Origin of the sequence: Jeotgalibacillus sp. S-D1, assembly GCF_004358665.1 — a bacterium.
Classification (GTDB): Bacteria; Bacillota; Bacilli; order Bacillales; family Jeotgalibacillaceae; genus Jeotgalibacillus.
Genome location: NZ_SMZR01000005.1, coordinates 1 through 57,671, shown reverse-complemented (window position 1 = coordinate 57,671; position 57,671 = coordinate 1). Strand labels below are relative to the sequence as shown.

The window sequence follows — 57,671 nt, the reverse complement described above, 5'->3', positions numbered from 1 at the left end:
CAGGTTATCAGATTCATAAAATCCTATCTTTGTTCCCTCAGCCATTGTCATAACCCATTTATGATGCTCATCATCCCAAATGATTTTTGGATCTCTGAAATCTTTTGTGCCTGGATTGGACATGATTGGGTCGTCGCTGTAGGAATTGAATGTTTTCCCGTTGTCTGTGCTGTACCAAAGAAATTGTTCTTGTTTTTGATCATTCTTTGAAGGCTGCGTAACAACGGCTATCAGCGCATCTTTACCGAAGCCTGCTGTGTTTTCTTTATCGATAACGACTGATCCCGACCACGGATCTCCGTTTTCATTTGTGTATTTTGGTATGGCAATACCTTCATCTTTCCAGTGCACCAGGTCCTCTGAGGTCGAATGGCGCCATTCTGTTCCGTTGCCATCCGGATAATCGCCATTATAAAGATAAAAGTAGTGATACTCCCCATCTAAGTAGATCGGTTTTTGAGGATCATTTTTCCAATTGTCAGGTGCAGTGAAATGATAGTCAGCCCGGTAAGACGGGTCTTCTGATTTATCCGGTAAAAGAAAATAAACCAGTGTTCCGATAAACAATAATACAAGCAGCGATAAACCAATCCAACGATAAACGTTCTTATTCATTTAAATTCACCACGCTTTCTCTTTTCTTATTATAAGTTTGTTAAACCTGGCTGTAGATATTTGTACACAGTTGATTGGAACTGAAGGTGTGAGACTCCTGCGGGATGCAGCGGGAGAGGTGAGACCTCTGAACAGCTTTGCTGTGAAGATGGCTCACCCCCGCCCCGCGGAAAGCGAACGCCTTCAGTGGAAATCAACGGCCCGTTTGACAAAGATAAAAAAGAAAATGCCAACTAAATTGACATTTTCTTTTTTATGTTAATTGCTAAGCAGCAATCGTTTATTCTTCTTCTAAAATTTGACCTTGCTCAAGAATTCCATCTTCCACAACAGATGTTTTTCCGCCTTTAATGTTCATTAGGAAGCTAGGTGCAAAAGTGGATTTATGGTCTTCAAAGAATCCTCTGTTTGTCATATAGCTTGTCACAACGACATTATCGCTGTCTTCCTGTGGAATTGCATAGTGAGCGTAATTCCAGGTAACATCATTAGGATCAAGATCCTGGTGCAGCACAATACCTGTTTTATTTAACGGCTTATATTCACCTGTTAAAGAATCAGCTACATAACCAAGAAGGTAGATGTCTTCATCATCAATGCCGTCAATTGTCATTTTAGATCCTCTGGCAGAGGTAAACAGATACCATTTTCCATCTTTTTTGAAGATGTTAGGACGTTCAATTTCATCTGTAACTGTGTTCGCAACAATCAATGGTTTCATTTCATTTTTTAATGTGTAGTCATCGTTTATTTCAACAATGCCAATTGCGCCATTTGCCAATTCGGCTAAATTCTTTTTAGGGCTTTGAAGAAGCTTCGCTTTTTCATCCTGGAAGAATTTATTGCTTTTGCCGTAATATGCTTGGTTATAAAGAGATTCTTCACCCTGATAGCCATAGTCTGTACCTGTGTTTGCTTCAAAGACAAGGTATTTACGGCCGTTTTCTTCAATGTAATGAGGATCTCTGAATGTATGGTTATCATCAAAATTTATTTCGTTTGAACTCATTGTGCTCATCTGACCTGAATCTTCCACACCAAATGCTTTTTCAGCAGTTTGATAGATGCTGCTGTCTCCGCCTTCATAGATGGATTTATAATCTTCAACACCATCAATTTCAAGTGTTTTAGTATCTGGTTCAGACAGATTTACTTGAGCCGTGGTCAGGGTTTGCTTACCGTAGCGTCCTTCATCTACATTAAATGGTTCTCGGTTTGTGTAGAACAAACGAACTTCTCCATCAGAAGTGAAGGTAGCAGAACCTGACCATTCCTCTGCTTGATGTTTTAAGTATGGGTCTTCTGGAACGTTCTTATGATCGTCATCTTCAAATACTCTGCCGGCATTTTTCCAGGCATCGATTGATGTTTCACCGACTTTTTTGTAGAACATGTAGATGAATGTATCATTGGCATTTTCAGGATCTCCAGCTAGTCCAAAAACGATATGGTAGCCATTGTATTCTGCCACCGTGCCATCGGCGTTTTGCAGCGGCCAGGTATCCCAAACATCCATAACCACTTCATTTCCATTTTCATCCTTTTTCACAGCTGAAGGAATATTTTTGATCGTTGATTCATCAAAATCAGGTACAGTGAATTTATCGTCACCATGCTGTTTAATCATTTGTTTCATATCGTAGCGGGTGATTTGGGAAGTATCATACGTTTCCTTGTGATCTCGATCATCTTTTGGTGCAGCTGATGTTTGAGTTCCGCTGCCTCCCAGTAAGATGAAGGTGCTGAGTGTAATAACTGATGCCTGTTTTGCAACTCTGTTAAAGTTCATTAATCTTCCTCCTGTATCTAATGTAATAATAAAAAAGTCCAGTGGCGTTATGTGATGAGGGATGGTAAGTAGGTAAAACCAGTAACAATCCCTAATAACTGGGGTATGACTAAATTATAGGGCAGACTTCACATAAGGGATATGGCATATATTGATTGGAATGTAGTCGTATATTGATATCGAATTTTTAGCATAAAAAAAGCCCCCGGTCAGGAGGCGGAATCCAATTAATATGGAAAAGAGGGTGGTAGGAAAAAACAGAAAAGGCAGTTATTCCGCTGAAGCTTTCTCCCAGGATTTCTGAAGCTCGTGCAGCAGCTGATCACGGGTCAGTTGTTTTCCTGCGTATAGCTGCATGGCTGCGCCAAATTCTTCTCTCACACCAACAGGGAAATGAGCCCAGCTTGCATTCAATGTATTTCCTTCTTTATATTGTTTTATCGTTTCAGCAGCAAGTGGCCCTAAATGGTCGTTATCAATGTTTTTAAAAGCAGGAATAAACTTAAAGCGTTCTGTCATAAACATGTTTCCCTGCTCAGAGGAAACCATCCAGTTTAAGAATTTCTTTGCTTCTTCTTTTTGTTCCGGTGCGGCCTGGCTGTTAATTACCCAGTAGTTAGAAACACTGACCACTAAGGCGTTATTTTCCCGCTGGTCATTGATGGGGATGGGTATAAATCCGATGTTCATATCCGGTCCCTGTTCATCAATCATCGGCTGTATCCAGTTTCCCTGCTGGACCATCGCAGCCTTTCCTGATGTAAATAAATCCACTTCCATATTGTAATCTGTGGTAAGAGGGTTGTTATTGCCGAATGTTAATGTAACATCCAGTAAATCAATGAGATCATTAAATCGTTCATTTTGATTTATCTTTTCTGTGCCTTCATTTAATCCTTTTATAAATGCAGCGGGATCTTCCTGCTTGGCAAAGGCGATATTCATTAAATGATCACCAAGTTTCCATTCTTCATAATAGCCTGTGGCAAAAGGGGTGATTCCGGAGTTTTTCAGCTTCTCAGCAGCAACGATTAATTCACTTAATGTGGCAGGCGGTTCATCAATACCGGCTTTTGAAAAAAGATCCTTATTATAAATAAATCCGTATCCTTCCAGATTGACAGGCATTCCATAGATTTTTTGATCAATCGTTACTGGAGCTAACGCATCATCATATGCTTCTTTAACCCAGGGCTGGTCAGAGAGATCCTCCAGATAATTACGCCATAGACGGGCATTTTCATATCCGGTATTTGTGAAAATTACCGGTCCTTCGCCTGCTGCCATTTGTGCTTTTAGATCGGAAAGATCATCAATAGCGCCGCCAACAGTGTAAATTTCAATCTTTACGTGTGGATTCTCCTTTTCGTAAGCAGACGCCATTTCTTCAAACTGAGTGGAAATTTCCACTTTCGGATTCCTGATTTTTAAGGTGATTGTTTGCTCATCTTTCTTCGGGTCTTTTGAAATACGTTCATCCTCTGATTGACATGCCAATAGAGACAGGCTCAATATTCCAATGAGCCCTATCAACACACTCTTTTTTTTCATGGCGCCAGCCCCTTATAAAATCATTGTAAGGTGGATAAGTTATTGTTTTTTTACCGCTTTTTCAGAGTTGCGATATTCAAAGGGAGTTATGCCGACTACCTTCTTAAATAGCTTTGAGAAGTATTTCTCATCCTGATAGCCAAGCATTAAAGAAATGGAATAAATGCTTTCTTCGGTGTCCTTCAGCCAGCTTTTTGCCTGTTCTGTTCTTTGCTGTGTGATGAATTTGGAGATGGTTGTGCCGGTTTCTTCTTTAAACTTTCTTGAAATGTGCTCACGGCTTAAGAAAAAGATGCTGGCTAATCTTTCCAGAGTTAGATCTTCCATATAATAGGTTTCCACATAGGTCACAATGTCTTCCATGCGGCGCGCTGCATCCAGCTCATTAAGACGGTGGATGGATCTGAAGTTTTGATCTTCCATTGCTTTATGTAACAAGGGATATGCATCCGGAATCTCTTTTACGGAGGTAATCGATTCGCCGCTCACAAGGCGGACAGGGATATCGAATTGCTTGCTGATTGATTCTTCAACCGATAACCATTGACCGCTTATGGTGATAACAAGACAAAGATTTTGTTCGTTTTGAAGCGCAAATGCATTTCCTGTACGGCTGTCCATAAGTTCGTCTGCCAGCAGTTGAATATAGGGGTCGGGATGATGCATTTGATAAAAGGAAAGAAGGGTAAGATCATATTTATCAGCAGCTGGTAAACACGCCTCAATTGGGTCGGGGTCAAAAATTTCCCCCATGCAGGCTGCGGTTACCAGCTGGTTGCTTCTGAATTTTTTCACATCATCATATACACCTGTCTCCTGGTAGACGCGCGTTTCTTCTTCTTCTGACCAGGACTTAACTGCTTCCGCCAATGTGTGATTAAACGCGTCAGCTTCAATAGGCTTCAATAAATAATCGAAGCTTCTGAACTGGATGGCTTTGCGCATAAAAGAATAATCGTCGTAGCCTGTAATTAATACGACTTTCCCTGTATAAGAAATGGAATCCAGCCACTCAATTATATCAATTCCGCTCATGCCTGGCATTTTCACATCGGTAAAAATCAGCTCGGGACTTTCTTTTTCGATTAATTTTTTTGCTTCATCACCATTGCTGGCTTCTAATAATTGGTTGATTCCGTGTTGTTCCCACTGTCCTAAATGACGTATGACATCACGCACATTGAATTCATCATCAACAATTAATGCCTTCACCGATTTTTTCCCTCCTTACATGCTATTATCAGTCCTTATTTTGTTCGCCTGCACTGGATGAATGGGGAATTACGATGGTAACAGCAAATCCTTGTCCTTGTATTGAATCTACTGTTAACCCGGCTTTTGGTCCGTAATTAAGTACTAAACGGTCTTGAATGTTTTTTAAGCCGATATGGTCATTTGAAAAATCATCATCCGTTCCTGGCGAAAAGATATTGTCCCTTAATGCCCGGAGTTCCTGAGGCGATAAAGAAGGACCCTCATTTTCAACTGTCAGATGCAGAGTTTTTTCCAGAATTTCACCATGGATTCTTAATTGTGCCTGATAAAATCCTTCCTCGTAACTATGCTTAAAAAAGTTTTCAACAAGAGGCTGGACAATCATGCTTGGAATTTGCCAATTTAGAATATCCTCGCTCAGTTCAATCGAATAGTTAATATTGTTTCGAAAACGCTCCATCTGAAGTGACAGATATGCTTTGATGTAATTCACTTCCTCCCGGACTGTTACCCATTGGTTTGCCTTAATGGAATAACGCATCATTTTCGACAGGGAGGTTAACAGGTCGTATATCCTGGGAGAATTAGAACGTAGTGCGACTGCACCGATTGATTGTAAAGCATTAAATAGAAAATGCGGATTGACCTGGGATTTTAGCGCTCTAAACTGGTTTTTTCTATTTTCAATATCCATTTTATACTCTCGTTCAATATGAAGGTTGATGCGGTCCATCATGTCCTTCATATGCTTTTCCAAATGACCGATTTCATCTTGCCGATTGTCATTAAACGGTACCTGCATATTACCACCCTCAATCGAAGTAACTTTCTGACTGAGTTCTTTAATCGGCCGGGTAATTTTGTGTGAAATGATGCCGACCATAATCAGTCCCATCAACCCAACAATGAGTCCGACGATAATATTGATATAGGCGGTTTTTCTTACTTCATTAAATAATATATGAGTTGGGGTTATTTTAACTAATGTCCAGTCATGTAATGGAGCTGACAATTTTTTCGTTAAAATAATATCTTCACCGGTACTGGTTTGCAGATCATTCAATTTCTGTTTAAGGCCAGGCTGCAGGGAAGTGCCGATAAGTGATGCATCTTTTGCATACATGATGGTATCGTTCGAATCAATCAGCAGCACCGATTCTTCCTTGTCCTGTACAAGATTATTTGAGATGCGTGCAAACGCGTCTAAATCAATATCCATCGTAATCATGCCCAAAAACTCATTGGTCAGCACGTCCAGAATTTTATGATGAAATGTCATTACCATGGTATTGTCTGATTCTGGAACAATGGCAGCATCATTGTAATTCTCTATTTTTCCTGGCGGCTCAATTAGAAAGGTTTTACTGGATGTATACAATTGATTTAAAGCATTGTCCTCAAGTAAATCAGGCTGAGTCTTACGGGCACTGACCGTTGCGTTATAGACGGTAAACGATTCCTGATCCTTATCAATAAAAAAACGCACCTGACGGATTTCATTTCGCATGAGATAAAAGGTTTCAAAGCTTTTTTCGGTTGCCATCGGATCAATATAAATGGAATCTTCAAATCCATTCTTGAAGATGCGAAACAGGTCGGGATTCCGATATAGAATATAAGGAAGATTAATGATGTCATCAGCATATTGCTGCAGCTCTTCAGAACTTTTTTCGAGCTGTGCTTCGCTGTTTTCAAGCTCATGCTGTTCCACGCTGTTTTTGGTATAACCATAAATCAAAAACACTGATAAAAAATAAGGGAAGATAATAAAAATAAGCAAGATGATGACTAAGCGGCTTTGAATACTTTTCACTTAATGCTCCTCTTTTTTAGCGTTTTTTTTGTTTAGCTGAATAGAGCCCACTGACTAAATTAGCGATTCGTTGCTAACTTTTTAACTTTATCAAACTATATCAAATTAATACGCGGCGTCAACATCAGGGTAAAGGTCAGACGTCATTAAAACCTCCATTCCACCGCTTTTTTGGTATAAAATCATACGCTTTCTCCATACTACAGCTAATAATGAAAGTTCGGAGGCATGTATATGAAGATTGCGATTATGGGAGCTGGTTTAGCTGGCCTTTCATGCGCCATCACACTTGAAAAGCACGGCTATCAGGCAGATATTTTTGAAAGACGGGGAATGGTGGGGGACCGGTTTGTTGTAGCGGAAGCGATGTTTTCGATGTTTCATACTCCTTTTAACGACGCTGTAAAATACCTGTCAGAGGATCACGATATTCACCTGAAGCCTAACAGCAATATTCAAAAAGTTCACCTTTACTCTAAAAATGAAACCTCCTTTTTGGATGGGCACTTAGGCTTCACAAATATGAGGGGAAAACATCCCCAATCATACGAGAAGCAGCTGGCTGAACAGCTGAAAGGTGATATCCAGTATAATAATTATGTAACCTATGATGATATCTCAAAAGAATATACCCATGTTGTTCTGGCAACTGGAGATGCCATGGATACCGAGAAATTACAGCCGTATGATGTGGCATTTAAAGCAAGCTTTAAAGGAGCGATCGTAAAGGGGACATTTTCCAAAAAAGAAGCACATGTCTTTTTTAATAATGACTTTGCTCCAAAAGGAATGGCGTATTTGATTGCGCATTCGAATGAAGAAGCATCGCTGGTGTTAGTTTACCCTCAATACCCTGAAAATGAAGCATTGGATAAGGAAATATTATGGGGAAAATGTGTGGCGGAATGCTGTGAACGACTGGGGCAAAAAATAACCATCGTAAATGAGTGGACGCTTGAAAATTACCGCATTGGCAAAACAGAAGTACCCAGAATCGGAAATACGTTTTTTGTAGGGAACTGCTGGGGCGCGATTACACCTGTTTTTGGCTTTGGACAATTTGAATCCATGTTAACGGGAATCTATGCCGCCCATGATATTATTGGGATCGGTGATTACGAAAAGCTGGTTAAGCCTTTGTATCAAGGGTATCACGATTCGTTATCGCTGCGCAGAGCCATAGAAAAACTGGACAATAAACAGCTGGATCGACTGACTAGAGCCGTGAATAATTCCTTGGTGGAAACCATTATCACCAACAAGAAGTTAAGCATTATGAAAGTTCTTGGGCGGCTTGTACATCCGCTGTCCCGACATACTTAAGAAAAAAACTCAATTTATTTGAAATAAAACTGAAAAGTGTTCTCACGATAAACTTACGTGAGAACATTTTTTTGTTCCGCAATCATTGTCATCTTCCAATAAGCCTTTCAAAACGCAGGTTCATTGCAGCGGAAGGTGGCGACTCCTGCGGAAATGAACCGGTCTCCTTAAAACCTCTGTTATTTACAGCATTTATTTTTTATAGATTATGTCACTTTCTCTGTTTTAATAATTTTCCTGAGTGTAATAATACCTATTTGCCAGTCTTATAAACAAGACCTTTGACTACTCAGGGATCGACAATTTTTTTGAATCTTTAACCTTATAATTATAGAGTCTGAAACTATAATTATAAGGAGGAAGAGAATGAAAAAAACAATGAGAAATGCGGTTTTGTCCTCGGCTCTCGTAACTTCTGTGTTGTTCAGTGGAGCAATGGATCCATCTGTGATTGGAGGAGGTTTTGCAAAGGCAGAAAGGGTGCCGGAGATCCAGATCAGTAATGGCATGACGCAGCCGGTTTTTTCTTTGAGTGAAGCGATTGTTGAAAGAGTGTTTGTTGAAACGGAAGTGGACAGTGACCGAGATGGAAAACTGGACAGGGTACGCGCAGACATTATCCGTCCGAAAGAAACAGAGAACGGCTTAAAGGTCCCGGTGATTTATGAAATGAGCCCTTACCGGTCAGGAATTTTAAACGTGCCAGTCTACGATGTAGACCACGAATTATACGCTGTACCAAGCAAAGAAAAGAGTAAACAGGCTACATACCCAATGGCAGAACCAAATCTGTCAGGCTACTATGATGATTATTTTGTCCCAAGAGGATATGCCGTTATATTAGCTGAAAGCATTGGCACGGGTCTTTCAACTGGATGTCCTACGACAGGCGACCAGGATGAGGTGCTTGGAACAAAGGCAGTGATTGATTGGGTAAACGGGCGCACGAAGGCTTTTGATGCAGAAGGAAAAGAAATATCCGCTGACTGGTCTACGGGTGATGTCGGAATGACTGGCGTCTCGTATAACGGCACGCTTCCCAATGCTGTTGCCGGCACTGGCGTAGAAGGATTAAAGACAATTGTGCCGGTTGCTGCAATCAGCAGCTGGTATGAGTATTATCGCTCAAACGGCCTGGTTGTTGCGCCTGGCGGTTATCAGGGAGAGGATGCTGATAATATGGCAGAAGCAGTTTTAACACGTGCTAATCCTGAAGCATGCGAGGAAGTCATACAAGATCTGACTGAAGGCATGGACCGAACGACTGGTGATTATAATGACTTCTGGAAGGAAAGAGACTACACAAAAGATGCGAAAAACATTGATGCCAGTGTCTTTGTAGTCCATGGCTTAAATGACTGGAATGTAAAAACCAAGCATTTCTCTGACTGGTGGGAAGTATTAAAGAAAAATGATGTACCAAGAAAGCTTTGGCTTCATCAGGGAGGCCATTCAAGTCCCTATAGTTTCAGAAAAGATGAATGGCTTTCGACCTTAAATAAATGGTTTGATTACTGGCTGTATGACATTGACAACGATGTGATGGATCAGCCGTCAGTCGATATTCAGCGCGAGGATAAAACATGGACCACTGAAGAAAGCTGGCCGGCTGCAGGAGCCAAGAAGACAAACCTTTATTTAAATCCATCATCTGAAGAAGCTGACGGTACACTCACTCTAAAACCGGTATTAAATAAATATAAGATCGCCCAGTCCTTTACTGATGAGCCGATGATCAAAGCAGAAGATCTTGCCCTTAATCCTGAAACGGCTTCACCGCACCGGCTGGTTTATGTGACAGCTCCATTTGACAAAAAGGTGCGATTGAGCGGAACACCAGAGGTATCAATCAGAGCAAGCATTAATAAACCGGTGTCAAATCTGACAGCGCTGCTTGTCCGATATGGCGCTGATAAAACAGAAATTATCACAAGAGGATGGGCCGATCCGCAAAACCTTCATGATGAAACAAGATCCACTGCCCTAAAGCCGGGTAAATACTATACGTTCTCCTGGGATTTGCAGCCGGATGATTATGTTTTTAATAAAGGGGATAAGCTCGGAATTGTTTTAATGGCCAGCGATTACAACTACACGATTCGCCCTAAAGCAGGAACAAAAATTGAAATTGATCCTAGACACAGCAGGATTGAACTGCCGATAGTCGGCGGTGCTAAAGTGCTGAATTGGAAATAGCATCGAATACGTGTCCGGGTTGTTACAAAAGCCCGGGCACGGTTTTTATTTATGAATCCATTCGGTATACTGATTTAAAAGCAGTACCTTAAAAGGAGAACTGAATGGAAGCCATGTTCAATTTATTATTTACCATCCCAACCTGGGCGGCCGTAGTCCTCAGCGTTGCAAGCAATATCCTGATAAGTATAGCAGGTGTAATCCCAAGTGTTGCCATAACGGCGGTTAATCTTAAGCTGTTTGGTTTTGCGGGCGGTTTGACTGTCTCCTTTATAGGAGAAGTTTTGGGCACTGCAGCTGCCTTTTGGTTATATAGAAAAGGATTTAAAAGGTATGTAGATAATAAATCATCAAATCACCCTAAGCTTGAAAAGCTTCTTTCCATCGATGGCAGACAAGCTTTTGTTACTATTTTTGTTCTTCGATTAATGCCTTTTATGCCTTCAGGTGCGGTTACATTTTATGCATCAATGAGCAGGGTTCCTTTTTGGATTTTTTTCACATCGAGCACTCTGGGGAAAATTCCCGCTCTGGCGATGGAAGTATATTCGGTGAATCAAATCCTTAGTTGGACAGCTGTTGGAAAATGGATCATTCTGTTAGGTGGTGCGGCTGGTTTGATTTATCTTTACAGAAGATGGCGTGCTACGGTATACAGAAATAACAGATAGTCCATTTAATTCTCCTTCACACGATCCTCTCTAAAATCCACATAAATTGTGCCGTCTTTTTGAATGCCGGCATAAAAAACATCCTGAAGCGAACGAACTCCAGCTTCCTGCAATTTCTGTTCAAGCCATTGTCTCGATAAGTCCAATTCCTGTAAGTTTTTTTCTGAAATCTTTCCATCAGAAACAACAGTAGAAAAGATTGGTACGATCTCTTTTTCGGTTGAGTTTGTTTGTGTATTAATTTCCTTCTTCAATACAGATAGATTTCCATTGGTTTCAAAAATGGCATAATCAACTTCTTTTATTGAGAAAATGCCCTTATTTCGTAATAACGCAAGCAAAGAATCGATATCGATCCGTGTTTTCTTCAGCTGTTTCTCCATGATCTTTCCATGTTTGATCAGGATTCTGGGCTCGCCATCAAGTGCTGTGCGTATTTTGGGGAATTTAATATCCAGCAGTTCAAGTAATATGGTGATCAGGCCCCAGCTTATCAATCCGATGATTCCGTTTCGCAAAGTCACATCAGAGTTGATGGCTAAATTGGCGCCAATGGAGCCAATGGCAATACCTGAAACGAAATTAAAAAAAGTGAGCTGGGAAATCTCCTGCCTCCCAATAAGTCTGGTCAGAATTAATAACACCAGAAATGAGAGGCCGATTCGTATGAGCAAGTCTCCAATTGACATAGCTAAAGCTCCTTTGATGATGCGTATAGTGGTTATTATTCCTTAATTTTACTCCTTTATGTGGAGACTATAGATCTTTTTTCTACTTACAGATAGCAAGCACAAACTAGTTTCAGCCCGACATTCGGTTGCGGTTGCTAATTTGATTTTTATTGCAGAAAAATGTCAATTGTAATCCTATGGCAGTCGACAATATAAGTGTATTTATACTATTAATTGTATATTATTACAGTTAAAAAGGATCATTTTAAGGAAATTACTGTATCTTTTATTACGGATATCGGAATGTTCTGTTATATTTACATAGTTAGGAAACTATTATTCTATGTGGAGAGGCAGGATGATGAGATGAAAAAAGTAGCATTGCGCTGGTTAGCCATTATGATGATGTTAACCTTGGCATTCCCTGCTTCGCTGGGCTTTACGGAAGAAGGAAACGCACAAGCCGGCGAAGTAACAGAATTGGAGGTCAGCAGAACAGCTTTTTCCCTGACAGAAACCCGAACGGTTGAAGTTCGTGCAGACCTGGGAGCAGGCGTCGATCCAGAAGAGGTAAACATTCAATTTGGCGGGAAGGATCTTGCTGAATGGAAAAAATGGAGCGGCGGTACGAATTACAACGGGGAGCCCTTTATTAAGGTGATTGATGGTCCTGCTGCTGAGGAAGGATCAAATGAAGTAACGGCAACAATTGAATTCGGTTTGCTATACGATCGCACGGATCTTTCAAACCGTACAATTCGTGTTCAGTATCAGCAGTTCATAGGAGATTATGAATTAGCTCTCGTTGATGCTGAAAGCGGAGCTAAAGCTTCAGCTGAAGTTTCACTAAATGTATATGATGAATTTACATTTTACGATGAGATAAAGCCGGCGATTGATGAAGTGTTTGCTGAAGCTGAAGCAGACGGAGAAAACGGTCGCTACCTTGAGTATCAATCTCTTGGAAAGTCTGCTGAGGGAAGAGACCTTCACTTTGTTATCCTGGCAAAGGATAAAGAAGCAGTTGATACATATTTGAATGAAACGCTTCCTCAGGCATTGGAGGATCCCAAGAGTCTATTGAAAAAGCTAAAAAAGGGTAAAATGGGAGATTACCAGATTCCGGTGTGGTTTAATAATATTCATCCTGATGAGACAGAGGGTGTAGATGCGCAGATTGAACTTTTCAAAAAGTTTGCCCTTGAAGATGAAGTAACGTTTACGAATGCAGAAGAAGAGAATAAAGAAGCTCCTGTTACAATGAATGTGGATGAGGTGCTAGACGATACGATTCTTCTATATATGTTTACAAATAACCCTGATGGCCGTGTAGCCAATACGCGGGCAAATTCAGAAGGGTTTGACCTGAACCGTGACAATGCCAATCAAACGCAGGTCGAATCACGCCAGGTGACAGAAGCTATTGCGAAATGGACGCCGCTGTCATTTGTTGATATGCATGGCTATGTGGATGGATTTTTGGTTGAACCGGGAACACCTCCACATAATCCGAACTTTGAATACGACCTACTAATTGATAATATGCTGGATCAGGCTCATGCAATGGGCAAAGCAGGGGTTGGGAATTCGGATTTAACGTCTTATTTTATTCCGCTTCTTGAGTGGGAGGACGGCTGGGATGATATGACACCGGCGTATACCCCGATGTATGCCATGCTTCATGGAGCGCTCGGTCATACCGTTGAGGTGCCGACACTAAGCCAGGACTCACTTAACGCGATGGTGGGAGTAGGATTGGGAGCGACACACTTTGTTACGGAAAATAAAGATGAACTATACAAAGAACAGCTTGAAATTTTCAAACGAGGTGTGACTGGTGAAGACAATCGGGCAGTCGACCAGTATTACGTAAATGCAGCAGGTGAGGAGATCGGACGAAACCGCAACGGCAACGACAGCTTCTTCCCTGATTACTACGTTCTTCCTGCAGATAAAAAGAATCAGAAAAACCCGCTTGAAGCCCATAAGATGGCGGAATATCTGCTGCGAAATGGCATTAAAGTGGAGAAATCCACAAAAAAAGTAAAGGTTAACGGAACAAGCTATCCAAAGGGTACGTATATTGTGCCAATGGACCAGGCGAAAAGGGGACTTGCGAATGCAGTTCTTTATAAAGGAGACAATGTTTCAGACTGGAACGCGATGTATGATCCTGTTGTCGTGAATTTTCCTGATCTGCGAGGATTTGATCTTATTGAAGTCCGTAAGAAAGGCCTGTTCGAGGGCAATACGAAAGAGATAGATGAGGTAACAATCCCAACCGGAAAAGTGAAGGGAAATCCGCCCAAACAGCTGCTTAAAAACGGCACGAACGATACAATTAAGGTCGTTAATGCACTTCTGGCAGATGGGAAAACGGTTGAAGTGATTACAGAAAGAAAAGGGAAAGCAGAAAAAGGGGACTATATTGTTTCCTCAAAGGATCTGCGTTCTTATAACAACGAATACTATTTTGATTCTGTGTCAGCAGGAAACGGAAAGAATCTAAAAACCAGCATTCTGACGCAGCCGCAAGTCGCAGCCACTGGCTCGGCTCAGCTGAAATTTTCATTAAAAGAGCTTGGGTTTGAACTTGTCGATCAAAAAGAAGCAGATGTCATTGTCAGTGATGGAGGCGCGCTTAACCAACAGGAGCTCGAAGGGAAATCCTATATCGGTATTGGCGCCAATGCTTTAAATGCTGTACAAAACAGCGGATTGCTTTCTGGATTTAATTTTAATTACACAAGATCCAATCACGAAGGCCTTGTTAAAGCAAATGTATCAAAAAATCTGATAACAGCGGGTTATGAAAAAGAGGAACTGCTTTACGTCGCAACAGGCTCCTGGATTACGGGAGTTCCTGAAGAGGCAGACGTGCTGCTATCCTATGATTCTGCAGATGATTTCTATGTTGCAGGATGGTGGCCTGGAAACGAAGCAGCTAAAGGGCAGACGATGGCCATAACTCAGGAGACTGAAGCCACTGAGTTTACACTTTTTGCGAATGAATTAGCGTACCGTGGTCATACTCAGCACAGTCACCGGCTGCTCGCCAACAGTATCTTCCATTCAGTAGCAGAAGAAACAAAAACAACGAAGAAGAAACCAAAAAGCAATAAAGGGAAAAAAGGTAAAAGCATCACAGTAGATAATATTAAAATTGACCGATCGAAGGATAAAGTAAAAGCGGCTGTTGGAAAAGACGCGCTGGTTAAAGCAGCAAAATCTGCTCAGCAGGTGGACCGTTTTACCATATCATCCGACCGCAATCAAAGCAGTGATCTGATTGAAGTAACGATTCCTTCAAGTGATATCAGGGAACTGAAACAATCTCAGCCCGATGCAAAAATTGAGGTTCAATCGGATGATTCATCCTATCTCATTCCGCTTTCATCCGTTAAGCTTGAAAATGCAGCGGATCTGAAAGATAAGGACTTTACCGTCTCAATCGAAATCTCAGAGGAAGAGGAAACGTATGCTGAGAGAGAATTAGAGAAACGGAAGGTCAAAGGAAGTCATGTGAAAGTAACTGGCAAGTCAGGCAATAAGACAGCAGAGCTTGCGAGATTTAAGAGTTTTACAGAAGAATCAGGGGCTGAATAGTTCAGGACCATAAAATGAAAACATTTTAACCCGAATTCATCATGTGAATTCGGGTTTTTAAAATACATCAGTTGCGGTAAAAAGGATGAGAGATGGATAGAAAGACTGCCATCTCTCATCCTTTTCTTATAGCACTGATCATTTATAAGTCTTATGCTATACCCGCCTTCATCAACATACCATCAAGCGGACGTTCCATATATTCTTCGAGCCATTTTGCCGTTTCGATAAGCTGGGCCAAATCTGTGCCTGTCTGGATCCCCATTCCATAAAACATGTTTACCATATCCTCCGTGCACACATTCCCCACTGCTTTAGGGGCGAATGGACAACCCCCAAGACCGGCGATAGAGGAATCAAATCTGCGTACTCCGCTTTCGTATCCGGCCAATGTATTGGCGAGTCCAAGTCCGCGGGTGTTATGGAAATGAAGTCCGAGGGATAAATCATCACCGAAAGCAGCAATAAACGATGCGATGACTGACTTAACCTGTGCGGGATTTGCCATACCTGTTGTGTCAGCCAGCGTGATTTCACTGCACCCGGCCTTAAGCAGTGATTCCGCTGCACGCAATACATCATCAACCGGCACATCTCCGGCGTAGGGGCAGCCAAAGGCTGTACCGAGAACCCCGGAGGCACCTTTCCCCGCTTGTATTCCATCTTGAACTGCCCGAGTTAATTCATCAAGGCTTTGGTTTACTGTCCGCTTTGCATTTTTTAAGTTAAATGCATCACTGGTTGCAGTGGTGACATGAAGAAAGTCAACGCTTGTGCGGAGGGCACGCTCAAGTCCTGAGTAGCTTAAAATAAGCCCGCCATAGCGTACGTCCTCCCGGTTAGGCAAGCGGTTAAGCACTTCTTCTGCATCAGCCATCTGAGGAACCACTTTTGGATTAACAAACGAAGTGACCTCTATATTTTTTATACCGTTGCTGATTAATTTTTGAATGAGCTCAACTTTTGTTTCGGTTGAAACCAGTTTCTTTTCATTTTGCAGACCATCTCTTGGTCCAACCTCGCATATCTCAATCATTTGGTCTCCTCCTTATATGAAACATCGTTTTTTAAATCCTCCAGATGAGTCAGCACCTGATCTCTTCCCTGGTAAATATGTTCATGCATGGCGATTCTGGCACGCTCTGTATCCTGCGATTCAATCGCCTGCAGGATAATTTTATGGTAATCAAGAGACCGCTTTAATTTCTCCTTGGAGTACCAGTAAAAAGAGCGGAAGACGATTGGAACGACGACAACCCTGGAAATATGAAAATGAATATGCTGATTTTTCGAAGCATTGATGATCGCATCATGAAACAGCTGATTCATTTCAACAATCTTTACGATTTGGTCAAAGTCACCCTCAACATACTGATTAATTGCTTCTTCGTATAATAAATTTGCCTCTGTAAGTTTTATCAGATCCTCTTCTGTACGGCTGGCGGCTGCCTGGGCAGCGGAGTAGCCTTCCAGCAATGTGCGCAGATCGTAAATCTGACGTATATCCTCTTTTGTAAAATCGCGTACGCTGACCCCTTTTTTTAACGGAATAATTAATCCTTCCGTCTTTAATTGTTTTATCGCTTCTCGTATAGGGGTCCTGCTGATTTTTAATTCCTGTGCAAGGTATTCTTCCGTCAGCCTCATCCCCGGCTGATATTTTCCCTGGATGATGCTGTCTTTAATAAAATTGTATGCATTCATGTCAACACCTCAATTTGATTGTATACAATAAAAATATAATTTTCAATAAATTCAAAAAAATGAAGTTAAATTGATTAAATCAGCTGTAAAAAAGGACTAAAAGACTAATTTGGAATCGCTTTCAAAAATACTCTTGATTTATTGTATACAGTGCTGTTAGTATTGTACACAACATTCAGAAAGTTCAATAAATATGTAATTTATGGAGCTGCAGGAGGGATTAATATGGGAGAACACGAGGAAAAAATGCCTTTGGAGAATATTCGGGTGCTGGAGCTTGGCACGCTGCTGGCAGGGCCGTTCTCAGGCCGTCTGCTGGCCGATTTTGGAGCTGAAGTAATCAAAGTAGAGCCGCCGGGGAAGGCGGATCCCATGAGAAAGTGGGGGAAAGAAAAAAACGGGACCGGTCTGTGGTGGCCGATTCAATCCCGCAATAAAAAATCAATCACCATCAATTTACGGGAAAAAGAAGGACAGGATCTTTTAAAGGAGCTTGTTAAAAAATCGGATGTTTTAATTGAAAATTTCAGGCCAGGAACAATGGAAAAGTGGAATTTGTCGTACGAGATTCTTTCTGAAATCAATCCAAAACTTATCATGGTCAGGACTTCAGGGTTCGGTCAAACAGGTCCTTATAAAGAGCGGGCAGGTTTTGGAAGTGTAGGAGAAGCAATGGGAGGCTTGCGCTATGTAACAGGCTATGAAGACCGCGCGCCAACGAGAGTGGGAATATCAATCGGGGACACACTGGCAGCACTGTTTGCCACCATTGGCTGCCTGGTGGCAATTAACGAAAGGACCCGTTCAGGTAAAGGACAGGTCGTTGACACCGCTTTATATGAATCGGTTTTCTCGGTTATGGAAAGCCTGATCCCGGATTATCTGCTGGCTGATTTTGTGAGAGAGCGCATGGGAAATATACTGCCTGGTGTGGCTCCATCAAATATTTACTATACCAAAGATGATACATATATTGTGATAGGCGCAAATGCAGATGGCGTGTTTAAACGGTTATGCGAAGCAATGGACCAAAAAGAACTTTCCGATGATCCTGCATTTAACACGCATGAAGCAAGAGGATTAAATATGAAAAAACTGGACTTTATCATTGAAGAGTGGACTAAAACCCTGCCTGCAGAGGAAGCGCTTAAGCGTTTAGAAGAGAAAGGGGTTCCCTCCGGCTTAATTTTTTCGGCGAAGGATATTGTGGAAGATCCACATTACAGGGAGCGGGAAATGATCGTAACAGTAGACCACCCAGTATTAGGTGACTTCCCGATGCCTGGTGTTGTACCCAAGCTCAGCCGTACACCTGGAAAAATCAATTTTCCGGGTGCTGAGAGCATGGGCAAGCATAATGGTGAGATTTATAAAGATTTGCTGGATTTATCAAGTGATGAAATCACAGCCTTGACGGATAAAGGAATAATTTAATCTCAGACAATTGTAAACTAGCTGACTTTAGCAGTAAGCGATTACAAAAAAAGAGGTGGACAGGAATGAAAAATCAGACAAAAGAGCCTATTCAAAAAAAATGGATCTGGATAGGGATGTTTCTTATCATGCTTGCCATTGTGCCCTGGTACTACCCAAGAGGAGGAGAAGTAGCCATTATTTTGGGTTTTCCATACTGGGCGTTAATCTCTCTATTTTTTTCACTTGTTTTATGCGGATATTTGAGCTGGCTGTGCATTAGTCAATGGCATATCGTTGAGGATCTTGAAGAAAACGAGAATCGGAATAAAACGGGGAGGTAAATAGATGAATCTGACATTCGCAGGGATGGATGGAATTATTATTCTGTCTTCTTATGCTCTCATCATGCTGCTGATCGGTTATCTTGCGGGAAGAGGAAAGGATATTCATAACAGTTTATCAGGGTATTATCTGGCAGGTAAAAATTTAGGCATCATCGCTTTGTTTTTTACCCTTTATGCAACCCAATATAGCGGAAACACCATAATCGGTTATGCACCTACTGCTTACAGGACCGGCTTTTCCTGGCTGCAGTCCATTTCCTTTATGACGATTATTATCGGAATTTATCTGCTTTTTGCACCCAGATTGTACGTCATTTCGAAAAGGGAAAACTTTGTTACACCGACAGATTGGATACAGCATCGTTTCAAATCAAAGGCGGTAACCATCTTAAGTATCCTTCTTATGCTGTGGGGGCTTGGAAATTATCTTCTGGAGCAATTAGTGGCAATTGGACAAGCTGTAGCAGGACTAACGGGCGGCACCATTCCCTATCAATATGGCGTAATCGCTTTTGTGCTGGTCATGGTCATTTATGAATGGATGGGCGGCATGAAGGCTGTTGCCTTTACGGATGTGATGCAGGGAATTGTATTAATGGTTGGGATCGTTGTTTTCCTGATCGGTGCTTTATATTTGGTTGGAGGAGACTTTGGCAGTGTTACTTCTTTTATTGCGGCTACGGAGCCTGCTAAAGTTGGGATACCGCCAATGGATGTTTCAATCAACTGGTTCAGTATGCTCCTGCTGGTCGGTTTCGGGGCTTCAATTTATCCTCATGCGGTGCAGCGGATTTATTCAGCGGAAAGTGAACGTACATTAAAACGGTCATTTTCAAGAATGGCTTTGATGCCGCCAATAACAACCGGGTTGGTCTTTGTTATTGGCATTATCGGTATCATGATGTTCCCTGGACTCGACACTGGGGGTTCTGAGCAGCTGGTTGGATTAATGGCAAATGAAATTGCGGCGATCAACCCATTCTATTATTGGATTATGATTTTGTTTTTTGGGGGCATTGTGGCTGCGATTGTTTCAACTGCTGATTCTGTGTTACTAAGTTTTTCTTCCATGATTTCAAATGATGTGTATGGAAAATTCATTAACCCGAATGCATCGGAACATAAAAAAGTAATGATCGGAAAATATGGTGGGATTGTGGCTGTTGCTATATTACTGTGGCTCGCCTGGAATCCTCCTGCTACTTTATACCAGATTTTTGTGTTGAAATTTGAATTGCTGGTACAGGTGGCGCCGGCTATTATTCTGGGGCTATATTGGAACAAGCTTTCTGCAAAACCAGTTTTCTTTGGCATGCTTGCAGGGGCTTTACTGGCGGGCATATTGACTTTAACAGGCAATAGCACAGTGTTTGGCATACATGGAGGTGTATTGGGGCTTTCACTAAACTTTTTAATTGCAGTTGCAGGTTCATTATTCGTTACTTCCTCTTCAGAAGAAGTGTCAGAAGCAGAAGAAATGACGTCATTAAAAATAGAAGCATGATCCTGAATAAAAAGAGATGATCTATTATGAAAGATATACTGGGAAAAGAGATAGTGCTAAAATCCATTAATCCGTGGAAGATGCTCGTTTGGCTTTTAATCACCCAATTAATGGTGGCATTCATTGGGCGCAGCCCCGGACCGCTTGGTATTTTAATCGGAGAGGATTTTTCTCTGACGAAAGCTCAAATTGGATTGCTGCCTTCAGCTCTTTTCGCAGGACAGGCGCTTGCCTCTGTCCCTGCAGGCTTTATGGTAGATCGGCTTGGTTCGAGGCTGTTGTTAATGAGCTCAGCCTTTTGTTTAGGCGGCAGCTTTATCATCATAACATTTCAGTCCCAGTACTGGCTGCTGCTGCTGTTCATTGTGATTGGCGGATTAGGTTATGGGGCCATGCACCCGGTGACTAATCGGGGGATCATTTATTGGTTTCACCAAAAACAGCGTGGAACAGCAATGGGAATCAAGCAAATGGGCATTACGCTGGGATCTGCTCTTGCCGGATTACTTTTGCTGCCGCTCGCAGCTGTCCATGGATGGAGGCTGGTGTTATGTATTGCGGGTGTTTCCTTGCTTCTTGCAGGAATTGCTGCTTTTATTCACTACCGTGATCCTGCAGAAGTACAGGTAAATGCCAGCAGACAGTCGATAAAATCCTTCTATTTATCGCTATTGAAAATGGCTAGGCATAAACCATTATTATTTGTCAGTTTAAGTGCATTATTTCTTAATGGTTCTCAGATGTGCCTAAATACATATATCGTTTTATATGCTTATGAAAAAATTGGAATCAGTTTGTTTTATGCTGGCATGCTGTTTGTTATTTCAGAAATCAGCGGCTCTTTTGGCCGCATTGGCTGGGGAGTAATCAGCGACCGTTTTTTTAATGGGAAGCGGGTCATCATTCTTGTAATCATTGCCATACTAACGGCTGCAGCCAGTATGGGAATTGCCTTTATTCCAACTGGCACCTCCTTTATTGCCATTGTTCCGGTTGTCATCATTTTTGGCTTTGCCGTGTCCGGTTTCAATGGCATATGGATGAACCTCGCTTCGGAGCTCGTTCCAAAAGAACAAACAGGATTATCAAGTGGCTTCAGCATTATGGTTGGATCACTTGGTGTTATGATTGTTCCTCCGTTTTTTGGCGTAATGGTCGATCAAAGCGGAAGTTATACAGCGGGATGGCTGACAATCACATGTTTGATGGCAGTGGTATTAACAATGCTTTTGTTTCTGAATAAGTTTATGAAAAATGAAAGACTTAACTAACCAATCTGTTTCAGTTTTATCAAGTAAAAAGGAGAATGAAAATGAAATTTAATCCGGCAGAATTAGAGACGAAAGCAGTGTATAAATTATTAAGCGGTTCTGTTGTTCCAAGGCCCATCGCCTGGGTATCCACCATAAACGAAAATGGTGAGCATAATCTTTCTCCCTTCAGTTTTTTTACTGTTGCATCCAGACAGCCGCCCATGCTCTGCATTTCCATTGGTCCTGGCGTAGGGGAGAGAGAAGGAACAATTAAAGACACACTTACAAATATTCGTACGCAAAAAGAGTTTGTGATTAATATTGTGCCGTCAGATTTGGGCAATGAAATGCAAAAAAGTTCAGAAAATGTGCCCAGTCATGTAGACGAGTTCCAGTACGCAAATCTTACGCCGAAAGATAGTGATTTTATCAAACCGAAAAGAGTACAGGAAGCTCCTATTCAAATGGAGTGCAGGCTAAATCAAATTATTGAACTGGGGAGTGATTATTTGATTATCGGTGAAATGGTTCTTTACCATATTAAAGAGGATTATTATCTGGACAACTATAAAGTTAATCTGGAAAAGCTGCGGCCTCTGGGCAGACTGGCTGGCAACTATAGTGAATGCACTAATTTTTTTACGCTGCCTAAATAAGTGGTCCGGTACTTGAAAATGTCGGTCCATTCCCGCTTTATCACTCAAGAGTCCCCGTATCCGCTTCAATCAACCTAAGCGACCAAAGATTTACGAGGTAATCTAAAAAGAAAAAATATTGCACAAACTCTAGAATGTTTTCATGGATAAACTCATGAAGGCATTCTTTTTATCATTTATAATAATTCATCCCAGCCTATTAATAGATAAAAAGCGAAGTTAGGACATAACTCCATAAGTCATGTGAATTGATCCTATTCTAATTGTAAAAATGAAGTGAACGGAGCGGAAGGTGGCGACTCCTGCAGGATTTGACGGCAAGCTGAGACCTCGCAAGGCGAAGCCTGAAGAGGGCTCAGCGCCGTCCCTGCGGAAAGCGTCCGCCTGAAGCGCAGTGAACCGGTTAAAAGAGGATAAGACACATTCATCCCAACCTCACTATTTTTTAGTATGTTTTAATTGTTTCCCTATGCAGAGAGCTCATATTTTACTACAATAAAGGAATGTTTTTGAAAATCTTGCTAAAGATCATATAAATGACAAACTTATTATGCAACAATAATAGTATGATAATAATAGTTTTCAAAAAGCTATTCGTTAAAAAGAGGTGTTAGGGTGAATTTTTTATTTTTATTTAGTCAGCTGCAAAAACGAATTAAAGCAAGAACCAGTTTTTACACTCTATTTATCTCGTCTCCTGAACTCGATGATAAAAGTAATAATAAAAAACGAAAGTGCTATGGATTAGCTGCCGCAATCATCTTCATTTATTCTGTGCTGCTATTCCTGAATATAGGAAACTGGATTCGTTCCTTTCTTGGTTTAGCAGGGATTGAAGGCGTTGCCGGGGTGATTATGGGTGTAATCATTGCCGCTATTCCGATCATTTTCATAGCCGGAATCGCAATACGCTATGTGATAAGGCTTTATCCGTATTCATATAATGGCATATTTTCATTGGTTGATCCGTTTATTATGGATGAATTCCGAGGGTGGATTCGTGAAAATCAATACAGCAGTAACGCTGTTGAATACTATATACTTCCGTTTGTTCAGGAAGAAATTAAAGAAAAAAGAAGAAACCCTGCTATCACCTTTTTAGAGAAAGTAATTCCTTCTTTTGCAACGAACCTTCCGATCGCCATACTCATGATCCTGTTTGTCATTGGAATTGCCGACAGTGGATTTAGAGAAAATATAAACGAAGATTTATTAAACACCATAACAATTCTTTTTCTTCAACTTACAATTTTGGTCACGGTTATTGGAGCATTTTTTTATAAGAGCATCATTGAACTGCTATTCTTTATATTTTCGGAGACAAAAAAACTGAGACGTCTTGAACAAATCATCTACGCGTACTTAATTCAAATGGATTCGCCCACAAATACCTTTTCAATTCCGCCCAGAAAAACGAAAAGAAGCTGAATGAAAAAATTCTGATACAGAATACTTTTTCAAAACGAAAATATTCTATAAAGGCAGAGGTTTTAAAACGGGACGCAAGAAAGGAATTCTTGTGGAGAGGTGAACCTAATATGGGTGCGATTAACGGGGTTAAGTACTTGAACAGAATTAATCAGCTTAACAGTGAGATCTGGATAGATGGAAAACAAGTGAAAGGCCCTTTGTCAAATCACCCTTCCTTCAAAGGGGTGATGAAAAGCCAGGCTGCCCTTTACGATTTGCAGCATGATCAATCGCTGAAAGAAATAATGACGTATAAATCTCCAAAAACAGGTGCCAGGGTGGGGGCCTCATTTTTACTTCCTGCAACGAAGAAAGATTTAAAAAAACGCCGTTTAATGATTCAGGAATGGGCAAAAACAAATGCCGGGATGATGGGGAGAAGCCCCGATTATATGAATACGGTGTTAGTATCGCTTGTAGCTTCTATGGATGTCTTCAAGGAAAGTGAAAATTGTTTTCCGGAGAATGTCCTGACCTTTTATGAGAAGGCAAGAGAGAATGACTGGTCATTTACCCATACCTTTATCAACCCTCAGGTGAATCGGTCACCCTATCAGTTGTTTGAGAGTTCAGAAGAAATTATTCCTGCCAAGATTGTGGACCGAACCGAAGAGGGAATTGTGATTAAAGGTGCAAAGCTTCTTGCCACACAGGGCGGAATGACGGATGAAATCATAGTATATTCTGCAGCTGGAACGATAGATAATTCTCATTCCTACTCTTTTTCTATCCCAAGTAATACAAAAGGTCTTAAATTTCTCTGCAGACAGCCCTTTACCCATACAGATTCCGCTTTTGATTCACCCCTGGGTTCGCGTTTTGAAGAAAGCGATGCGCTGGTTGTTTTTGATCATGTAGTGGTTCCGTGGGATCGCGTTTTTCATTACGACAATATTGAAATAAACAACACACTGGCTGCTAAAGGAGCCTATACAAGGCTTGCTCTGCATCAGGTGGTGGCCAGACAAGTAGTAAAAGTAGAATTTATACTGGGCGTAGCACAGTTAATTGTCGAGACAATCAACTCAGGAGAGTATTCTCATGTCCGTGAAAAAGTAGCTGAAATTATTATTGCGCTTGAAACCATGAAAGCTTTTTTAGTTGCTTCTGAAGAAGGAGCAGCAAGTGAAAAGGGAATTATGCTTCCAGCATTAAATCCTCTCTATGCTGCCATCAACACGTTTCCCAAGCTGTATCCAAGGCTGACTGAAATCCTGCAGCTTTTAGGAGCAAGCGGCATGGTCGCAATTCCTACAGAAAAGGATTTCCAGTCGGAAATAAAAGAGGATCTTAATCTTTATATGAAATCACATACTAAAAACGCCAGGGACCGGGTTAAGCTTTTTCGCCTTGCCTGGGATACGTGCATGAGCAGCTTCGGCTCAAGACAAACCCTGTATGAACGCTATTTTTTTGGAGATCCTGTGCGATTAGCAAACACCCTGTATCAAACGTATAACAGGGAGGATCTAATTAAAAGGGTTGAAGACAATTTTTTGAATGATGTTCAGTAAAAGTAGAACGGATTTGGTACAGAAACGCATAAAACAACCCACCTGCAGATGGGTTGTTTTTTTACTTTTAAAAAGTAGGTGCGGGCTGTTATTGTTTTAAAAATCTCTGCACTTTTGCAGCAGTTTCAAATCGGTCTTTTCCTGAGAGCAATGTAATCTTAGCAGCTTCAAGACCAACAGAAGTTCCACCGACGATAATCAGCTCTTTGGTTCTTTTTTCTTTGAGTACCTTTTTTGGATAAATGGGTGCTTTTAATCTAATAGACAGTATTTCTGCCCAAGGATAATCATAAATAGAATTAATCACAATTGCTTTTTCTACCATATCTTCTTGCTGTTCTTGCTGCATTAACCTTAACCCAAAATACTCTGCAATTCCTTTGGCAATGGCTTCTCCTGCCTGTTTTAAAACCGCATCATCTCTCATCTTCACAATGTCCACACTTGAATCCATAAATCCGCCTTCCGTTAAGATAGCAGGCATATTTGTTTCTCTTAAAACATGGAAGTTTTCCGCTTTGACCCCTCGATTCTTTAAGCCCATTGCCTGAACCAACTTTGGATGGATCGCATTTGCTAAACGCAGAGATTCCGGATTTTCCGATGCAGGTGTCATGACGAATGTTTCTGTACCGCTATGAGGTCCGTATTCACCCTGTAAAGCGTTATGATGAACACTGATATAAATGTCTGCATTATAAGCATTCGCGCGATTTGTCCTCACATTCAATGGAACATCTGTCTTTCCGGTTGCATCATCCACCCGCAATTGGTCAATATTCTCATAATTCCTCAAAAACAACATTCCTGCCCGAACCACTTTGTCATTAAATGTCCATTCGTACTCGCCATCAGGTGTTCGTTTGCCGGGAGTTGAATTACTTCCTCCATGTCCAGCATCCCAAACGATCTTTACCATTCATTTTTCCTCTTTCATTTTTGATAATCTAGTGAATGAAAAAAACTTCTAATTTGTATATTTTATTCAGCAGGATAATCTAATAATTAGGCGATGTATACAGAATGAAAAAATATTTTGAATTCAAACTATCAAATTTTCAGTATATAAAAAGAGGCAGTATAGAAAGCGCTCTATGCTTTACTCCTCCCGGCTGTTCACCTAAACTATTGAGCATATACGCGAAACAGAAGAGGAGGGAAATAATTGAAGCAAATATATAGCGAAATCCTATCATTTCGAGGGAACCACTATGAATTCGGGTATTACCAGGGAAAGCTTCTTGAAAACTCATTAACTGTTCAAAACAGGGAGAAGCAATGGAAGGTTAGAAAGCCCAGATTTATTGTGGAAGAATCTGAAGCAAAAGAAGCCATTACCCAATTTACCCCTGGTTTGTGGCAGGAGCTGAAAGGGTTACAGGAAGCTTTGGAATGGCCAATGAACCAGGTGTTAATGGAGTTTGGCGGATACCGGGTAAATTATAATCGATCGGGCTGTTCCATTATGACTGGGGACGGTTATATGATGCGAAATTATGATTATATGCCCAAAACCTATGAAGGGCGTTATGCTTTTTATCAGCCAACTGATATGGGTTATGCAACAGCTGGGCCTACGCAGCGAATCACCGGCCGGATGGATGGCATGAACGAACATGGTTTATGTCTTGGCTACAATTTTATGCACCGCAAAAAACCGGGACCGGGATTTATATGCTGTGCAATTGGAAGAATGGTTCTGGAATCCTGTGTGAATACAAAAGAAGCGGTGGCCATGCTGAAAGAAATTCCGCACAGGCATTCATTCAGCTATACAGTCTTCGATCGGAGCAGCCAGACTTATATAGTGGAAACATCGCCCCGCGGAGTGGAAGTAAGGCAGTCCAATGTCTGCACAAATCACTTTGACATTATGACAGATGAAAACCGCAACCACCTTGAAGACTCAATGAAGAGACTCGATGCGATCACTGCACAAAGAGATGGAGTCAAGTCAGCTTATGAAGCATTCCGTCTAATGAACGATACCGATAAAGGCGTATTTTCCAAGCAATACAGAAACTGGGCCGGCACAATCCATACATCCGGTTATTTGCCAAATAAAATGAAAGCCTGGTTTGCACTTGGCGGTGATCAGGAGCCGGTGGAGCTTGATTTTGGAAAATGGCTGCAGGGTGAAGAACTGAAGTTCGACCGAATAACAGGTGAAGTAGATACCGATATTCCATTTGTTCATATGGACAGAGGAGCTTATTGGTCTGCTAAAAATAAGTAAAAAAAGTATATAACAATAACTGCAAAAGACAGGCTTAGACTCCGTATGGCTAAACCTAAGAAGGCTCAAGCGAAGTGGAAAGAAGAGGGTGAGACACATTTGTCTCACCCTCTTCTTTATTGCCCTTTTATTTAAGCAGCTGATTAATTCTGTGAAGCTGTTTTGTGAATGTCACAATTTCTTCATTTGAAAATTCGCTGCTTAATAAATCATTTAAATGCCCATAGATTACTTTTTCGCTTGTATTCATTAAATGCAGGCCTTTATCTGTAATTTTTACGCTTTTTTCACGTCGGTCACGCCCGGAGCTGATAGCAATCAGCCCGCCAAGCTCAAGCTTTTTGATCCGATTGGAAATAGCCGTTTTAAAAACCCCCTGAATAGCAGCAATTTCACTCTGAGAAATATCCGGATGTTCTTTTATGATCCGAAGTGTCTGCAATTGTTGGGAGGAATATTGATTTAACTCCTCATTTTGAGCAATTATTTCCGCTACATATGCATTTATATTCCATATGGCTTCACTGAATTGGACGAAAGCCTGGCTGATATCTTTTGACATTGGTACATCCCCTAAACTATAATATGTGTGTATTGTACATGCCATGAACTATTACGACTAGACTAAAAAATGGCAGTCATAAGTTTAACTAAGAATCTTAACGGTTAACAATTTATATTTCTAAAACCATCATAACTACCTTTAAGTCTAAGGATCAAGAAGACAAACCGATTTAATTACAGAAAGGTGTTTTTTATGGAGACAATGTACGCAATTCCTCAGCCGAAAACGTATGGACCGCTTGGCAATTTACCTTTAATAAATAAGGATAAGCCTACCCTGTCCTTATGCAAGCTTGCAGATGAACATGGTCCGATCTTTCGCTTTAATACACCTGCATCTGACAGTATCATTATATCCAGTCCGGAGCTGGTCGCAGAGGTTTGCGATGAATCCCGTTTTGATAAAAGCATTGAAGGCGCACTGGAAAAAGTTCGTGCTTTTGGAGGAGATGGTTTGTTTACAAGCTGGACCCATGAGCCGAACTGGCAGAAAGCACATAATATTTTAATGCCAACCTTCAGCAAAAGAGCGATGAAAGGATATCATTCCATGATGATCGACATCGCCACACAGCTTGTTCAGAAATGGGAACGCCTTAATCCAAATGAAAGCATTGATGTGCCGGAAGATATGACACGTCTTACGCTTGATACGATCGGGTTATGCGGATTTAACTACCGATTCAACAGTTATTACAGAGAAACACCCCATCCTTTTATAAACAGTATGGTCAGAGCGCTGGATGAATCCATGCATCAGCTTCAGCGAATGGATCTTCAGGATAAGCTAATGGTTAAAACCAAACGGCAATACAACCAGGATATTCAGGAAATGAATACCCTCGTGGACAATATTATCGCAGAGCGAAAAGCAAGTGAAGATCAAAATGAAAAAGATTTACTTTCACTGATGCTTCATGCGAAGGATCCTGAAACGGGTGAAAGATTAGATGACGAAAATATTCGTTACCAAATCATCACCTTTCTCATTGCAGGACATGAGACGACAAGCGGACTACTGTCTTTTGCTTTATATTATTTACTGAAAAATCCGGAAAAACTGCAAAAAGCATATGAAGAAGTGGACCGTGTGTTAACGGATGATACACCAACTTATAAACAGGTAACACAGCTTGACTACGTGAAAATGATTTTAAATGAATCATTGCGTCTATGGCCAACCGCTCCAGCCTTCAGTCTAAATCCGAAAAAAGACACAGTAATTGGAGGAAAGTATCCAATTAAAAAGGGAGAAAAGGTCACCGTTCTTATTCCACAGCTTCACCGTGACAGAGGCGCATGGGGAAATGATGCAGAAGAATTCAAGCCGGAACGTTTTGAAGACCCATCCAAGGTGCCAAATGATGCATACAAGCCATTTGGAAACGGGCAAAGAGCCTGTATTGGCATGCAGTTTGCCCTCCATGAAGCAACATTGGTTCTTGGTATGATCCTTAAACAATTTCAATTGATGGACCACTCCGATTACGAGCTTGACATCAAACAGACTTTAACGTTAAAACCCGGAGATTTTACAATGCGTGTAAAATCCCGCAGTGGTCAGCGCATTCAATCATCCGTTCAGCAGCCTGTAAAAGAAGAGGAAAACAACAAAAAAGAGAATATTCCTTCTTCTTCTCTGTCAGGTGTTAATGACCGTGAGCTTCTTGTTTTATATGGATCGGACATGGGCACAGCAGAGGGCATTGCCAACGAGCTTGCTGATACTGCAAGTTTATACGGAGTTAAAAGTGAAGTGGCCACCCTGAACGATCGGATTGGCCAATTGCCCAAAGACGGGGCTGTCATCATTGTGACCGCTTCTTATAACGGCAAGCCGCCAAGAACAGCAGTCAAGTTTGTTGAATGGCTGACCGATTTGAATGCAGGGGAATTGGACGGCGTTCATTATACGGTATTTGGCTGCGGAGACCGAAACTGGGCGAGCACATACCAGGATGTACCGCGGCTGATTGACCAGCAGCTTGAACAAAAAGGCGCTGTACGTTTTTCTGACCGGGGTGAAGGCGACGCAAGCGGAGACTTTGAGGAGCAATTTGACCAATGGAGAAGCCGCATGTGGGAGGATACACTTGCTGCTTTTGATTTAGAATTAAATGAAGAAGTAAAAAAAGACCGCAGCACATTATCCGTGGAGTTTGTCAGTGGACAGCCGGAATCGCCATTAGTCAGAACCTATGGTGCAGTACGTGCAGTTGTTAAAGATAACCGCGAGCTTCAATTAGATGGAAGTGAAAGAAGCACCCGGCATGTGGAGATTCAGCTGCCGAAAGGTGTAACATATCAAGAGGGGGATCACCTGGGTGTGCTTCCAACCAACAGTGAAGAAAATGTTCACCGGGTTCTTACTCGTTTTGATTTAAATGGGGAAGATCAACTGCTGCTGACAGCAAGCGGCCACAGCGCTGCCCATCTGCCTTTGGACCGTCCTGTCAGTCTGTTTAACCTATTTAGCAGCAGTGTAGAATTGCAGGAGCCGGCAACCAGAGCACAAATCCGTGAACTGGCGCAATATACGGTCTGTCCTCCGCATAAAGTTGAATTGGAAAAAATGACGGAAGAAGACAATTATAAAGAAGAAATTCTAACAAAACGCATCTCAATGCTTGATCTGATGGAAAAATATGAAGCATGTGAATTGCCTTTTGAACGGTTTTTGGAACTTCTGCGTCCGTTAAAACCGAGATACTATTCAATTTCCAGTTCACCTAAAGTAAATTCAGAAGTGACCAGCATAACGGTCAGTGTTGTGAGGGGTGCTGCCTGGAAAGGACATAGTGAGTACCGGGGTGTAGCGTCTAATTATTTATCTGACCGCAAAGCAGGGGAGGAGCTATTGGTATTTGTCCGTACACCGGAAACCAGGTTCCAGCTGCCGGAAGACCCAATGACACCTGTTATAATGGTTGGACCTGGCACTGGTGTTGCTCCGTTCAGAGGTTTCCTGCAAGCCCGTTCAGCTTTAAAGAACGAAGGCAAATCGCTGGGAGAAGCACATCTCTACTTTGGATGCAGAAATGATATGGACTTTATTTATCGCAAGGAACTGGAACAGTTCAAAGAAAATGGGATTGTCACGCTTCATACTGCTTATTCCCGGGTACAGGGATCGCCAAAAACGTATGTCCAGCATTTAATGGCAGATCATACAGAAAATTTAATCCGCATACTTGGAAGTGGAGGAAAACTTTATGTATGCGGCGACGGCACGCATATGGCAGGAGACGTTGAAGCAGCACTGCTGAAAGCCTATCAAACGGTTAATCATACTGATGCTGATGAAGCCAAAATCTGGCTCGATCAGCTGCAGCAGAATGGAAGTTACGCAAAAGACGTTTGGGCTGGAAGTTAACCAGATTAGACCCGTACTATGTGAGCACGGGTCTTTGTTTATGTAAGATAGAGAGGGGAGCAGGAGTTTTCAGGAGAAAAGTTCTACATTACAGTGGAGAAAAGCGGCGTTTTTGATAGGAAAGGGAGACTTCTACATCTCAAAGTGAACCTTCTGCACTTCCAAGGAGACTTTCTACCACTAAAATTAAACCTTCTACATCTCGTCCAAAACCTTCTACACTTTCAGTTAAACCTTCTACAAGAAATTCGATTTTTCATCTTCAATAATCCAGCCCCCAAACATAAAGAGCCGACGAGCTATGTGCTCGCCGGCTTCATTTGAAAAACTATTGGATAGAACTTTGGTTAATCCCAAACACCTTTTCCACATCTATTAAAAAGCAAATGCCTTTACCAGCCTGATGAACAAGTATAAGAAAAAGTTGCAGTAGTATGACTACCAATGTGACGGAAATATCGCTGATGAAACGCTTGTTATGAATGATTTAACTTTATGCACTTGCCCACCCTGAATTTTTCAAGCTTACAAAAAGTAGAATAATATTCCATTATATTTACTTTGAATAACAAAAAAGAGTTTGACGAAAGCGTTTTCTTTTGTTAAGCTCATTCTATTAAATCACATATAAGAATTAAAATCACATATGTGAATTGAAGAGGTGTAAGATGTCAGTAAAATCAGCCGTACGTGTAATGGAAATATTGGAATTGCTTAGTGAATATTCAGAGGGATTAACAAGTAAAGAAATTAGTCTTACGCTCTCTTTCCCACAAAGCAGTACTTTTAATCTTGTGCAAACACTTTGCACAAGAGGGTATTTGGTTCAAACCATTTCAAAGAAATATAAACTTGGTCCAAAGCTTATTCATATTGGATCAAATGCAATGGAAGGACTCGATGTTCAGTCTGAGGGAGAAGTGTACTTGCGGGAGTTAATGGAGGAAGTGCAGGAGACCGTATTCATGGCTGTTTTAACAGAGGATGAGCTTGTTTATGTATCTAAGCTGGAATATAACCGCTCCATCCGAACCGGTGCAAAAATAGGTTCCCGAAAGCCTCTTTATTGTACTGGCCTGGGAAAAGCTTTTCTTGCTTTCCTGCCTGAACAAAAAAGAGAGAGCCTCATTAATGAACTGGATCTGAACAAAATCACAGAAAAGACGGTCACATCAAAACCGATCCTTTTACAACAGCTCAAAAACTATGCAGAGCAAGGATACGCGATTGACGATGAAGAAAATGAAGAAGGATTGTACTGTCTTGCCGCTCCGGTCTTTAATGCAAGAAATGAGATGGCAGCTGCCATCAGCATCGCAGGGCCAAAGTTCAGGATGTTGCCGAATAAAGAGCCGATCGTTCAGAAACTTTTGACTGCTTCTGAAAAAATATCCCGAAATCTCGGTTATACCAATTCTTAAGGGGGGTTAAATGATGGATGTAGTGACACTTGGGGAAACAATGGTTTCTTTTACGTCTCAAACTACTGGCTTGATGAGGTATGCACGCCAATATCAGTCAGCATTTGCAGGTGCTGAAACAAACACAATGGCCGGGCTGTCAAGGCTGGGTCATCGCACGGGGTGGATCAGCCGTGTTGGTGATGATGAGCTGGGTGCTTCTGTTCTTTCATTTGTAAGAGGCGAGGGCATTGATGTGAGCCGGGTAAACAAGGATGAATCATCACCTACCGGTTTAATGCTAAAGGAAATAATAAATGAAGAAAATGTAAGGGTTTACTATTATCGAAAAGGTTCTGCTGCAAGCAATTTAAACCCGGATGACATCAGTGAGAAGTACATAGCACAAGCTAAATATTTATATATTACGGGAATTACCCCTGCCTTAAGCAGTTCTTGTCTTGCAGCTGTTCTGCAGTCCATTACATATGCAAAGAAGCATTCGGTTAAAGTGATTTTCGATCCTAATCTGCGTAAAAAACTTTGGGGAGAGGAAAAAGCACGTGAGGTTCTTCTTAAAATTGCATCCGAGTCAGATATTGTTTTGCCGGGGATATCAGAAGGGGAATTTCTGTTTGGGATAAAGGATGAAAAAGAGATCGCACGGCAGTTTAAGGAAATAGGGGCTGCTTCAGCAGTGGTCAAGCTTGGTGAGCAGGGAGCCTATTATTTAGCCGGTAAGGAGGGAAAATACGTGGCGGGATTTAAGGTGAAATCCATCGATCCCGTCGGCGCGGGCGATGGATTTGCAGCAGGATTCATTTCAGGACTCCTTGATGAACTGAGTTATGAAGAGGCTGTCCTCAGGGGATGCGCAATTGGCGCGATGGTGACAACAACTGTCGGTGATATTGAAGGTTTGCCCGATCACAGGCTTCTTGGGGATTTTATGGCAGAAACTAAGGAAGATGTAGTTAGATAGGGGGAAAAAGAGATGAATAAAGCATTAACCAGAATACTGGATAGCAAGATGGTTCCCATCGTGAGAGGACAGTCCCCGGAAGATGTTCTTAAGATTGCCTGGTCTTTGCATGAAGGGGGCGTTCAGGTGATCGAAATCACTTTAAATTCACCTAAAGCACTCGAGTCCATTGAATTAGTCAGCCGTGAGCTTGGAAATGTTATGACGGTAGGAGCAGGGACTGTACTTGATCCTGAATCCGCACGCGCCGCTTTATTAGCGGGGGCATCTTTTATCCTGGCGCCCTCTGTAAATACGGAAACGATTAAAATGACAAAAAGATATGGGGCTGTCAGCATACCTGGGGCTATGACGCCGACTGAAATCGTAACTGCCTATGAAAGCGGCTGCGACATTGTCAAGGTGTTTCCAGTTACGACGCTTGGACCGGATTACATTAAGGACCTAAAAGGACCGCTTGGACATATTCCGCTTATGCCTACCGGGGGTGTTGATCTTGCGAACTTTGAAGCCTATTTGAAAAACGGGGCAGTTGCCTGCGGCCTGGGAAGTTCGCTCGTTCATTCAAAAACCGAAATTAATCAGGCATATCTGAAAAACCTAACAGATAAAGCGAGACAATTTACTTTGCTAACAGAGCAGTTTAAAGGAGGAACAAAAAAATGAAAATTACCGGTTATGAGCTATTTCAAGTACCGCCAAGATGGCTGTTTTTGAAAATTGAAACGGATGAAGGTATCACAGGGTGGGGGGAGCCGGTAATTGAGGGCAAAGCCTCAACGGTCAAGGCTTGTGTTCATGAACTGATGGAACAATTAATTGGAAAAGATCCAGCGCGTATCGAAGATCACTGGAACATGATGTACCGCTCCGGATTTTACCGGGGAGGCCCCATACATATGAGTGCCATTGCGGGAATTGATCAGGCCCTTTGGGATATTAAAGGGAAATTTTATGATGCTCCTGTTCATCAATTGCTGGGAGGGGCCTGCAGGGATTCAATCCGCGTGTATTCATGGATAGGCGGAGACCGTCCGGCAGAAGTTGGTATAGCAGCAAAAGAAGTGGTTGATGCAGGTTTTACTGCGGTAAAAATGAACGGTACGGAAGAACTTCAATATGTCGATTCATATGAAAAGATTGATCAAACTGTGGCAAGAATTGCAGCAGTGCGGGAAGCAGTTGGAGATTATATAGGAATCGGGATCGACTTTCACGGGAGAGTTCATAAACCGATGGCTAAAATACTGGCGAAAGAGCTTGAACCGTTTCGCCCGATGTTTATAGAAGAACCTGTTTTGCCGGAAAATAATGAAGCGTTGAGGGATATTGCGATGCATACGAATATTCCCATTGCGACGGGTGAACGGATGTTTTCAAGATGGGATTTTAAAAAGCTGCTGTCTGACGGCTATGCAGACATTATTCAGCCCGATCTGTCTCATGCGGGTGGAATTACAGAATGCAAAAAGATTTTCTCAATGGCAGAGGCGTATGATGTTGCGGTAGCTCCTCACTGTCCTCTTGGACCGATTGCCCTTGCAGCCTGTCTGCAGGTTGATGCAACAGCTCACAACGCGTTTATTCAGGAGCAGAGTCTTGGAATTCATTATAATGTTGAAAGTGATTTACTGGACTACATCATGGATAAATCTGTTTTTCATTATGAAAAAGGGCATGTAAAGATTCCTAAGGGACCAGGGCTTGGAATCGAAATAAACGAAGATCACGTTCGGAAGCTTGCGGAGAAGGGCCACAATTGGAAAAATCCTGTGTGGAGACATGCAGATGGAACAATAGCAGAATGGTAGATTAATAACTTCGTCAGAAATTTTTAAGAAGATCATTAAACAGGGGAGGTTTTACACGTGTCATCAGGGGGATTAATTATTGTTACGATTCTGGCAATTTCGCTGCTGCTGTTTTTGGTGATGAAATCAAAGCTTCAAGCATTTGTTGCTTTGCTTATCTCAAGTTTGTTTATCGGGATTGCTTCAGGTATGGAGCTTCAGGAGATTATCTCCTCCATTGAAGAAGGAATGGGAGGAACACTTGGTTTTATTGCGGTTGTCGTTGGTCTCGGGGCGATGTTTGGGGAGCTGCTCCGTGTATCTGGCGGTGCAGAGCGGCTGGCCTTAACACTGGTTAATAAGTTTGGAGAAGGACGTGTACAATGGGCGTTGGGCTTAACGGGTTTTATTGTTGCGATTCCCATTTTCCTTGATGTGGCGCTTGTCATCCTGGTGCCGATTATCTACAGTCTGGCACAAAAAACAAAAAAATCACTGCTCTACTTTGGGATGCCTCTGCTGGCCGGTCTGGCTGTAACGCATAGTTTTGTCCCGCCAACACCAGGACCTATTGCGGTAGCTTCGGTGTTAGGGGCTGATTTAGGCTGGGTCATTTTATTTGGGGTTCTGGCTGGACTGCCTGCCATGATTATTGCCGGACCTCTGTTTGGGCGCTACATAGGAAGAAAAATTCATATCAAAGTACCGGACTACATTCTTGAAAACGAAATGGGTAAAAAGGAATACAACGAAAAAGAATTGCCTAGCTTTTTGCTTGTGGCTGTTTTGATTTTAATTCCATTATTTTTAATTATATTAAACACAGTTTTGGGAACAGTATTGCCGGAAGGAGACAGTGTTCGCGAATTCTTTACTTTTGTTGGTCATCCATTTGTAGCATTAACTATCTCGACTTTATTGACTTTTTATTTTCTTGGAACAAAGCGCGGTTACACAAAAGAAGAGGTTCAAAAAATTGCAACGAAATCTCTTGAGCCAGCAGGGATTATTATCCTGATTACCGGAGCAGGGGGAGTTTTTAAGCAGACGCTGATTAATAGTGGAGTAGGGGATGTCTTAGGGAATATGATGGCAAATTCCAGTATGCCGCTCATTTTGCTTGCGTTTTTAATTGCCACTTTTGTTCGGGTTGCACAGGGCTCTGCAACTGTCGCAATGATTACAGCAGCTGGCTTAATCGCGCCTGTGCTTGAAGTTGTCGACGTTTCATCTGCTATGCTTGGGCTGCTGGTTATCTCGATCGCTTCAGGAGCCACTGTATTCTCTCATGTAAATGACTCAGGGTTCTGGCTGGTAAATCGTTTCTTCGGCTTAACGGAAAAAGAGACGCTGCAAACCTGGACGGTTATGGAGACAATCATTGGTTTTGTGGGATTTGCGGTTGTGTTTAGCATTAGTTTATTTATATCTTAGAGAGAATAAAGACTCTCTCAAACTACCAACAATACTTGTGAGAACAAATAAATAGAATTTGATTGTAATCAGTTTCCCGGGAAATAATTTCTACTTAGCCAGGGTGATTGAATCTGAATTTTCTTATGAAACGAAGTTTTACTATCAATTCTTAGGTGATAAAAAACGACAAAAGAATGCTGTCACGAAACTTCTTCGTGACAGCATTTTTTTATCTGGATTATTGTCTTGTTTATTTCGGCTTCACTTTCTTTAGCGGTTTAACAGCAGGTCCTTCCACTACCTCGCCTTTATAGGAAAATCTTGATCCGTGGCAGGGGCAGTCCCAGGTGCGCTCTGCCTCGTTCCACTCGCATTCGCATCCCATATGCGTACATGTTCTGTCTATTAAATGCAGCTTGCCGTTTTCATCTTTATAAGCGCCTGTTCGTTTTCCGTCTATTTTAACCACAGCGCCTTCATCGGCTTTTAATTCCTCTTTCTTTTTCTCTGCGGGCTCCAGTTTTCCTTTAACCATATGCGCAGCAACATTTGTATTGGTTGCAATAAATTTTTTAATACTCGGATCTGCTTCAAAGCGGGCTGGATTATACAGATGAGCGTACGGATTTTCTTTATTAACAATCAGATCCTTGATTAATAAGGCAGCAGCAGTTCCGTGTGTCATGCCCCATTTTCTAAAGCCTGTGGCAACATAAATATTTTTTTGCTTGGAAGTAATAGGGCCTATAAACGGCACCATATCGAGCGTAAATAAGTCCTGAGAAGACCAGCGATAGGGGTAATCTGTTATACCGAGCATTTCTTCAGCAAACTCTTCAAGTGCTTCGTAATGCTTGACAGTATTAATACCTTGGCCGGTTTTGTGACTTTCTCCGCCGACAATAATCAGCTCCCCGCCGTTAAATGGGGTGGACCTTAGGGAGCGTGCAGGCTTATCTGCACTGAAATACATCCCGCCAGGAAAATCCTTTTTCGTTTTTACCCCAATTGAATACGAGCGTTCAGGATGCATTTTGGCAAAATAAAAGCCCTTGAAGTCAGCGAATGGAAAGTGGGAGGCGATAACAACATGTTTGCATTGCACTTTAAAGCCTTCATTGGTCACAACACGAGCGTTCTCACCTTCTTCAATATCTGCAGCAGTTGTATGTTCATATACTTTGCCGCCTGCATCCAAAAAATCCCTAAGCAGCGGCTTCAAATATTTTAAAGGATGAAACTGTGCCTGGTTTTTCATTGACAGCACTGCTTTTGTATCAATATTAAACGGGATGCTTTCACTGAGCTCACCGCTGATTCCGAGCTTTTGATAAGCCTCCATTTCTTTTTCCAGCTTTTTAGCGGACTTACTGGATTCGGCATAAATAAAGGCATCCTCATTGCTAAAATCACACTCTATCTTTCTCTGAGATGTGATGCTGCGTATAAAGTGAAGTGCTTCTGCCTGAGATTGATAGTAAGCAAGCGCTTTCTCTTCACCTAAATGACTAATTAAATCATCATATAAGAGTCCATGCTGTGCTGTAACCTTTGCTGTTGTATGTCCGGTTGTACCGTTTATGAGGCTGCCCGACTCCAAAAGCGATACGTTAAATCCCTCTTTAACAAGCAGATAGGCTGCTGTAATGCCGGTTATGCCACCGCCCACTACGGCAATATCTGTTGCTGTATCACTCTTTAACTTTTCAAATGATGGAATTTCTTCCTCTTTCCAATATGGCTCCGGAAATCGCGGCATCGTGAATTTTGATGATTGCATGGTGTTCCTCCTATTCTCTCCATTTTTAAATAGCGTGTTTTTAAGTACGATACCCCTATATAAAAAAGGTAATCAATTTTATGGAAAAAAGAGATTTTATCCTGGAGCCAGAAGGCGGCGAATTGTTTAAATAGGAAATATTTACAAATAATAATGTAATGTAGCTTTTTAACATTAATGATGTATTATAGAAAAAAGGTTAAATAGATTAATTTCACATTAATATAGAAGACTGGTTACTATTCTGGACTGTTGATAAAAGGACGGAATACTCTTATTGATGATAAAAAATTGAATAAAAAGGTGAGCTAAATTGAATGAGATAAATTCAGCCATTAATGTAGGCGGACTGGAATTTGGATGGAATTTAGAAAAAGGCCAGTTTATTTTTGAAGGAGAAGACGCTGTTCTATTTTGGATTTCAAGCGCAATGAAGACGTTTTTTGATACCATAGAAGAAATTTCCGGTGAAGAATCTTCAAATCTGGTATTTGAAGCAACCGGCTATCGGCAGGGGCTGTTAGTGGGTGAGTATTTTGAGAAGATGCCGGATATTGATACAGCTAAAGCAGCCGGATTAATTACAAACACCTATGCTTCAGCAGGCTGGGGCTATGCTGCCATTAAAAACCTGGACACAGAAGCAAAGACGCTGACAGTGATGCTTAAAGACAGCTGGGAACACAAAATAAATAAAACGCAGGGTAAGTCAAAAGGCGGAAATTATCTCCCCGCTCATTATGCTGGCATATTTTCAGGTCTTTTTGGGACAAACATTTGGTATAATGTCATTCAATATCAGCTTGAAGGCCATGAGTACAGTATTGTTGAGTATTTCCCTTCTAAAGTGACGGTCTCTAATAATATTCATCAATTAGCCAGAAAAAAAGAAGCCAGTCAAATTATGCAGTTAGAAGCGCTGGTGGAAGATAAAACGCGGGAGCTGAAAGCTTTGGTGAAACAGCTGTCGTCGCCAATCATACCTGTTCATGAAGGCGTAGTCGTAGTGCCTCTCCTTGGGAAGTACGATGAAGAGCGATCAGAGGAACTGCTCGTCAGCACATTAAATAATCTGCCTGCTTATAAAGCCAGTTATCTGGTTTTGGATTTAACCGGTTTAGACAAAGACATCAGTGATCACACAGCCAGCCTTCTTGAAAAAATTGGCTCTGTCTCCTCACTGATTGGATCCAAGACAATCCTTGTCGGAATCTCTGCTGAATTAAGCATTGTGATATCTGAATCAGCCATTAACCTTTCGAAATTTGACTGCTTTCAAACACTACAGCATGGAATTCATTATGCCTTAGGCCAGCTTGGAAGAAGCATCGTATAATGCAAACAGCTCAAACCTCAGCAGGTTTGAGCTGTTTGCATTAAATTGCGTGACCTCAGGAAAAAAACTTATGTACAGCTTCACCGGTACGAATACCAGATAAAATCGCACTTTCTATCCGTGTTCTGCCGCTTGTGTCCTGTTCAGTTAAAAAGCTGTCTCCCGCGATAAAGACAGGCGTGTTGTCGATCTGCATATACGGCTGCCTGAATACATGCGAAGCTTCCGCATAACGCCAGCGCTTAAGCTGACTGCTTTCAATCATATCAGGGTCAAGATAGCGGGATAATGCAACAATGACCCGCTCGAGCACCGTCTGATTTTCTTCTTTGTATTGTTCATTGCTCCAATCCCCAGTCATATAAACGGAAAGGATGGGTGCAGAAGAAATCCCTTTTTGATCGTTAGAAATAATTTTATCAATACCAGCTGGCAGGTCAGCTGCTACGATGCCCTCTTCTCCAATTTTAACGGGCTTTTTCATAGTGAAAAGACCGACGAAGCAGGGCTTGAAACTGGAAGCAGACAGTCCTTTTTCTAATTGAAGAGACCGGGCAGAGGGTGATGCTGCAAGCAGCTCAAGCGCCTGGGGTACAGGAGCAGTAAGAATAACAGCATCGCCGGTAAATTGACTTGCTGCATCTGTCTTTAATGATACATTGCTGCTGACCTCCAGTTGAATAACGCGTTCATTTAATTTAACGGGGAGTTCCCCTGCTAAATTTTTTACCAGGGCGTTCATGCCCTGCGTACCTGTGTATCTTGGAAAATCATCACCAAACCAGTGCCGCACCCAGTTTTTCTCCAGCCAGTCCTCTGTTAACGCTTGTAATTCCTTTGAACGTACCGTGAAAAATTGCGCGCCGTGATCTGCCTTGCCATCTTCAATGCGGCGGGTCGCCATACGGCCGCCGACGCTTCTGCTTTTTTCAATGATAACAGGAGAACAGCCAAGTTCTTTCAATGTTCTTGCAGCAAATATACCGCTTAAGCCGCCGCCAATAATTAAAACGTTCATATACCATCAGCCTTTCTCTACATTGGTTAAACCTGCCTAAATCATATCATGTTGATGAGAAAGCATAAAAAAATGGTGCAGGTTTATCTATTGAATGAAAATGAAAGGGTTTTCAATTATTTTGTCGAATAGTGTAATTGGAGAATTTAAATAAGGGGGATTAGATGAAAAGGATTATTCGCTTTTCAAACACATTAATGGAAAGATATCTGCCGGATCCATTTTTGTTTGTCATCATTTTAACACTGGTTGTATTTGCGATGGGGCTGGGATTAACCGGTTCATCACCAGTTGAAATGGTTGCTTACTGGGGGGAGGGGTTCTGGGGATTACTTGCTTTCTCAATGCAAATGGTGCTGGTTTTAGTAACAGGCTTTGTACTGGCAAGCAGCCCGATTTTTAAAAAAGGGCTTGGAAAGCTTGCAAGCTTTGCCTCATCGCCTGGCAGTGCAATCATCTGGGTGACGATCGTATCCTTGGCAGCAAGCTGGATTAATTGGGGATTCGGACTTGTCATTGGTGCCCTCTTTGCGAAGGAGCTTGCCAAGCGCGTGGCCCATGTGGATTACCGTTTATTGATTGCAAGCGCGTATTCGGGTTTTATCATCTGGCATGCCGGGTTCTCAGGCTCAATACCGTTATCGATCGCAACCGACGGCCATCCGTTCATGGATCAGATTGGTATTATCCCTACTAGCCAAACCATTTTTGCAGGGTACAATCTCATCATTATTCTGATGTTGATTATTACTCTTCCGGTATTAAACCGTTTGATGATGCCGAAAAAAGAAGAGACGATTGTAGTGGACCCTGCCATTCTGGAAGAAGAAACGATTGAAAAGACGTTAGAAAAAAGTGGGATGACCCCTGCAGAAAAGTTAGAGAACAGCTGGGTTTTATCAATGGTAATTGGACTTTTAGGGATATCCTTTCTCGCGTATTACTTTATCCAAAATGGCTTTGCCCTTACGCTTGATTTAGTAAATTTTTTGTTTTTATTCCTCGGTATTTTATTTCACGGCACACCGCGAAAGTATTTGGCTGCTGTGCAGGATGCGGTAAGAGGGGCGGGAGGCATCATCATTCAGTTCCCGTTTTATGCTGGAATAATGGGAATGATGACCGCATCCGGGCTTGCTGCAGTAATGTCAGAAGCCTTTGTGAACATTTCCACTGAAACGACCTTTCCGCTGTTTGCTTTTATCAGCGCCGGAATTGTAAACTTTTTTGTGCCCTCCGGAGGCGGACAGTGGGCTGTTCAGGCTCCGATTATGCTTGACGCGGCTCAGTCTCTCGGAGCAGATCCTGCAAAAGTGGCTATGGCAGTCGCCTGGGGAGATGCCTGGACGAATATGATTCAACCGTTCTGGGCATTGCCGGCTCTTGCCATTGCGGGTCTTAAAGCAAAAGATATTATGGGTTTTTGTCTGATTGTTTTGTTTGTCAGCGGAGCAGTAATAGGAGCAGGCCTGTTATTTCTTTAAATGATGATGTAAGCCTTGCCGGCATTGTCGGCGGGCTTTTGTCCTTTTAAAAGAGAGAAGCAGCCGATCAGAAGGATTCAAAAGAAAGAAATGCGGGATACTACAACACCGGTATCTAATAATGCACCAGGATTGTGTCAAGACAGCTGTATGGTTAAAATAGTAAGAAAAACAGGAGTGTGCTTACAGAATGCGAGCGTTACTAAATATCGACTTCACACGGGATTTTGTTGCCGATGATGGCACTTTGACATGTGGAAAGCCGGCGCAGGAAATTGAATACCAGGTTACGAATCTAACAAAGAAATTTTATGAAAAAGGGGACTATGTCGTATTTGCTGTAGACCTGCATGAAAAGGGAGAGCGGCATCATCCGGAATCAAAACTGTTTCCCCCACACAATATCCGGGATACTGAAGGCAGGAAACTATATGGTTCATTACAGGCACTATATGATATGATTCAAGATAATGAAAATGTATTGTATCTGGATAAAACGCGTTATAGCGCATTTGCCGGAACACAATTAGAACAAAAGCTTCGAGAGCGAAATATTAATGAGGTTCACTTAGTAGGTGTTTGTACAGATATTTGTGTATTGCACACAGCGATAGATGCTTACAATAAGGGATTTAAAGTTGTTATTTATAAAGATGCAGTAGCAAGCTTTAATGCTGCCGGACACGAATGGTCGATGCAGCATTTTACTTCAACACTTGGAGCAACGGTAATTTAGTGCTTATTTAAGGAGCTAATCGTGATGAATAAAGAATTTTTAGATGACAGCCTGATGTTACATACGGATTTATATCAAATTAATATGGCAGAAACTTATTGGGAAGATGGCATGCATGAGAAAAAAGCCGTCTTTGAACTTTTCTTCCGCTCACTTCCTTTTGGCAATGGCTATGCAGTATTCGCCGGACTGGAACGGTGCCTTCAGTACCTGAAGGAATTTAAATTTTCCGCAACCGATCTGGCGTATTTGGAAAAGGAATTAGGCTACAAAGAGGATTTTGTTGCATACCTCAGGGATCTTCGCTTTACTGGTACGGTTCGTTCAATGAGAGAAGGAGAGCTTGTGTTTGGCAATGAACCGATTATGCGGGTCGAGGCTCCTCTGGTTGAAGCTCAGCTTATCGAAACAGCCCTGCTGAACATCGTGAACTATCAAACCCTAATTGCGACAAAAGCGTCACGTATTAAGCAGGTTGTGGGGAATGAGACATTAATGGAGTTTGGCACCAGGCGGGCACATGAGCTGGATGCCGCAATCTGGGGAACGAGAGCCGCTTATATAGGCGGCTTTGAAGCCACAAGCAATGTACGGGCAGGAAAAATATTTGGCCTGCCTGTTGCAGGAACCCATTCGCATGCGATGGTACAGGCGTATAGAGACGAATATACGGCTTTTAAAAAATACGCCAAACGCCATAAAGACTGCGTGTTCCTGGTTGATACATATGACACGCTAAGGTCCGGAGTTCCAGTAGCAATACAGGTAGCAAAAGAACTTGGTGACCAAATTAATTTTATTGGTGTAAGGCTGGATAGCGGAGACATTGCTTATTTATCGAAAGAAACGCGAAAGCTGCTTGACGCAGCTGGTTTCACTGACGCAAAAATTATTGCTTCCAATGATTTGGACGAATATACCATCCTGAACCTGAAAGCGCAGGGAGCGGTGGTTGATATTTGGGGGATTGGGACTAAATTAATTACTGCCTACGACCAGCCTGCATTAGGCGGGGTGTACAAGCTTGTTTCGATTGAAGACGAACACGGTGACATGGTCGATACTATAAAAATTTCAAGTAATGCTGAAAAAGTAACCACACCGGGGATCAAGCGTGTTTATCGCATTATTAATAAACTGAACAATAAGTCCGAAGGGGATTATATTACGTTAGAAGGGGAAAACCCCCAGGAAGAGGATCATTTAAAGATGTTCCATCCTGTGCATACTTTTGTTACGAAGTTTGTAACGAACTTTGAAGCGAGAGACCTTCATCATCTGGTTGTTGATAATGGAGAAATCTGCTATACAACACCCCCGATTGAAGAAATCAATGAATATGTACAAGAGACACTTGAATTGCTGTGGGACGAATACAAACGATCGATGAATCCTGAGGAATATCCAGTCGATTTAAGTCAGGTTTGCTGGGATAACAAAATCAGGAATATTCAAGAGGTTAAACAATCGATCCGCAATGCAACCGCCAGATACTAGGGGCTTTAAAAAACTTATTTTGAGGTGATGGCAAATGGCAACTTTACAACAGAAAATCGTTGAAGAAATGAACGTAAAACCTGTAATTGAACCAACAGAAGAAATTCGTAATAGCATTGATTTCCTCAAGGATTACCTGCAAAAACACTCCTTTTTAAAAGGGTTTGTGCTTGGTATTTCCGGTGGACAGGATTCGACATTAGCGGGAAAACTGGCTCAGATGGCGGTCAATGAATTAAATGAAGATGCCGGGGAGAATCGTTATTCCTTTGTAGCTACCCGTCTGCCTTATGGCAAGCAGGAAGATGAAAAGGACTGCCAGGATGCAATTTCGTTTATTGAAGCCGATGAAGTTCGAATTGTCGATATTAAACCTGCCGTAGATCAAAGTGTGGCTTCACTAAATAAAGCGGGAATAGAGATTTCCGACTTTATTAAAGGAAATGAAAAAGCCCGGGAGCGAATGAAGGTTCAGTACGCAATTGCGGCTGCCCGTCAGCTTGTCGTAATTGGAACAGATCACCCGGCAGAAGCGATCACAGGTTTTTACACAAAATTCGGTGATGGAGGAGCAGACATTCTGCCGTTATTCCGTTTGAATAAACGCCAAGGGAAAGAGCTGCTCAGAGAGCTTGGCTGTCCGGAGCATCTGTACTTAAAGAAACCGACCGCTGATCTTGAAGAAGACCGTCCACAGCTGTCTGATGAAGAGGCACTTGGTGTCACCTATGATCAAATTGATGATTATCTGGAAAATAGACCTGTCAGTGAAGAAGCGCGTGAAAAAATTGAACAGCACTACATGAAAACGCAGCATAAACGCCATCTTCCAATTACCATTTATGATGATTTCTGGAGATAATTATTAGCTGGAATTGATTAAATCACACAACAGCAGGCAATGATGGGGATACCCCCGTTTGCTGTTCATGACTTCCCTGTGAACACAAAAAAGAAACCTGATTGAATGAGGGGCTCCCCCAATTATTCAATCAGGTTTTTATTTGGATTAAGGAGTCGATTGACGAAATCAAGATGTTGATTTGACTTTCAGGTGTTGAAAGATTGGGAGTGAAATGCAGAAGTTAACAGAAGCTATACATGGCGCACTTCTTAATAGTTGTAAGCTTATTGTGTTTCTTATATTCTAAAAATAACGTATATTGAAAATAATAACGTGATTAATGAAAGATTTTATAGAATTAACGCTATTTTTGAAAAAGAATGTGGTAGGAGGGGAAAGAATGTACCATCAGAAATTAGAAACAGTTTTGCGTAATATTGAGCATGTGATGATAGGAAAACGAAATGTTGCAGAATTAAGTGTTGTAGCACTATTAGCCCAGGGACATATTTTACTGGAGGATGTACCTGGTGTAGGGAAAACAATGATGGTGCGGGCTCTTGCAAAATCAGTTGGCGCTAACTTTACCAGAATTCAATTTACCCCAGATTTATTGCCTTCCGATGTAATTGGTGTCTCCATTTATAATCCAAGAGAATTGGAATTTCAATTTCGCCCAGGCCCTATTATGGGGAATATCATTCTAGCAGATGAAATCAATCGAACGTCCCCAAAAACCCAGTCTGCGCTTCTTGAAGGAATGGAAGAGGGAAGTGTGACGGTTGACGGTATTACAAGATCTCTTGAGAAACCATTTTTTGTAATGGCTACACAGAATCCGATTGAATATGAAGGAACATATCCGCTTCCTGAAGCACAATTGGATCGTTTTTTACTGAAGATGAAAATGGGTTACCCTACTGCGCAGGAGGAAATGGAAGTGTTAAACCGCATTCAATATTCCCCTCCGATTGACAAGCTGGAGCCTGTGATTTCCCTTGAGGAGTTAATTCAGCTGCAGCGTGAAGTAAGCGACATTGTGGTTGATGATACGATCAAGAGCTATATTGTTGACCTTGCTGGAAAAACCCGGGCACATGCAAATGTTTACCTTGGTGCCAGTCCACGTGGATCAATAGCACTCATGAAGGCTTGTCAGGCTTACGCTATGCTTCATGGCAGGGATTTTGTTTTACCGGATGATGTTCAGTTTTTAGCTCCTTATATTTTCTCGCATCGCATTATTTTAAAATCAGAGGCAAAATATGAGGGGATTCAGCCTGAAGATGTTATTGAGAGAATTGTTGCCCGTACCCGCGTGCCGGTTCAGAGGCTAGTGAAATAATGATGAAAAAAATTTGGCATGGGCTCCAGGAAATAAGTAAAACACTGCTGCTGGTTATATTGCTGGCTGGTACCTTTTCTTTTGCCATGTTTCAAGGTGGGTTTGTCAGCTGGTTTTTATTTTACAGCTTTTTGCCCTTCGCATTGTATTCGTTGCTTGTAATGGCCTATCCGTTGTCGGATTTTAGCGTGTCCAGGGAAATACAGTCGGACGAGCTGAAAGCCGGTTCACATGTGGCAATTACCATTCATCTTACCAGAAAATATCCTTTTCCCTTATTTTACCTCGTGATAGAAGATCAAGTTTCTAACAGTATTTTTTCTTCCACTAAAATCTCTCAAGTGAAAAAGATGATTAATCCCTGGTTCAGACGGACTATTACATTGCAGTATGAAATTGAAAACCTGCCGCGGGGGGAGCACATTTTTACTGGCACTGAATTAAAAACGGGTGATTTTTTAGGTCTTTTTCAAAAAACAAGGAAACTGGAAGAACAGGACTCTATGCTGGTTTATCCTTCTTTTGTTCCGATGAATTATCAGCCATTAAATGTCAGGTTTGATCAGGGTGTAGCTTCAGCAGAGGTAAATATTCAACGTGACTCCACTATGGCCACCGGTTTAAGAGAGTACCAGTCGGGTGATCGGGTTTCATGGATTCATTGGAAATCCTTTGCTCGCACAAATAATTTAATGACAAAAGAATTTGAGGAAAAAAAATCTCATGATGTCAGCATTCTTTTGGATCGATCTCCTACGCAGTTATTTGAAGAAATGGTGACATTCACTGCCTCATTGACGCGGGCTGTATTAAAAAAAGGCGCCCAGGCAGGATTTATTTCATCAGGGCAGACGACTCAGCGGATACCTGTCAGAAGCGGGGAACATCATCAAAGGCAAATCAATTACGAGCTTGCGAAAGTTCAGCCGGATAGCAGACAGCCATTTGAAGAATTCATCCATCAGGAAGGCACCTATCTGGTTCAGGCGGCAGCCTTATTGGTTGTCACTTCCAAGCTCACAAGAGAATTAATCGAACAGCTTTATGAGCAGGGAAAGGGAAACGGCACCGTTGCGATTTTCTTGATAAAGGGAACGATTGGCGCTGTAAATAGTGATGAACAGCAATTAAAAGCATTGGCAACTTCAAAAGGGCTTTGGGTTAAAGAGTGTCATACAGGACATTTTGCGAATGTATTCTCGGAGGTGAAGCAGGCGTGACCATGAAATTTGGGTGGCATAAAGCGACGTTTTTCATTCTTTACTTGTTAAGCTTTCTTCTTCTCTGGGAATGGATTCGGCCAATTAACCAGGTTACCGAAACCAGCTACCTCCATTTGTTCGTTGCATTTGCGGGTTTGTCTCTGCTCTTTTATTTTTTTGAGGTTGATTGGCGAATATCCGGAGCAATCAAAATACTATTTATTGCTGTTACTCTGCAGAGTTTGTACTTTAATACAAGCATTCTCGAAGTGGGAACCTGGCTGCCTGAAACAGTACTCTCTTTATGGGAGGGTCTGATTCTTACGGTTCAGCAGGATTGGAACGCGGTGAGTAACATATACCGAAGCTTTTTGTTTTTCGTTTTGCTGTGGCTGGGCACTTATTTACTTCATTATTGGATTTCTGTCCGTAAACAGCTATTTTTGTTTTATGTTTTTACCGTCATTTATGTAGCACTGCTGGATACCTTCAGCCCATATAACGGTAATGCTGCAGTTATCAGAATTATTTTGATAGGCTTTTTATTAATGGGTCTTCTGACTTTTCAAAGAATTCTTGATCAGGAACGTTTAAAACAATCGATGAATCAATATCAAAAATGGATGATTCCCCTTGTTGCCATGGTGATATTCAGCTCGGCTGTCGCCTATGCTGCACCAAAAGCGGATCCAATCTGGCCTGATCCCGTGCCCTATATTCAATCTTTTTCTGACGGGGCTGGTTCAGGGCCAGGCGGAGTTAACCGGCTGGGATATGGTGTCGATGATACAGCACTTGGTGGATCCTTCGTAGGTGATGACACGAAAGTGTTTGATGTTGTGACCAATGACGCTCAATACTGGCGCATTGAAACAAAAGATTTATATACAGGCAAGGGGTGGGAGAATGCACGCACTCCTACAGGTGAAGGGGCGGAATTTTCCGTGGGTGAACAAATACCGCTGTCCCTTTCCCGCATTAGTGAAGAATCAGACTCGGTGACCGCTACATTTGATATCAATTTGAAATATAGTCATATAGTGTATCCCTATAATCCCATTCTCTTAGAAGAAGGAGATGCTGATCGTTTTGTTTTAGATGCTGCTAATGAAAAAATCACCTCTTATAACGGAAACGAGCGCGCGGAATTATCGGAATATGAATGGACCTTCAGGGAACCGGACTACAGTCTGACAGCCCTGCGGGAAACGACCGGGCTCGGGGATTTTGAAGGAACCGGTGAGCTTGACCAGTTCCTTCAGCTGCCTGAGGAGCTACCGCAGAGGGTCAGGGATTTAGCAGTTGAAATTACTGAAAGTGAAGATAATTGGTATGATAAAGCGACGGCAGTTGAAAGCTACTTTTCCCAAAATGGCTTTGTATACGATCAGGAGGACATACCTGTGCCGGGAAGCCGGGAGGATTACGTAGATCAATTTTTATTTGAGTCACAAAGAGGTTATTGTGATAATTTCTCGACTTCAATGGTTGTGCTGCTTCGTGCTGCTGATATTCCGGCCAGATGGGTTAAAGGATACACAGAAGGCGAATTAACTGGGCAATCCGATGGGCAAAATGAATACGAAGTGACAAATAATAATGCACATTCATGGGTTGAAGTGTTCTTTCCTTCCATAGGCTGGGTTCCGTTTGAGCCAACTGTGGGATTCACTAATAATGTATCAGTTAACTACGATATCGATACAGAGTCAGACACAGAGACTGAGGAAGCTGCTGAAGAGGAAGAACAGGAGTCACCTGAAACTCCGGAACCGATGGAAGAAGAAGATCCGACACTGGGGACAGGCTCTGATGAACAAGGCTTTACCTTTGGTCAAAGCTGGGAAGATATTAAAGCGTTTGTTTCCGAAAATAAACTGGCTTTCTTAGTAGCAGGACTGATTCTTGCTCTTGCTGCGTTCGTTCTCTACCGTATTCGGTTTCGCTGGCTTCCGAGGGTGCTGATTTTATATTATGGCATCAAAAAAGATGATCAAATCTTTACTAAAGCATATTTGTCGCTGCTTAAACAGCTGGATCGATACGGGCTGAAAAGAGATGAAACACAGACATTAAGCGCCTATGCCAGGGAAGTAGACCGTTTTTTCAGCACGAAAGAAATGAGCAAACTTACTGCGCAATATGAGCGAATTGTCTACAGACAGGACAAGAAAGAACCGCAATGGCGGGATATGCGCGAATTGTGGGAAAATTTAATTAAACGTACAACCGGTTGACCCGCGTGTTAACAGGCGTTAAAATGATTTAAATTAATAAATACACAATATACCCCTTCATATATGTTCGAAAATATGGTTCGAATGTTTCTACCAAATCACCGTAAATGATTTGACTATGGAGGTGGTCTTTTTCGGCTGATTGTCGTATGGATGACAGTTTGCTGTTATAAAGATCACCTTAATTTAGAACACTGGAACGCTTGAAGGGAAAGAGTAATAACTCTTTGCTAGATTTGCGTTCTTTTTCTATTTTTGTGTATCAGCTGTAAAATATGAACGTATGAGGTGACACCATGCTAGGTAAGGAAGAAATGCTCGATCAGGAAAAAATTATTGTATTGGACTTTGGTAGTCAATATAATCAATTGATTACGCGCCGTATTCGTGAATTTGGCGTTTATAGTGAACTTCATCCACACACTATAACAGTAGAGGAAATTAAGAAGTTAAAGCCAACAGGAATTATTTTCTCCGGCGGCCCCAACTCAGTGTACGATGAAAACTCATTCCGTGCGGATGAGCGTATTTTCGATTTAGGCATCCCGGTGCTTGGCATTTGCTATGGTATGCAGCTTATGACCATGCATTTTGGAGGAAAAGTGGAACGCGCAAGAAACCGTGAATACGGCAAAGCCGATATTCAAATCCAGGAAGCAGTAGGGATGTTTCAAGATTTGCCAACCACTCAGACTGTTTGGATGAGTCATGGCGATCATGTTATTGAAGCTCCTGAATCGTTTGAAGTAGTCGCAACAAATCCATCTTGTCCAATTGCTGCAATCAGCAATGTAGAGCAGAAATTATACGCTGTTCAATTCCACCCTGAAGTGCGTCATTCGGTGCACGGCAATGAAATGCTTAAAAACTTTGTTTTTGGTGTTTGTGGCTGTAAAGGTGAATGGTCCATGGAAAACTTCATTGAAATTGAAATGGAAAAAATCCGTCAGGAAGTCGGCGACCGCAAAGTCCTATGTGCCTTAAGCGGCGGAGTTGACTCTTCTGTCGTTGCTGTTTTAATTCATAAAGCAATCGGTGATCAACTGACCTGTATGTTTGTCGACCACGGCCTTCTTCGTAAAGGGGAAGCTGACAGCGTGATGAAGACATTTTCTGAAGGCTTCAATATGAATGTGATTAAAATCGATGCACAGGACCGCTTCCTATCTAAGTTAAAAGGCATTTCCGATCCTGAACAAAAACGTAAGATCATTGGAAATGAATTTATTTACGTGTTTGATGATGAAGCGAAAAAACTTGAGGGCTTCGATTTCCTTGCACAGGGTACGCTTTACACTGATATCATTGAAAGCGGAACAGCTACAGCTCAAACAATCAAATCTCACCATAACGTGGGCGGCCTGCCTGAAGATATGGAATTTAAATTGATTGAACCACTAAACACGCTATTTAAAGACGAAGTACGTGCTTTGGGCAGCGAGCTTGGGATTCCGGATGACATCGTTTGGCGTCAGCCTTTCCCTGGTCCGGGTCTTGGAATTCGCGTTTTGGGCGAAATCACTGACGAAAAGCTTGAAATTGTTCGTGAATCCGACTGGATTTTAAGAGAAGAAATTAAAAAGGCTGGCCTTGATCGTGACATCTGGCAGTACTTCACGGTATTGCCTGATATCCGCAGTGTGGGAGTCATGGGCGATGCGCGTACGTATGACTATGCAATCGGCATACGTGCTGTTACATCAATTGACGGGATGACTTCAGACTGGGCGCGCATTCCATGGGATGTGCTGGAGAAAATCTCAGTACGCCTGGTTAATGAAGTTAATTCAATTAACCGCGTCCTGTATGACGTTACGAGCAAGCCACCTTCCACAATCGAGTGGGAATAGGCGAATATTAACAGAAAAAACCATAGATATTGTTCGGTTTTTCTGTTGACCTCTGAAAATACTATTGCTACAATGTATGTATAAATTGAATAGCAATTGTCGTATAACATCGGGAATAGGGCCCGAAAGTTTCTACCAAGCCACCGTAAATGGCTTGACTACGAGGTATTGAATCAGTTGAACCAGCATGTTTTTCATTAATGCATGGTTGTAACCTTCTTATCGACACAGTCAGCCTCTAAACGACACTTCGTTTAGAGGCTTTTTCTTGTTATACGGCAGGAACAAACTTTGGAGGGAAAGAAAATGAAGAAGTATTTTCAGTTTGAGGAGTTAGGAACGAATTATCGCCGGGAGTTTATTGGAGGACTAACCACCTTTCTTGCGATGGCGTATATATTAGTCGTTAATCCGATTACGCTGACACTTATGGATGTTGAAGGGTTACCGGATGCATTGCGCATGGATTATGGAGCTGTATTTGTTGCCACGGCACTCGCAGCTGCAATTGGATCCCTTGCGATGGGCGTTATTGCCAAGTACCCAATAGCCCTTGCACCTGGAATGGGACTTAATGCATTTTTTGCTTATTCAGTAGTATTAACACAAGGTATCCCATGGCAGACTGCTTTAACTGGCGTGCTATTCTCTGGAATTATATTTATGCTATTAACGCTGACCGGGATTCGTGAAAAAATTATTAATTCGATCCCGCCTGAGCTTAAATTTGCTGTCGGAGCTGGAATTGGGTTATTCATTACATTCATTGGTTTCCAAAATGCCGGTATTATTGTTCCTGACCCAAATACTATGGTTGCTTTGGGTGACCTTACTCAAGGAAACACGCTTCTTGCTATTTTTGGTATCTTTATTACTGTTATCTTTATGACCAGAAAAATTAAAGGCGGCATTTTCTTTGGTATTGTTATCACAGCGGTTGTGGGAATGATCGTAGGTCTTATTCAGACACCAAGCGGCATTGTTGAGCCGGCCCCAAGTCTTGCTCCTACATTCGGTGCTGCACTCGGACCAATTTTCAACAGCCCGGGTGAATTGTTTACCTTGCAGCTATTAGTAGTGGTTCTGACTTTTCTTTTTGTAGACTTTTTTGATACGGCAGGCACACTGGTCGCAGTAGCCAATCAAGCCGGGCTCATGAAGGAAAATAAACTTCCTCGTGCAAGCCGCGCACTTTTTGCGGATTCCACTGCCACTGTTTTTGGTGCTATACTGGGCACATCTACAACGACTTCATATATTGAATCGTCATCTGGTGTAGCAGCAGGGGCGAGATCAGGGTTTGCATCAGTTGTAACGGCCGGATTTTTTATTTTATCCATTTTCTTTTTCCCGTTACTTGAAGTGATAACCAGTGCTGTAACGGCACCAGCGCTCATCATTGTAGGTGTGCTGATGGTCTCCGCTCTTGGTAAAATTGACTGGACTCGTTTCGAAATCGCCGTACCGGCATTTCTGACGATCATTGCAATGCCCCTTTCTTACAGCATCGCGACAGGAATCGCAATTGGTTTTATTTTCTATCCAATTACAATGCTGGTAAGCGGCAAAGGGAAACAAATTCATCCAATTATGTATGGATTATTTATAATCTTTATCCTTTACTTCATATTCCTTTCATAATAAGCTTAAAAAGAAGCCATGCAGCATGGCTTCTTTTTTCGATTGAAAATCTCTTTACCCTAACCTAATGGGGATGTGACATATAAATGGCTTTTAAAATAAAAAAGATTTTAAATAATAATGTACTAATCGCCCAGGATGACAGCCGGAAGGAAGTCGTTCTGATTGGCAAGGGAATTGGCTTTAAACGGCAGACCGAAAGCATCATCAAACAGTCTGAAGTTGAAAAGCTTTTTGTCCTGCGCGATCAATCTGAGCAGGAACAATTTAAAAAACTGCTTCCCCATGTAGAGGAAGACCTGTTGAAAATAATAATTTCCTCCATTGAATTAATTCGCGAGAGAACAGAAACCTTATTAAACGAACATATTCATGTAGCGCTCACAGATCATCTGGTGTTTGCTGTAAACCGCTTAATGCGTGGCATGGCGATCTCTAATCCCTTTCTATTGGAAACAAAAGCTCTTTATCCATACGAATACGAAATAGCCAAAGAAGTGGTGGAGTTAATTAATAACAGGGCTCATATTTATCTGCCGGAAGGAGAAATAGGATTCGTTGCTCTTCATATTCACAGCGCAATGGTTAATCGTAACGTCCATGAAATTAATGCACACTCTCAAATGATTGGAAAGTTAATTCACCTGATCGAAAGTCAGTTTGATATTGAAATTGACAGAGAAAGCATTGACTACATGCGGCTTGTCCGCCATCTTCGCTATACAGTTGAACGTGTTGTCCGGGGAGAGCGGGTGGAAGAACCAGAAAAAATTGCACTGCTGTTGAAAGAAGAATATCCGTTATGCTATAATCTTTCATGGAAGCTGATTAAGATCATGCAGCAAACACTTAAAAAACCTGTTTTCGATGCAGAAGCTGTCTATCTGACGATGCATTTGCAGCGAATACAATCTAAAATGAAATAATAATTCGTATTTCTTTACGTGTTACTGATTCGATCAGGCATGAGTAAAGAGGATGACAATGTGCAAGACAAGTGTCCATACACCTGTCCGATTTGTGATCTTCTAAACTCATGTCTTTTTTGTATGTTCTTAACCAGCAAAAAATTTACTAGGAGGTTTCATATGTTTAAAAAGCTTTTTGGCTCTTTGCAAAAAATTGGTAAAGCGCTAATGCTTCCTGTTGCGATTTTACCTGCTGCCGGTTTGCTTTTGGCATTTGGTAACGCATTGCAAAATGATACGTTAATCAATATTGCGCCGTTTTTAACTGCAGGATGGATCGAAATGGTCGCAAGTGTCATGGAAGAGTCGGGTGGTATTGTATTTGATAACCTGCCGCTTCTTTTTGCAGTAGGGGTAGCAATTGGCCTTGCAGGAGGAGATGGGGTTGCCGGTCTGGCGGCCATCGTCGGATATTTAATTTTTAATGTAACAATGGGAACAGCTTTGGAGCTGGACCTGGGAATGGTGACCGGGGACAGTGTTGACCCTGCCCATGCGCTCGTTCTGGGAATTCCCACACTCCAGACCGGGGTGTTCGGGGGGATTATAGTAGGATCGCTCGCAGCCTATATGTATAATCGTTTCTATGATATTGAACTTCCAACGTACCTTGGATTTTTTGCAGGTAAACGTTTTGTCCCGATTGCAACTGCAGGATCCGCTGTTCTTGTTGGTCTTGTTATGCTGTTTGTATGGCCGTTTATCCAAAGTGGTTTGAATTACTTTTCAAACAGCCTCCTTGGAATTAATCTAGCTTTATCTGCTTTTATATTTGGTGTTATTGAACGGGCTTTAATTCCGTTTGGACTCCACCATATTTTCTACACACCATTCTGGTTCGAGTTTGGCAGCTACGTTAACGATGCCGGCCAAACAGTCCGTGGTGATAATTCGATTTTCCATGCACAAATTAAAGATGGTGTGCAAAACCTTACAGCAGGGACATTCATGACAGGTAAATATCCATTTATGATGTTTGGACTTCCTGCGGCTGCTTTAGCGATTTATCACGAAGCACGAAAAGAAAAGAAAAAGCTTGTTGCAGGGATCATGGGTTCTGCAGCTTTAACAGCATTCCTGACGGGGATCACTGAACCTATTGAATTTGCATTCTTATTTGTAGCACCTCTATTATTTGCGATCCATACTGTATTTGCAGGTTTGTCATTCCTTACAATGCATTTGCTTGATGTGAAAATTGGGATGACATTCTCAGGTGGATTAATCGATTTCCTGTTATTCGGTGTCCTTAATCCCCAAACAAACTGGTGGATGGTTATTCCTGTAGGTCTTGTATTTGCAGTCATCTATTATTTCGGTTTCCGATTTGCTATTCGCAAATTCAACCTGGCAACTCCAGGCAGAGAAGTAGATGAAGAGGAGGAAGGTCCTGCAAGAACTTCATCAAAAACGGATCTCCCTTACGATATCCTGGATGCTTTAGGCGGAGAATCAAATATTTCAAACCTTGATGCTTGTATTACAAGACTTCGGGTTCAAGTTAATGAACCGTCACAAGTAAACAAAAAAGAATTAAAGAAACTTGGCGCTTCTGGCGTATTGGAAATTGGCAACAACATTCAGGCAATCTTTGGTCCGCGTTCTGATAGCTTGAGACATCAAATGAAAGATATCATGGACGGGAAAGCACCAAGACCAGTTAAAGTTGATGCTTCCAATGAAGTACAAAAAGAAATAGAAGAAACAACACCAGAGGCATTAAAAAATGACCCAGCTTCATCTCATAGCTTTATTTCTCCATTGAATGGAAAAGCTGTTCCGATCACTGAAGTTCCGGACCAGGTTTTCTCAGGGAAAATGATGGGGGATGGATTTGCCATTATCCCGACATCTGGAGAGGTGTTCTCCCCTGTAGATGGTAAAGTTGTGAATGTATCTCCAACTAAGCATGCAGTTGGAATAGAATCGTCAAAAGGCCGAGAAATATTAATCCATTTTGGTATTGATACTGTAAAATTGAATGGAGAAGGATTTGAAACCCATGTGAAAGAAGGGGACACAATCAAAGCCGGCGATCTATTGCTTACGGTTGATATTGAAGCGATTAAATCAAAAGTTCCATCTATTATAACGCCGATTATTTTTACAAACCTAGTAAACGGTGAAGAAGTAACTGTAGTTAAAGAGAAAGTCAGTGCTGGAGATAATCATATTATCGAAGTTAAATAGAACGAGCCAAAGGAAGCTGATACGTCAGCTTCCTTTTTATTTTAATTGATAGTAAGAATTAATAAAAAATTCTAATTAACTTGTTGCAATATTCAGAATTATAGATTATAATAAAACCACTCACAAAACATTGACGCTGCTGATGGAGGTGTGATAAATTAGTAAAGTTCTCTTTTGGAGAACAAATAAAATTAATAGTTCACCTAAGGCTTTTTTGTTTTCTGTTTTTTAGAAAGGAATTTTTAAGACTTTCAAAAACAATTATTTTTTAAAAGAAAGTTCTTTACAAACTATTAATCTATATGGTAAGATGATCTAGTCGCTTGAGAGAGCAACACCCAAATGAAACACCTTGAACCTTGAAAACTAAACAACCAAAAACGTCAACGTTAATACAAGTTTTAAATGAAACAAATGAGCTTTATCAAACACTTTACGGAGAGTTTGATCCTGGCTCAGGACGAACGCTGG

42 protein-coding genes and 2 riboswitches (1 of these 44 running past the window's edge) are annotated in these 57,671 nt (G+C 41.7%); of the genes, 30 read left to right on the top strand and 12 right to left on the bottom strand.

Features of this window, described 5'->3' with window-relative positions; genetic code table 11:
- The 5 genes from E2R51_RS14550 to E2R51_RS14525 all read right to left on the bottom strand — a co-directional run.
- A protein-coding gene (locus E2R51_RS14550; RefSeq protein ID WP_133377826.1) for a glycoside hydrolase family 32 protein crosses the window boundary here: on the bottom strand, positions 1-615 show its beginning. 915 nt of this gene lie to the left of the window's left edge; the window shows 615 of its 1,530 coding nt (coding positions 1-615); it begins with the start codon at positions 613-615; its stop codon lies beyond the left edge, outside the window.
- 280 nt (positions 616-895) lie between these two features.
- Complete coding sequence (locus E2R51_RS14540; protein ID WP_133377824.1) at positions 896-2,404, bottom strand: glycoside hydrolase family 68 protein; 1,509 nt, start codon at positions 2,402-2,404, stop codon at positions 896-898.
- A gap of 270 nt (positions 2,405-2,674) precedes the next feature.
- On the bottom strand, positions 2,675-3,955 hold the full coding sequence (locus E2R51_RS14535) for an ABC transporter substrate-binding protein (RefSeq protein ID WP_133377823.1): 1,281 nt from the start codon (positions 3,953-3,955) through the stop codon (positions 2,675-2,677).
- A 39-nt stretch (positions 3,956-3,994) separates the two neighbouring features.
- Positions 3,995-5,167, bottom strand: a complete 1,173-nt coding sequence (locus E2R51_RS14530) for a response regulator transcription factor (protein ID WP_133377822.1) — start codon at positions 5,165-5,167, stop codon at positions 3,995-3,997.
- Positions 5,168-5,195: 28 nt separating this feature from the next.
- Positions 5,196-6,983, bottom strand: coding sequence for a cache domain-containing sensor histidine kinase (locus E2R51_RS14525; RefSeq protein WP_133377821.1), 1,788 nt, complete (start codon positions 6,981-6,983; stop codon positions 5,196-5,198).
- Between the two features lie 234 nt (positions 6,984-7,217).
- Between E2R51_RS14525 and E2R51_RS14520 the strand changes: the two genes are divergently transcribed.
- The 3 genes from E2R51_RS14520 to E2R51_RS14510 all read left to right on the top strand — a co-directional run bounded on the left by E2R51_RS14520 (position 7,218) and on the right by E2R51_RS14510 (position 11,173).
- Positions 7,218-8,306 carry an NAD(P)/FAD-dependent oxidoreductase gene (locus E2R51_RS14520; protein ID WP_133377820.1) on the top strand — a complete coding sequence of 363 codons (1,089 nt, stop codon included), beginning with the start codon at positions 7,218-7,220 and terminating at the stop codon, positions 8,304-8,306.
- 366 nt (positions 8,307-8,672) lie between these two features.
- On the top strand, positions 8,673-10,502 hold the full coding sequence (locus tag E2R51_RS14515) for a Xaa-Pro dipeptidyl-peptidase (RefSeq protein ID WP_133377819.1): 1,830 nt from the start codon (positions 8,673-8,675) through the stop codon (positions 10,500-10,502).
- A gap of 104 nt (positions 10,503-10,606) precedes the next feature.
- Positions 10,607-11,173 carry a TVP38/TMEM64 family protein gene (locus E2R51_RS14510; protein WP_133377818.1) on the top strand — a complete coding sequence of 189 codons (567 nt, stop codon included), beginning with the start codon at positions 10,607-10,609 and terminating at the stop codon, positions 11,171-11,173.
- Between the two features lie 5 nt (positions 11,174-11,178).
- Here the strand turns inward: E2R51_RS14510 and E2R51_RS14505 are convergent, their stop codons facing one another.
- Positions 11,179-11,862 (bottom strand): DUF421 domain-containing protein, encoded by a 684-nt coding sequence (locus E2R51_RS14505; protein WP_133377817.1) that lies wholly within the window; start codon positions 11,860-11,862, stop codon positions 11,179-11,181.
- 348 nt (positions 11,863-12,210) lie between these two features.
- Here E2R51_RS14505 and E2R51_RS14500 point away from each other — a divergent pair, with 348 nt between their 5' ends.
- Positions 12,211-15,450 carry a M14 family metallopeptidase gene (locus E2R51_RS14500; protein WP_240733094.1) on the top strand — a complete coding sequence of 1,080 codons (3,240 nt, stop codon included), beginning with the start codon at positions 12,211-12,213 and terminating at the stop codon, positions 15,448-15,450.
- 151 nt (positions 15,451-15,601) lie between these two features.
- Here E2R51_RS14500 and E2R51_RS14495 read toward each other — a convergent pair whose 3' ends face one another.
- Together E2R51_RS14495 and E2R51_RS14490 are read right to left on the bottom strand one after the other, a co-directional pair.
- A complete protein-coding gene (locus E2R51_RS14495) occupies positions 15,602-16,486 on the bottom strand; it encodes a hydroxymethylglutaryl-CoA lyase (protein ID WP_133377816.1) in 885 nt (294 codons plus the stop codon).
- On the bottom strand, positions 16,483-17,154 hold the full coding sequence (locus tag E2R51_RS14490; RefSeq protein ID WP_133377815.1) for a GntR family transcriptional regulator: 672 nt from the start codon (positions 17,152-17,154) through the stop codon (positions 16,483-16,485). Before E2R51_RS14490 ends, E2R51_RS14495 begins: the two co-directional genes overlap by 4 nt.
- A 225-nt stretch (positions 17,155-17,379) precedes the next feature.
- On the opposite strand from E2R51_RS14490, the gene E2R51_RS14485 reads away from it, so the two are divergent.
- The 7 genes from E2R51_RS14485 (at position 17,380) to hpaB (ending at position 25,311) form a co-directional block, all read left to right on the top strand.
- Complete coding sequence (locus tag E2R51_RS14485; protein WP_205703337.1) at positions 17,380-18,588, top strand: CaiB/BaiF CoA transferase family protein; 1,209 nt, start codon at positions 17,380-17,382, stop codon at positions 18,586-18,588.
- Positions 18,589-18,653: 65 nt separating this feature from the next.
- Positions 18,654-18,911 carry a hypothetical protein gene (locus tag E2R51_RS14480; RefSeq protein WP_133377814.1) on the top strand — a complete coding sequence of 86 codons (258 nt, stop codon included), beginning with the start codon at positions 18,654-18,656 and terminating at the stop codon, positions 18,909-18,911.
- 4 nt (positions 18,912-18,915) lie between these two features.
- Positions 18,916-20,418 (top strand): sodium:solute symporter family protein, encoded by a 1,503-nt coding sequence (locus E2R51_RS14475; protein WP_133377813.1) that lies wholly within the window; start codon positions 18,916-18,918, stop codon positions 20,416-20,418.
- 26 nt (positions 20,419-20,444) lie between these two features.
- Positions 20,445-21,689, top strand: coding sequence for an MFS transporter (locus E2R51_RS14470; protein ID WP_133377812.1), 1,245 nt, complete (start codon positions 20,445-20,447; stop codon positions 21,687-21,689).
- A gap of 41 nt (positions 21,690-21,730) precedes the next feature.
- Positions 21,731-22,327 (top strand): flavin reductase family protein, encoded by a 597-nt coding sequence (locus E2R51_RS14465; protein ID WP_133377811.1) that lies wholly within the window; start codon positions 21,731-21,733, stop codon positions 22,325-22,327.
- 615 nt (positions 22,328-22,942) lie between these two features.
- On the top strand, positions 22,943-23,755 hold the full coding sequence (locus E2R51_RS14460) for a hypothetical protein (RefSeq protein ID WP_133377810.1): 813 nt from the start codon (positions 22,943-22,945) through the stop codon (positions 23,753-23,755).
- A 110-nt stretch (positions 23,756-23,865) separates the two neighbouring features.
- Positions 23,866-25,311, top strand: a complete 1,446-nt coding sequence (hpaB, locus tag E2R51_RS14455; RefSeq protein WP_133377809.1) for a 4-hydroxyphenylacetate 3-monooxygenase, oxygenase component — start codon at positions 23,866-23,868, stop codon at positions 25,309-25,311.
- 88 nt (positions 25,312-25,399) lie between these two features.
- Here hpaB and E2R51_RS14450 read toward each other — a convergent pair whose 3' ends face one another.
- The gene (locus E2R51_RS14450) at positions 25,400-26,230 is read right to left on the bottom strand and encodes an N-acetylmuramoyl-L-alanine amidase family protein (protein ID WP_133377808.1); all 831 of its coding nucleotides are present in this window, start codon (positions 26,228-26,230) and stop codon (positions 25,400-25,402) included.
- Between the two features lie 246 nt (positions 26,231-26,476).
- On the opposite strand from E2R51_RS14450, the gene E2R51_RS14445 reads away from it, so the two are divergent.
- The gene (locus E2R51_RS14445) at positions 26,477-27,547 is read left to right on the top strand and encodes a C45 family autoproteolytic acyltransferase/hydrolase (RefSeq protein WP_133377807.1); all 1,071 of its coding nucleotides are present in this window, start codon (positions 26,477-26,479) and stop codon (positions 27,545-27,547) included.
- Between the two features lie 127 nt (positions 27,548-27,674).
- Here E2R51_RS14445 and E2R51_RS14440 read toward each other — a convergent pair whose 3' ends face one another.
- Positions 27,675-28,109: a MarR family winged helix-turn-helix transcriptional regulator gene (locus E2R51_RS14440; RefSeq protein ID WP_133377806.1), complete on the bottom strand. Its 435-nt coding sequence runs from the start codon at positions 28,107-28,109 to the stop codon at positions 27,675-27,677.
- Positions 28,110-28,304: 195 nt separating this feature from the next.
- Here E2R51_RS14440 and E2R51_RS14435 point away from each other — a divergent pair, with 195 nt between their 5' ends.
- The 6 genes from E2R51_RS14435 to E2R51_RS14410 all read left to right on the top strand — a co-directional run bounded on the left by E2R51_RS14435 (position 28,305) and on the right by E2R51_RS14410 (position 37,090).
- Positions 28,305-31,484, top strand: coding sequence for a bifunctional cytochrome P450/NADPH--P450 reductase (locus E2R51_RS14435; protein ID WP_133377805.1), 3,180 nt, complete (start codon positions 28,305-28,307; stop codon positions 31,482-31,484).
- 668 nt (positions 31,485-32,152) lie between these two features.
- Positions 32,153-32,905: an IclR family transcriptional regulator gene (locus E2R51_RS14430; protein ID WP_133377804.1), complete on the top strand. Its 753-nt coding sequence runs from the start codon at positions 32,153-32,155 to the stop codon at positions 32,903-32,905.
- Positions 32,906-32,918: 13 nt separating this feature from the next.
- Positions 32,919-33,866, top strand: coding sequence for a sugar kinase (locus tag E2R51_RS14425; protein WP_133378021.1), 948 nt, complete (start codon positions 32,919-32,921; stop codon positions 33,864-33,866).
- A 12-nt stretch (positions 33,867-33,878) separates the two neighbouring features.
- Entirely contained in the window at positions 33,879-34,532 is a 654-nt protein-coding gene (locus tag E2R51_RS14420) for a bifunctional 4-hydroxy-2-oxoglutarate aldolase/2-dehydro-3-deoxy-phosphogluconate aldolase (protein WP_133377803.1), read from the top strand.
- Complete coding sequence (dgoD, locus tag E2R51_RS14415) at positions 34,529-35,677, top strand: galactonate dehydratase (RefSeq protein ID WP_133377802.1); 1,149 nt, start codon at positions 34,529-34,531, stop codon at positions 35,675-35,677. The genes E2R51_RS14420 and dgoD overlap by 4 nt, the downstream gene beginning before the upstream one ends.
- A 57-nt stretch (positions 35,678-35,734) precedes the next feature.
- Entirely contained in the window at positions 35,735-37,090 is a 1,356-nt protein-coding gene (locus tag E2R51_RS14410; RefSeq protein ID WP_133377801.1) for a GntT/GntP/DsdX family permease, read from the top strand.
- A 232-nt stretch (positions 37,091-37,322) separates the two neighbouring features.
- On the opposite strand, the gene E2R51_RS14405 is transcribed toward E2R51_RS14410, so the two are convergent.
- Positions 37,323-38,852 (bottom strand): FAD-dependent oxidoreductase, encoded by a 1,530-nt coding sequence (locus E2R51_RS14405; protein WP_240733093.1) that lies wholly within the window; start codon positions 38,850-38,852, stop codon positions 37,323-37,325.
- Between the two features lie 313 nt (positions 38,853-39,165).
- Between E2R51_RS14405 and E2R51_RS14400 the strand changes: the two genes are divergently transcribed.
- Positions 39,166-40,188, top strand: coding sequence for an STAS domain-containing protein (locus tag E2R51_RS14400; protein WP_133377800.1), 1,023 nt, complete (start codon positions 39,166-39,168; stop codon positions 40,186-40,188).
- A gap of 55 nt (positions 40,189-40,243) precedes the next feature.
- Here E2R51_RS14400 and E2R51_RS14395 read toward each other — a convergent pair whose 3' ends face one another.
- Positions 40,244-41,206, bottom strand: coding sequence for an NAD(P)/FAD-dependent oxidoreductase (locus E2R51_RS14395; protein ID WP_133377799.1), 963 nt, complete (start codon positions 41,204-41,206; stop codon positions 40,244-40,246).
- A gap of 164 nt (positions 41,207-41,370) precedes the next feature.
- Between E2R51_RS14395 and E2R51_RS14390 the strand changes: the two genes are divergently transcribed.
- The 11 genes from E2R51_RS14390 (at position 41,371) to ptsG (ending at position 57,200) form a co-directional block, all read left to right on the top strand.
- Entirely contained in the window at positions 41,371-42,690 is a 1,320-nt protein-coding gene (locus E2R51_RS14390; RefSeq protein ID WP_133377798.1) for a short-chain fatty acid transporter, read from the top strand.
- Positions 42,691-42,880: 190 nt separating this feature from the next.
- Positions 42,881-43,426: a cysteine hydrolase family protein gene (locus E2R51_RS14385; RefSeq protein WP_133377797.1), complete on the top strand. Its 546-nt coding sequence runs from the start codon at positions 42,881-42,883 to the stop codon at positions 43,424-43,426.
- 24 nt (positions 43,427-43,450) lie between these two features.
- Complete coding sequence (locus E2R51_RS14380; RefSeq protein ID WP_133377796.1) at positions 43,451-44,923, top strand: nicotinate phosphoribosyltransferase; 1,473 nt, start codon at positions 43,451-43,453, stop codon at positions 44,921-44,923.
- 34 nt (positions 44,924-44,957) lie between these two features.
- On the top strand, positions 44,958-45,785 hold the full coding sequence (gene nadE / locus E2R51_RS14375; protein WP_133377795.1) for an ammonia-dependent NAD(+) synthetase: 828 nt from the start codon (positions 44,958-44,960) through the stop codon (positions 45,783-45,785).
- A gap of 382 nt (positions 45,786-46,167) precedes the next feature.
- Entirely contained in the window at positions 46,168-47,112 is a 945-nt protein-coding gene (locus E2R51_RS14370) for an AAA family ATPase (protein WP_133377794.1), read from the top strand.
- On the top strand, positions 47,112-48,332 hold the full coding sequence (locus E2R51_RS14365; RefSeq protein WP_240733092.1) for a DUF58 domain-containing protein: 1,221 nt from the start codon (positions 47,112-47,114) through the stop codon (positions 48,330-48,332). The genes E2R51_RS14370 and E2R51_RS14365 overlap by 1 nt, the downstream gene beginning before the upstream one ends.
- 2 nt (positions 48,333-48,334) lie before the next feature.
- Positions 48,335-50,551, top strand: a complete 2,217-nt coding sequence (locus E2R51_RS14360) for a transglutaminase TgpA family protein (RefSeq protein ID WP_133377793.1) — start codon at positions 48,335-48,337, stop codon at positions 50,549-50,551.
- A 37-nt stretch (positions 50,552-50,588) separates the two neighbouring features.
- Positions 50,589-50,690, top strand: a riboswitch (purine riboswitch).
- A 157-nt stretch (positions 50,691-50,847) separates the two neighbouring features.
- The gene (guaA, locus tag E2R51_RS14355) at positions 50,848-52,401 is read left to right on the top strand and encodes a glutamine-hydrolyzing GMP synthase (RefSeq protein WP_133377792.1); all 1,554 of its coding nucleotides are present in this window, start codon (positions 50,848-50,850) and stop codon (positions 52,399-52,401) included.
- A 79-nt stretch (positions 52,402-52,480) separates the two neighbouring features.
- Positions 52,481-52,582: riboswitch (purine riboswitch) on the top strand.
- A gap of 125 nt (positions 52,583-52,707) precedes the next feature.
- Complete coding sequence (locus tag E2R51_RS14350; RefSeq protein ID WP_133377791.1) at positions 52,708-54,042, top strand: NCS2 family permease; 1,335 nt, start codon at positions 52,708-52,710, stop codon at positions 54,040-54,042.
- 86 nt (positions 54,043-54,128) lie between these two features.
- Positions 54,129-54,968: a glucose PTS transporter transcription antiterminator GlcT gene (gene glcT, locus E2R51_RS14345; protein WP_133377790.1), complete on the top strand. Its 840-nt coding sequence runs from the start codon at positions 54,129-54,131 to the stop codon at positions 54,966-54,968.
- Between the two features lie 162 nt (positions 54,969-55,130).
- Positions 55,131-57,200: a glucose-specific PTS transporter subunit IIBC gene (gene ptsG, locus E2R51_RS14340; protein WP_133377789.1), complete on the top strand. Its 2,070-nt coding sequence runs from the start codon at positions 55,131-55,133 to the stop codon at positions 57,198-57,200.
- Positions 57,201-57,671 lie beyond the last annotated feature (471 nt).

Coding starts and splice junctions, on each gene's coding strand:
- E2R51_RS14540 (WP_133377824.1), bottom strand. CDS start 2,404: ATGAACTTTAACAGAGTTGCAAAACAGGCATCAGTTATTACACTCAGC.
- E2R51_RS14535 (WP_133377823.1), bottom strand. CDS start 3,955: ATGAAAAAAAAGAGTGTGTTGATAGGGCTCATTGGAATATTGAGCCTG.
- E2R51_RS14520 (WP_133377820.1), top strand. CDS start 7,218: ATGAAGATTGCGATTATGGGAGCTGGTTTAGCTGGCCTTTCATGCGCC.
- E2R51_RS14515 (WP_133377819.1), top strand. CDS start 8,673: ATGAAAAAAACAATGAGAAATGCGGTTTTGTCCTCGGCTCTCGTAACT.
- E2R51_RS14510 (WP_133377818.1), top strand. CDS start 10,607: ATGGAAGCCATGTTCAATTTATTATTTACCATCCCAACCTGGGCGGCC.
- E2R51_RS14505 (WP_133377817.1), bottom strand. CDS start 11,862: ATGTCAATTGGAGACTTGCTCATACGAATCGGCCTCTCATTTCTGGTG.
- E2R51_RS14500 (WP_240733094.1), top strand. CDS start 12,211: ATGAAAAAAGTAGCATTGCGCTGGTTAGCCATTATGATGATGTTAACC.
- E2R51_RS14495 (WP_133377816.1), bottom strand. CDS start 16,486: ATGATTGAGATATGCGAGGTTGGACCAAGAGATGGTCTGCAAAATGAA.
- E2R51_RS14490 (WP_133377815.1), bottom strand. CDS start 17,154: ATGAATGCATACAATTTTATTAAAGACAGCATCATCCAGGGAAAATAT.
- E2R51_RS14485 (WP_205703337.1), top strand. CDS start 17,380: ATGGGAGAACACGAGGAAAAAATGCCTTTGGAGAATATTCGGGTGCTG.
- E2R51_RS14480 (WP_133377814.1), top strand. CDS start 18,654: ATGAAAAATCAGACAAAAGAGCCTATTCAAAAAAAATGGATCTGGATA.
- E2R51_RS14475 (WP_133377813.1), top strand. CDS start 18,916: ATGAATCTGACATTCGCAGGGATGGATGGAATTATTATTCTGTCTTCT.
- E2R51_RS14470 (WP_133377812.1), top strand. CDS start 20,445: ATGAAAGATATACTGGGAAAAGAGATAGTGCTAAAATCCATTAATCCG.
- E2R51_RS14465 (WP_133377811.1), top strand. CDS start 21,731: ATGAAATTTAATCCGGCAGAATTAGAGACGAAAGCAGTGTATAAATTA.
- hpaB (WP_133377809.1), top strand. CDS start 23,866: ATGGGTGCGATTAACGGGGTTAAGTACTTGAACAGAATTAATCAGCTT.
- E2R51_RS14450 (WP_133377808.1), bottom strand. CDS start 26,230: ATGGTAAAGATCGTTTGGGATGCTGGACATGGAGGAAGTAATTCAACT.
- E2R51_RS14440 (WP_133377806.1), bottom strand. CDS start 28,109: ATGTCAAAAGATATCAGCCAGGCTTTCGTCCAATTCAGTGAAGCCATA.
- E2R51_RS14435 (WP_133377805.1), top strand. CDS start 28,305: ATGGAGACAATGTACGCAATTCCTCAGCCGAAAACGTATGGACCGCTT.
- E2R51_RS14430 (WP_133377804.1), top strand. CDS start 32,153: ATGTCAGTAAAATCAGCCGTACGTGTAATGGAAATATTGGAATTGCTT.
- E2R51_RS14425 (WP_133378021.1), top strand. CDS start 32,919: ATGGATGTAGTGACACTTGGGGAAACAATGGTTTCTTTTACGTCTCAA.
- E2R51_RS14420 (WP_133377803.1), top strand. CDS start 33,879: ATGAATAAAGCATTAACCAGAATACTGGATAGCAAGATGGTTCCCATC.
- dgoD (WP_133377802.1), top strand. CDS start 34,529: ATGAAAATTACCGGTTATGAGCTATTTCAAGTACCGCCAAGATGGCTG.
- E2R51_RS14405 (WP_240733093.1), bottom strand. CDS start 38,852: ATGCAATCATCAAAATTCACGATGCCGCGATTTCCGGAGCCATATTGG.
- E2R51_RS14395 (WP_133377799.1), bottom strand. CDS start 41,206: ATGAACGTTTTAATTATTGGCGGCGGCTTAAGCGGTATATTTGCTGCA.
- E2R51_RS14390 (WP_133377798.1), top strand. CDS start 41,371: ATGAAAAGGATTATTCGCTTTTCAAACACATTAATGGAAAGATATCTG.
- E2R51_RS14385 (WP_133377797.1), top strand. CDS start 42,881: ATGCGAGCGTTACTAAATATCGACTTCACACGGGATTTTGTTGCCGAT.
- E2R51_RS14380 (WP_133377796.1), top strand. CDS start 43,451: ATGAATAAAGAATTTTTAGATGACAGCCTGATGTTACATACGGATTTA.
- nadE (WP_133377795.1), top strand. CDS start 44,958: ATGGCAACTTTACAACAGAAAATCGTTGAAGAAATGAACGTAAAACCT.
- E2R51_RS14370 (WP_133377794.1), top strand. CDS start 46,168: ATGTACCATCAGAAATTAGAAACAGTTTTGCGTAATATTGAGCATGTG.
- E2R51_RS14365 (WP_240733092.1), top strand. CDS start 47,112: ATGATGAAAAAAATTTGGCATGGGCTCCAGGAAATAAGTAAAACACTG.
- E2R51_RS14360 (WP_133377793.1), top strand. CDS start 48,335: ATGAAATTTGGGTGGCATAAAGCGACGTTTTTCATTCTTTACTTGTTA.
- guaA (WP_133377792.1), top strand. CDS start 50,848: ATGCTAGGTAAGGAAGAAATGCTCGATCAGGAAAAAATTATTGTATTG.
- E2R51_RS14350 (WP_133377791.1), top strand. CDS start 52,708: ATGAAGAAGTATTTTCAGTTTGAGGAGTTAGGAACGAATTATCGCCGG.
- glcT (WP_133377790.1), top strand. CDS start 54,129: ATGGCTTTTAAAATAAAAAAGATTTTAAATAATAATGTACTAATCGCC.
- ptsG (WP_133377789.1), top strand. CDS start 55,131: ATGTTTAAAAAGCTTTTTGGCTCTTTGCAAAAAATTGGTAAAGCGCTA.